The sequence below is a fragment of the Aquimarina litoralis genome, assembly GCF_019295435.1.
In the GTDB taxonomy this organism is placed as follows: domain Bacteria; phylum Bacteroidota; class Bacteroidia; order Flavobacteriales; family Flavobacteriaceae; genus Aquimarina; species Aquimarina litoralis_A.
In genome coordinates, this window is the sequence record NZ_WEKL01000037.1 from 1 (window position 1) to 49937 (window position 49937).

The 49937-nt window shown below is 33.8% G+C and carries 40 protein-coding genes, 1 tRNA gene and 1 pseudogene; 31 read left to right on the plus strand and 11 right to left on the minus strand.

From position 1 onward, the window contains the following. Positions 1 to 648: helix-turn-helix domain-containing protein (locus tag GBO31_RS17235; RefSeq protein WP_219009651.1), on the plus strand; the 648-nt coding region annotated here is incomplete at its 5' end. Between the two features lie 174 nt (positions 649 to 822). Further along, on the plus strand, positions 823 to 1008 hold the full coding sequence (locus GBO31_RS17240; RefSeq protein WP_219009652.1) for a hypothetical protein: 186 nt from the start codon (positions 823 to 825) through the stop codon (positions 1006 to 1008). Positions 1009 to 1117: 109 nt separating this feature from the next. Here the strand turns inward: GBO31_RS17240 and GBO31_RS17245 are convergent, their stop codons facing one another. Then, complete coding sequence (locus GBO31_RS17245; RefSeq protein ID WP_219009653.1) at positions 1118 to 2260, minus strand: acyl-CoA dehydrogenase; 1143 nt, start codon at positions 2258 to 2260, stop codon at positions 1118 to 1120. A 447-nt stretch (positions 2261 to 2707) separates the two neighbouring features. On the opposite strand from GBO31_RS17245, the gene GBO31_RS17250 reads away from it, so the two are divergent. From GBO31_RS17250 to GBO31_RS17290, 9 genes are all read left to right on the plus strand, one after another. After that, complete coding sequence (locus tag GBO31_RS17250; protein WP_219009654.1) at positions 2708 to 3934, plus strand: Glu/Leu/Phe/Val dehydrogenase dimerization domain-containing protein; 1227 nt, start codon at positions 2708 to 2710, stop codon at positions 3932 to 3934. Between the two features lie 28 nt (positions 3935 to 3962). Further along, positions 3963 to 5432, plus strand: a complete 1470-nt coding sequence (gene nhaB, locus GBO31_RS17255; protein ID WP_219009656.1) for a sodium/proton antiporter NhaB — start codon at positions 3963 to 3965, stop codon at positions 5430 to 5432. Positions 5433 to 5518: 86 nt separating this feature from the next. Then, a complete protein-coding gene (locus GBO31_RS17260; protein ID WP_219009706.1) occupies positions 5519 to 6205 on the plus strand; it encodes a MotA/TolQ/ExbB proton channel family protein in 687 nt (228 codons plus the stop codon). A 2-nt stretch (positions 6206 to 6207) separates the two neighbouring features. Then, entirely contained in the window at positions 6208 to 6600 is a 393-nt protein-coding gene (locus GBO31_RS17265; RefSeq protein WP_219009657.1) for an ExbD/TolR family protein, read from the plus strand. Between the two features lie 5 nt (positions 6601 to 6605). After that, positions 6606 to 7508, plus strand: coding sequence for an energy transducer TonB (locus GBO31_RS17270; protein ID WP_219009659.1), 903 nt, complete (start codon positions 6606 to 6608; stop codon positions 7506 to 7508). A 64-nt stretch (positions 7509 to 7572) separates the two neighbouring features. Then, complete coding sequence (locus tag GBO31_RS17275; RefSeq protein ID WP_219009707.1) at positions 7573 to 8790, plus strand: bifunctional folylpolyglutamate synthase/dihydrofolate synthase; 1218 nt, start codon at positions 7573 to 7575, stop codon at positions 8788 to 8790. A gap of 85 nt (positions 8791 to 8875) precedes the next feature. Continuing rightward, positions 8876 to 8950 (plus strand) — tRNA-Val (locus GBO31_RS17280). Positions 8951 to 9078: 128 nt separating this feature from the next. After that, positions 9079 to 9915: a mechanosensitive ion channel family protein gene (locus GBO31_RS17285; protein ID WP_219009661.1), complete on the plus strand. Its 837-nt coding sequence runs from the start codon at positions 9079 to 9081 to the stop codon at positions 9913 to 9915. Positions 9916 to 10027: 112 nt separating this feature from the next. Further along, on the plus strand, positions 10028 to 11128 hold the full coding sequence (locus tag GBO31_RS17290) for a DUF2652 domain-containing protein (RefSeq protein ID WP_219009662.1): 1101 nt from the start codon (positions 10028 to 10030) through the stop codon (positions 11126 to 11128). On the opposite strand, the gene GBO31_RS17295 is transcribed toward GBO31_RS17290, so the two are convergent. Both GBO31_RS17295 and gldJ read right to left on the minus strand, forming a co-directional pair. After that, positions 11118 to 12398 carry a UDP-N-acetylmuramoyl-tripeptide--D-alanyl-D-alanine ligase gene (locus tag GBO31_RS17295; protein ID WP_219009664.1) on the minus strand — a complete coding sequence of 427 codons (1281 nt, stop codon included), beginning with the start codon at positions 12396 to 12398 and terminating at the stop codon, positions 11118 to 11120. The genes GBO31_RS17290 and GBO31_RS17295 overlap by 11 nt on opposite strands. Before the next feature lie 75 nt (positions 12399 to 12473). Continuing rightward, positions 12474 to 14147 carry a gliding motility lipoprotein GldJ gene (gene gldJ, locus GBO31_RS17300; RefSeq protein WP_219009665.1) on the minus strand — a complete coding sequence of 558 codons (1674 nt, stop codon included), beginning with the start codon at positions 14145 to 14147 and terminating at the stop codon, positions 12474 to 12476. 213 nt (positions 14148 to 14360) lie between these two features. Between gldJ and porU the strand changes: the two genes are divergently transcribed. From porU to GBO31_RS17360, 12 genes are all read left to right on the plus strand, one after another. Then, positions 14361 to 18197 (plus strand): type IX secretion system sortase PorU, encoded by a 3837-nt coding sequence (gene porU / locus GBO31_RS17305; protein WP_343211320.1) that lies wholly within the window; start codon positions 14361 to 14363, stop codon positions 18195 to 18197. A gap of 39 nt (positions 18198 to 18236) precedes the next feature. Then, entirely contained in the window at positions 18237 to 19397 is a 1161-nt protein-coding gene (gene porV / locus GBO31_RS17310) for a type IX secretion system outer membrane channel protein PorV (RefSeq protein WP_219009666.1), read from the plus strand. Between the two features lie 102 nt (positions 19398 to 19499). After that, a complete protein-coding gene (locus GBO31_RS17315) occupies positions 19500 to 19982 on the plus strand; it encodes a cytidine deaminase (protein WP_219009667.1) in 483 nt (160 codons plus the stop codon). Between the two features lie 158 nt (positions 19983 to 20140). Next, complete coding sequence (gene pdhA / locus GBO31_RS17320; RefSeq protein ID WP_219009668.1) at positions 20141 to 21139, plus strand: pyruvate dehydrogenase (acetyl-transferring) E1 component subunit alpha; 999 nt, start codon at positions 20141 to 20143, stop codon at positions 21137 to 21139. A gap of 6 nt (positions 21140 to 21145) precedes the next feature. After that, complete coding sequence (locus GBO31_RS17325; RefSeq protein WP_219009669.1) at positions 21146 to 22750, plus strand: pyruvate dehydrogenase complex dihydrolipoamide acetyltransferase; 1605 nt, start codon at positions 21146 to 21148, stop codon at positions 22748 to 22750. 67 nt (positions 22751 to 22817) lie between these two features. Continuing rightward, positions 22818 to 23405 (plus strand): NUDIX domain-containing protein, encoded by a 588-nt coding sequence (locus GBO31_RS17330; RefSeq protein WP_219009670.1) that lies wholly within the window; start codon positions 22818 to 22820, stop codon positions 23403 to 23405. A 116-nt stretch (positions 23406 to 23521) separates the two neighbouring features. Then, positions 23522 to 24472 (plus strand): M28 family metallopeptidase, encoded by a 951-nt coding sequence (locus GBO31_RS17335; protein WP_219009671.1) that lies wholly within the window; start codon positions 23522 to 23524, stop codon positions 24470 to 24472. Between the two features lie 95 nt (positions 24473 to 24567). Then, the gene (locus GBO31_RS17340) at positions 24568 to 25248 is read left to right on the plus strand and encodes an SDR family NAD(P)-dependent oxidoreductase (protein ID WP_219009673.1); all 681 of its coding nucleotides are present in this window, start codon (positions 24568 to 24570) and stop codon (positions 25246 to 25248) included. A gap of 113 nt (positions 25249 to 25361) precedes the next feature. Further along, entirely contained in the window at positions 25362 to 27854 is a 2493-nt protein-coding gene (locus tag GBO31_RS17345; RefSeq protein ID WP_219009674.1) for a beta-mannosidase, read from the plus strand. Positions 27855 to 27857: 3 nt separating this feature from the next. After that, the gene (locus GBO31_RS17350) at positions 27858 to 30170 is read left to right on the plus strand and encodes a beta-N-acetylhexosaminidase (RefSeq protein WP_219009675.1); all 2313 of its coding nucleotides are present in this window, start codon (positions 27858 to 27860) and stop codon (positions 30168 to 30170) included. Positions 30171 to 30196: 26 nt separating this feature from the next. After that, positions 30197 to 30916: a copper homeostasis protein CutC gene (locus tag GBO31_RS17355; RefSeq protein WP_219009678.1), complete on the plus strand. Its 720-nt coding sequence runs from the start codon at positions 30197 to 30199 to the stop codon at positions 30914 to 30916. Between the two features lie 109 nt (positions 30917 to 31025). Next, the gene (locus GBO31_RS17360) at positions 31026 to 34013 is read left to right on the plus strand and encodes a GEVED domain-containing protein (RefSeq protein ID WP_219009679.1); all 2988 of its coding nucleotides are present in this window, start codon (positions 31026 to 31028) and stop codon (positions 34011 to 34013) included. Positions 34014 to 34105: 92 nt separating this feature from the next. On the opposite strand, the gene GBO31_RS17365 is transcribed toward GBO31_RS17360, so the two are convergent. From GBO31_RS17365 to GBO31_RS17390, 6 genes are all read right to left on the minus strand, one after another. Next, complete coding sequence (locus tag GBO31_RS17365) at positions 34106 to 35419, minus strand: sugar MFS transporter (protein WP_219009681.1); 1314 nt, start codon at positions 35417 to 35419, stop codon at positions 34106 to 34108. A gap of 11 nt (positions 35420 to 35430) precedes the next feature. Continuing rightward, positions 35431 to 36435: an isoaspartyl peptidase/L-asparaginase family protein gene (locus GBO31_RS17370; RefSeq protein WP_219009683.1), complete on the minus strand. Its 1005-nt coding sequence runs from the start codon at positions 36433 to 36435 to the stop codon at positions 35431 to 35433. Next, positions 36435 to 39356 (minus strand): GH92 family glycosyl hydrolase, encoded by a 2922-nt coding sequence (locus GBO31_RS17375; RefSeq protein ID WP_219009684.1) that lies wholly within the window; start codon positions 39354 to 39356, stop codon positions 36435 to 36437. Before GBO31_RS17375 ends, GBO31_RS17370 begins: the two co-directional genes overlap by 1 nt. Positions 39357 to 39462: 106 nt before the next feature. Further along, positions 39463 to 39861 carry a hypothetical protein gene (locus tag GBO31_RS17380; RefSeq protein WP_219009686.1) on the minus strand — a complete coding sequence of 133 codons (399 nt, stop codon included), beginning with the start codon at positions 39859 to 39861 and terminating at the stop codon, positions 39463 to 39465. A gap of 197 nt (positions 39862 to 40058) precedes the next feature. After that, positions 40059 to 40541 carry a hypothetical protein gene (locus GBO31_RS17385; protein ID WP_219009688.1) on the minus strand — a complete coding sequence of 161 codons (483 nt, stop codon included), beginning with the start codon at positions 40539 to 40541 and terminating at the stop codon, positions 40059 to 40061. After that, complete coding sequence (locus GBO31_RS17390) at positions 40538 to 41383, minus strand: hypothetical protein (protein ID WP_219009690.1); 846 nt, start codon at positions 41381 to 41383, stop codon at positions 40538 to 40540. Before GBO31_RS17390 ends, GBO31_RS17385 begins: the two co-directional genes overlap by 4 nt. 194 nt (positions 41384 to 41577) lie before the next feature. Here GBO31_RS17390 and GBO31_RS17395 point away from each other — a divergent pair, with 194 nt between their 5' ends. The 8 genes from GBO31_RS17395 (at position 41578) to GBO31_RS17430 (ending at position 49328) form a co-directional block, all read left to right on the plus strand. Then, positions 41578 to 43149, plus strand: a complete 1572-nt coding sequence (locus GBO31_RS17395) for a vWA domain-containing protein (protein ID WP_219009692.1) — start codon at positions 41578 to 41580, stop codon at positions 43147 to 43149. After that, on the plus strand, positions 43133 to 44014 hold the full coding sequence (locus GBO31_RS17400) for a DUF4349 domain-containing protein (protein ID WP_219009694.1): 882 nt from the start codon (positions 43133 to 43135) through the stop codon (positions 44012 to 44014). Before GBO31_RS17395 ends, GBO31_RS17400 begins: the two co-directional genes overlap by 17 nt. Before the next feature lie 50 nt (positions 44015 to 44064). After that, positions 44065 to 44658, plus strand: a complete 594-nt coding sequence (locus GBO31_RS17405) for a SprT-like domain-containing protein (protein ID WP_219009695.1) — start codon at positions 44065 to 44067, stop codon at positions 44656 to 44658. 8 nt (positions 44659 to 44666) lie between these two features. Continuing rightward, positions 44667 to 45743, plus strand: a complete 1077-nt coding sequence (locus GBO31_RS17410; RefSeq protein ID WP_219009697.1) for a mannose-1-phosphate guanylyltransferase — start codon at positions 44667 to 44669, stop codon at positions 45741 to 45743. 5 nt (positions 45744 to 45748) lie between these two features. Next, positions 45749 to 47197, plus strand: a complete 1449-nt coding sequence (locus GBO31_RS17415) for a DUF389 domain-containing protein (RefSeq protein ID WP_219009699.1) — start codon at positions 45749 to 45751, stop codon at positions 47195 to 47197. Positions 47198 to 47244: 47 nt separating this feature from the next. After that, positions 47245 to 47598: a DoxX family protein gene (locus GBO31_RS17420; RefSeq protein ID WP_219009700.1), complete on the plus strand. Its 354-nt coding sequence runs from the start codon at positions 47245 to 47247 to the stop codon at positions 47596 to 47598. 39 nt (positions 47599 to 47637) lie between these two features. Then, complete coding sequence (locus tag GBO31_RS17425; RefSeq protein ID WP_219009701.1) at positions 47638 to 48678, plus strand: helix-turn-helix domain-containing protein; 1041 nt, start codon at positions 47638 to 47640, stop codon at positions 48676 to 48678. 89 nt (positions 48679 to 48767) lie between these two features. Further along, on the plus strand, positions 48768 to 49328 hold the full coding sequence (locus GBO31_RS17430; RefSeq protein WP_219009702.1) for an NUDIX hydrolase: 561 nt from the start codon (positions 48768 to 48770) through the stop codon (positions 49326 to 49328). Positions 49329 to 49482: 154 nt separating this feature from the next. Here GBO31_RS17430 and GBO31_RS17435 read toward each other — a convergent pair whose 3' ends face one another. Together GBO31_RS17435 and GBO31_RS27055 are read right to left on the minus strand one after the other, a co-directional pair. Next, positions 49483 to 49659 carry a hypothetical protein gene (locus GBO31_RS17435; protein WP_219009704.1) on the minus strand — a complete coding sequence of 59 codons (177 nt, stop codon included), beginning with the start codon at positions 49657 to 49659 and terminating at the stop codon, positions 49483 to 49485. Positions 49660 to 49816: 157 nt separating this feature from the next. Beyond that, a pseudogene (locus tag GBO31_RS27055) lies at positions 49817 to 49937 on the minus strand (ABC transporter ATP-binding protein); the annotation flags it as partial.

Below are 49937 nucleotides of genomic sequence, written 5' to 3' on the forward strand. Positions count from 1 at the left end.
AACAAACTAAACCAGGAAATTTTTGGGAGATATGATCTTCCTGAATTAATTAAAGAAAAAGAAATTTTGCTTGGTCAAACTTTGGAGAAAAAGGAAATACTCCATTTTTGGACTATACTTTTTGGATGTTTAGTAATTTTTGTGATTAGCTTGTTATATATATATTCTTATAAAAAGAAGCAGAGAAAATTGAAAGCGATATTGAGTAGTCATAAAAACGAAATAAAAGTTCTTGAAGAAAATCAAATAGCGGAAAAGAACAAAGCAGTTTCAAGTCTCGAATTATCGCAAGAATTAAAAGAAGAAATTCTGGAAAAATTAAATGCGTTTGAAATTAACCTTGAATACCTAAAAAATAATTTGACATTGGTTAAGGTTTCTAAAAAGTTAAAAACAAACTCTACTTATTTGTCTAAGGTAATTAACTTAGAAAAACAGAAAAACTTTACTACCTATATTAATGATTTGAGGATTGATTATTGTATTGAGCAAATTAAAAGTGATAAAAAGTTTATACGATACTCTATTAAATCAATGGCGAGAGAAGTTGGTTTTAACAATATCCAATCGTTTGCGAAAGCATTTTCTAAAAAGACTGGCGTGAATCCTGCAGAATTTGTGAAGAAAATGCAAGAGTTTGATATTTAATGATATGTGTTAAAAATAAAAGGTACGTATTTATAAATTTATACCATTTGTAAGGAATTATTTCACGAATGGCCATATTCTTCATAGTATATTTGTTGCCATCAGGATGACAAGTTTTTAATTTAGTTACCCTGTCTTTTAGTCGAAATTAATTACTCGAAATTAAAAATTAAAATGAAAAAAATAGAACTTAAAAAGATCAAGATTGCAAAACTTACCAACTTTGAAAAGCGTCAACTTATTGGAGGTAATGAGATAGGAGGTAGTGATAATATATCTTATTTGCCTCCTTGTGAAGTAGATACAGATACTACTCAATTTACTGAGGTTACTTGTCAGGTTAGTGGGGTTAATTGCTAGTTGATTAATTATCTGGATTAAGATGCCGGCTGAAAAATGAAGTAAAAGTAATAAAAGCCCAAACTATTTAAAGTAGTTTGGGCTTTTTTAATAGAGAGTATTTAACTAATTAGTCTCTAAGAATAGCTCTTGAAATTACAATTTTCTGTATTTCACTAGTACCTTCATATATTTGAGTGATTTTAGCATCTCTCATTAATCGCTCTACGTGATATTCTTTTACAAAACCATTACCACCATGAATTTGAACAGCTTCAACGGTTACATCCATAGCAGCTTGCGAAGCAGCTAGTTTTGCCATTGCACCTGATAGATCATAGTTTTCATGATTGTCTTTGTCCATAGCAGCTTTATAAACCAGCATTCTTGCTGATTCTATCTGCACATGCATATCTGCTAATTTAAAAGCGATCGCTTGGTGATTCATAATTTCAGTACCAAAAGCTTTTCTCACTTTAGCATATTCTTTGGCTAATTCATATGCTCCTTGTGCGATTCCTAATGCTTGTGCCGCAATACCAATACGACCACCAGCTAGGGTTTTCATAGCAAATTTAAATCCAAAACCATCTTCACCAATTCGGTTTTCTTTAGGTACTTTTACATCATTGAAAATTAAAGAATGCGTATCGCTTCCTCTAATTCCTAGTTTATCTTCTTTAGGACCTATTTCAAAACCTTCCCATCCTTTTTCTACAATAAAAGCGTTGATGCCTCTATGTTTCTTTTCTTTATCTGTTTGAGCAATCACTAGATAATAATCCGAAGTACTTCCGTTAGTAATCCAGTTTTTAGTTCCATTTAGGATATAGTGATCTCCCATGTCAATTGCTGTGGTTCTCTGTGATGTAGCATCACTACCAGCTTCTGGTTCTGATAAACAAAAAGCACCGATTGATTCTCCAGTGGTTAATTTGTTTAAGTATTTTTCCTTTTGTTCTGGTGTTCCATAAGTATCAAGTCCCCAGCATACCAAAGAGTTATTAACAGATACAATTACAGAAGAGGAAGCATCTATTTTGGATAACTCTTCCATAACAAGAACATAAGATAAGGTGTCCATTCCACCGCCACCATATTCTGGAGAAGCCATCATTCCTAAAAAGCCAAGTTCTCCCATCTTTTTTACCTGTTCAGAAGGAAATTCTTGCTTATTATCTCTCTCGATTACTCCTGGTAATAATTCAGCTTTAGCAAAATCACGAGCAGCATCGCGTATCATTAATTGTTCTTCGGATAATTTAAAGTCCATATTTGATCCTTATTTACTGTGCGTGCATAACACGCAAATTCAACATTTCGATGAAAATAAATCGAGATAAACCCAATTTTTTTATTAATTCTACAAATATAAGCTATAATATGATAGTTTTGATGTTTTTTTAATTTTTTGATATTTTCTTTTAGAGGTTTCAATTTTGATAGGTTTTTTATTGAATTAATTATCATTTTGAGCAGAGATTGTCTATTTACCAATTGAAAATATTTTTAAGTTTTTATTTTTTTAAATTAAGGGTTGGACCTGTTTAGTTTTTTATATTTGTGAAGTCACTTCCAGGTGGTATAATATTCAATTTATTAAATGATTTTTTATGAGACAGCACTAACTCCGTTTAGGAGTGATTATAAATTATAGAAGTTAGGATAATAGTAGCAACTGTTTAATAAAAGTGCGTTTATATAAATTGAAATAAATAAAATGAAAGAATTATTAAGTACATACGAAAATAAAGCCCCAGAAATAGTTTTTAATTGGAAAGATTCGGAGACAGAAGCGGAAGGATGGACCGTCATTAATTCTCTTAGAGGTGGTGCCGCTGGAGGTGGAACTCGAATGAGATTAGGATTGGATATGAATGAAGTACTTTCATTAGCCAAAACGATGGAAGTTAAATTTACCGTGTCAGGACCTGAAATTGGTGGTGCGAAGTCTGGAATTAATTTTGATCCAAACGACCCAAGGAAAAAAGGAGTTTTGGAACGTTGGTATAAAGCGGTTTCACCTTTATTAAAAAGTTATTATGGAACTGGAGGAGATTTAAATGTAGATGAAATTCATGAAGTAATTCCAATTACTGAAAACTGTGGTGTTTGGCATCCACAAGAAGGTGTTTTTAATGGTCATTTTCAACCCACAGATGCAGATAAGATCAATAGAATAGGTCAGTTGCGTCAAGGTGTTATTAAAGTATTAGAAAATACGGTATTTTCTCCAGACGTATCCAGAAAATATACGGTTGCAGATATGATTACCGGTTATGGGGTTTCCGAAGCGGTAAGGCATTATTATAATATCTATGGTGGTTCGGTAGAAGGAAAGAGAGCAGTAGTGCAAGGTTTTGGTAATGTAGGATCTGCAGCGGCTTATTATCTTTCTGAGATGGGAGCTAAAGTGGTAGGTATTATTGATCATGCAGGTGGTTTGATCAATGAAGATGGATTTTCATTTGAAGAAATTAAAGAATTATATCTCAACAAAAAAGGAAACAAATTATATAGCGATACGTTGATTCCTTTTGAAGAGTTAAATAATAAAATCTGGTCATTGCAAACAGAGATTTTTGCACCTTGTGCGGCATCTAGATTAATTACAAAAGATCAAATAACGCAAATGATACATTCAGGTTTAGAAGTAATTTCTTGTGGAGCTAATGTTCCTTTTGCCGATAAAGAGATCTTTTTTGGGCCTATAATGGAGTATACTGATGAGCAGGTAAGTTTGATTCCAGATTTTATTTCTAACTGTGGTATGGCAAGAGTATTTGCCTATTTCATGGAAAGAAGGGTAGCAATGACGGATGAAGCGATTTTTAATGATACTTCAAAAACCATTGAGAATGCAATACAAAAGATTTTTGATAAGAATAGTTCTAAAACAAATATTAGTAGAACAGCGTTTGAAATAGCTTTCAAACAGTTAATATAATCGTCACACAAAATAATTAAAATATATCATGTTAAAATATTTCTTAGGTAATAGTCCAAAATGGTTCAAAATGGTAATGATTGGTTTTTTGCTAATCAATATTGTGGTCTATTTTGTTAATCCAACAGTTTGTGCTTGGTTGTTTATAGCAGAGTTTATTTTTACGCTTGCCATGGCATTAAAATGTTACCCTTTGCAATCAGGAGGACTTTTGGCTATTGAAATTTTAGCATTAAACCTAACTACGCCAAAAAATGCGTATCATGAAGTTGATCAAAATCTAGAAGTTGTATTGCTTTTGGTTTTTATGGTAGCAGGTATCTATTTTATGAAACCTTTACTAATGTATATTTTTAGTAAAGTTTTTACGAAGATTAAATCAAAAATGGTACTGTCTGTTTTATTTGTTTTTCTAGCGGCAGTACTTTCAGCATTTTTGGATGCATTAACAGTTACCGCAGTTTTAATTAGTGTTGCTGTAGGATTTTATGGGGTTTATCATAAAATTCATTCAATGCCGGAGTCTGATTTTGATAAAGATGGTTCGCTTGATAGAAAAGATCTTAGCGGAGAAACATTAGAGCAGTTTAGAAGTTTTCTAAGAAGTTTGGTGATGCATGGTGTTGTGGGTACAGCGCTTGGAGGTGTATGTACGTTAGTTGGAGAGCCTCAAAACTTGTTGATAGGAGAAAGAATGGGCTGGGATTTTATAGAATTCTTTTTACAAATGGCACCTATTTCTTTGCCAGTATTAGTAGCTGGAATTATAACTACAGTTGTACTTGAAACTACTGGATGGTTTGGTTTTGGAGCAAAATTACCAGAAGTAGCCAGAAGAATTATTGAGAATTATACCGATGAAGAAGATGCGAACAGATCTGATAAATCAAAATATGGTTTGATAGTACAAGGTGTTTCCGCAATACTTCTTATAATCGGTTTAGCATTGCATTTAGCGCCTGTTGGTTTTATTGGTTTAGCACTGATTATAGTGCAAACTGCTTTTATGGGAATAACAGAAGAACATCAACTTGGAAAGGCGTTTGAAGAGGCATTGCCCTTTACAGGTTTATTGGTGGTATTCTTTGTTATTGTAGCGATGATTCATGATCAACATCTTTTTTCTCCTATAATAGAATGGGCTTTATCGTTGGATCCGTCAAAACAACCATCTATGTTTTATGTGGCGAATGGTGTGTTGTCTATGATCAGTGATAATGTATTTGTAGCGACTGTATATATAGGAGAAGTAAAACAAGCCTTTGATAATGGAGCAATAACCAGAGAGCAGTTTGAAAAATTAGCAATTGCCATAAATACAGGAACAAATTTACCAAGTGTTGCAACACCTAATGGTCAAGCAGCGTTCTTATTTTTGTTAACTTCTTCTTTAGCACCTTTAATTGGTTTGTCGTATGGAAGAATGGTAAAAATGGCTTTGCCTTATACGATTATATTAGGTGGAGTAGGTTTGTTAGGAATAATTTATGTATTATAACAATTGTAAATAATATACTTAACCTGCATTATTAACGTTAGTATACTAACACTAAATAAACAAAACGACATATGACCTATTTATTGATGCTCGGTATGTTTGCCCAAAGTACCAAAGAAATTGATCCAGAGGCAGAAGAGAAAACATTATCGATTATAGATTTGTTGCTAAGCGGAGGAACAGGAGGGGTAGTTATCATTGCTATTCTTTTTGTATTGTTATTTGTAGCTGTATATATTTATTTTGAAAGGATATTTGCTATTAAGGCGGCTTCTAAGTATGACGAGAGTTTTATGCATCAAATAAGAGATAATGTGGCCAATGGAAAAATTGAAGCGGCAAAGATCTTATGTGCACAGACTARTAATCCTGTTTCAAGATTAACGGAAAAAGGAATTTCTAGAATTGGAAATCCACTTGAAGATATTAATAAAGCTATCGAAAATGCTGGGCGTTTAGAAGTATATAAATTAGAGAAAAATGTAAGTATCCTTGCTACTGTAGCAGGTGCTGCTCCAATGATAGGATTTTTAGGTACTGTAATTGGTATGATTTTGGCATTCCATAATTTGGCTTCTAGTTCTGGAAGTGCAGATATGGGATCATTAGCTGAAGGGATTTATACTGCGATGACAACCACAGTTGCAGGATTAGTAGTAGGAATTGTTGCCTATATCGGATATAATCACTTGGTAGTAAGAACAGATAAGGTGATTCATCAAATGGAAGCAACTACGGTAGATTTCTTAGATTTATTAAATGAACCTGCTTAAGTATGAATTTAAGAGGAAGAAATAAAGTAAGTCCAGAATTTAGTATGTCCTCAATGACAGATATAGTGTTTTTGTTGTTGGTATTCTTTTTACTAACATCACCAACAATTACTCCAGAAGCATTAGATCTTATATTGCCAAAAGCCAAAGGGAAAAGTTCTAATGTGCAAAATATATCGGTGAGTATAACAAATAAGTTACAATACTATGTAGATAATGAAAGAGTGAGTCAAACTAGATTAGAGTCTACGTTAAAGTCTAAATTATCTGGTCAAAATGAACCTACCATTATACTTAGAGCAGAAGAAGGAGTGCCTATCGAGAAAGCTGTGGGTGTTATGGATATTGCAAATAGAAATAAATTCAAAGTAATCTTAGCTGTAAAACCAGAGTAAGTTGAATGCTAAAGTTGGATACGAAACATAAAAAGAAGTCTTTTGTTATTACCACGATTTTACACGTGATAATTATACTGCTATTATTCTATTTAGGATTTAGTAATCTAGATCCCGAACCTGAAGGTGGTATAGCAGTTAACTTTGGTACAACGTTAACGGGATCTGGAAATATTCAGCCAACAGAGGCAATTCAATCTTCACCAAAACAGACTACTCCAGAACCTACGCCAGTAGAGGCTGCAGAACCTGAACCTGAAACACCTGAAATTACAGAAGAAGTAATTACTCAGGATTCTGAAGATGCTCCTGTTGTAGAAGAAAAACCAAAAAAAGAACCTAAAAAGAAGGTTGAAAAGCCTAAAGAGAAACCAAAGGATAAACCATCAGAAGAGAAGCCTGTTGAAAAGCCAGTAAAAAAACCGGTGGAGAAGGTAGAAGAGAAAAAGCCAGATCCCAAACCAGATAAATCTACATTAGATATTCTGGATAGTTTTGCTAACGGACCTAAAAGTGACGGAAAAGCAAAAGGAGGAGAAGGTAATGATGGAAAACCAGGAGATAAAGGGAATCCTAATGGAAACCCTTATGCAACTAGTTATTATGGACAACCAGGCCCTGGAGGAACGGGTGGTGTAGGATATGGTCTTAATGGACGTGGTCGTCCAACAAATTCTAAAGTAGTTCAAAAGTGTAATGAAGCTGGTCGTGTAGTGGTAAAAATTGTGGTGAATCGACAAGGAAAAGTGATTCAGGCGATTCCAGGTGTAAAAGGTACTACAAATAGTGCTCAATGTTTATTAGATCCTGCCAAGAAAACTGCGCTTACTTTTAAATGGAAGGCAGATCCCAAAGCTCCGGCTAAACAAATCGGTTTTGTGGAAGTAACTTTCGGTTTGGGAGAGTAGCTTGAGTTCTACAAAATATTCTTTTCTTAAAATATTATTATTTTAAAACTTAAATAGTAAAGTCATCAACTATAAAGAAACTACAGAATGGATGTTTGCACAGTTGCCTATGTACCAACGTCAAGGGGCAAGTGCGTATAAAATAGATCTTACAAATACTATTCAGTTAGCATCATATCTGGGGAGTCCTGAAACGAAATTTAAAAGCGTTCATGTAGCAGGTACTAACGGAAAGGGTTCTACTAGCCATATGTTGGCCTCTGTATTGCAAGAATCAGGTTATAAAGTAGGTTTGTATACTTCGCCCCATCTTAAAGATTTTAGAGAACGTATTCGTGTAAATGGTCTCGTAATTGATGAAAATTATGTGGTAGAGTTTATATCTAAACATCAACCTTATTTAGAAGAGAATCAATTGTCTTTTTTTGAAATGACAGTTGGTTTAGCTTTTCAATATTTTGCAGATACCGAAGTAGATATAGCAATAATAGAAGTAGGTTTGGGCGGACGCTTAGATTCTACCAATATTATATTGCCAGAGGTTTCAGTAATCACAAATATAGGATTGGATCATACGCAATTTTTAGGAAATACATTGTCTAAAATAGCTTTTGAAAAGGCTGGGATTATTAAAGAAAATACTCCAGTAGTGATTGGTAGGTTTACAAAAGAAACTAAAAAGGTGTTTTTGGAGAAAGCTTCTCAGCTAGATAGTACCGTTTTCTTTGCTTCTAATTATAAAGGAGTTGACTTTGAAACGGACTTAAAAGGTCATTATCAAAAAGAGAATGCAAAAACTACATTACAAACGATCTCTGTATTACAAGATAGAGGATGGGAGATTGGTAAAGAGAATATTGAACTTGGTTTATTAAATGTTGTAAAAAACACCGGTTTGTTAGGAAGATGGCAGCTGTTACAAAAAACACCTAAGGTAATTTGTGATACTGCACATAATGAAGATGGGTTAAACCGCGTTATGGAACAATTGTCTAATGAATCGTATGATTCTCTTAGAATTGTGTTAGGTGTTGTAAATGACAAAGATTTAGAAAATATTTTACCATTATTTCCTACTAATGCACAGTATTATTTTACCAGACCGCAAATAAAAAGAGGGTTGGATGAAAAAATATTGCAAAAAGAAGGAATAAAATTTAATTTAATAGGGAAAAGATATAGTTCTGTGAGATTAGCCTATGATGCTGCAATACAGGATGCTAAGAGTGAAGATTTGGTTTATATAGGAGGAAGTACATTTGTTGTAGCAGAAATAATTTAATTTTTCTTTTAAAATCTTTTGGTAGACTGTAAAACTGTCTTATATTTGCATCCGCAATCACGAATAAGGGTTGTGACAACAAAGAGGGCAATTAGCTCAGTTGGTTCAGAGCACCTCGTTTACACCGAGGGGGTCGGGGGTTCGAATCCCTCATTGCCCACAAGAAAATCCATTCATTTAGAATGGATTTTTTTATGCAATATAGTTTCTTAAGAAGAGTTTGTTGTATGCAGCAATTTGGAAGATGTGTTGAGTTGAAAGGAAATAATACAAAAGAGATAAAAGAAAATGGAAAGATTTGGACTTACTAAGGAAAACTGGGATCAATTTGTAGAATGGATTTGGAATTTTATCCCAGATTTGATCTCTGCGGTAATTATATTTTTTGTAGGTATATGGGTCATTAATGTTTTTAGCAAAGCATTGCGTAAATTCTTCCAACAAAAGGACTATGATGAGACTTTAGAGAGATTTTTGTATGATTTGATTAATATCGGTCTAAAGATTTTATTAATAGTATTAGTGGTAACACAATTAGGTGTACAGACTTCATCTCTCGTAGCAATTCTCGGAGCTGCTGGTTTGGCAATTGGACTTGCATTACAAGGTTCTCTTGCCAATTTTGCCGGAGGTGTTTTGATTTTGTTTTTTAAACCATTCAAAATAGGAGACTTTATTGAAGCACAAGGTATTTCGGGTACGGTAAAGGAAATTACCATATTTACTACTAAACTAAATACATTTGGAAACCAATTGGCGGTGATACCAAACGGTAAAATATCGAATGGAAATGTTATTAATTATTCTGCGGAAGAGAAAAGGAGAGGTAAGATAGATATTGGTATTTCATATGATAGTAATATAAAAGAAGCTAAAGAGACGATATTAGAAGTAATAAATGGTCATGATAAAGTTATCCAAGATCCTGCTCCTGAAATTTATGTGGCAGAGTTAGGGGATAGTGCGGTTACGTTATCACTAAGATTTTGGGCTCTTAATGATGACTTCTGGGGAGTTCACTTTTATACTTTAGAAGAATCTAAAAAACGTTTAGAGTCCAAAGGGATATCGATTCCATTTCCTCAAAGAGATGTTCATGTTTATACCAAAGAAGTAAATGGCTAAATAGAGGCATAACCTTTTTGCTCATTTTTATTTCCTAAATAATTTATAAAAATAGTTAGGCTTCATAAGAAATTGTTAGTTTTAAAACTAGCTTTCCAAAAAAACAAAACAAATGCCTAACTCCTTATTATTTATACCAGATATTTCTGGATATGCTCAATTTGTCCAGACTACAGAAGTAGAGCATAGTCAGCATGTGATTGCAGAATTACTGGAAGTGTTGATTAATGCCAATACCCAAAATTTAAGGCTAGCAGAAGTTGAAGGTGATGCGTTGTTTTTTTATAAAGAAGGAGAGGTGCCTTCTCAGGAAAAGTTATTAGCGCAAATTGAAACTATGTACACGGCTTTTTATAGCCATCTTAAGTTGTTAGAAAACAATAGAATTTGCCCTTGTAATGCATGCGCTACTGCACCGAATCTTCAATTAAAGATTATTGCTCATTCTGGAGATTTGCAATTTATTACAGTTCAGAATAAAAGAAAACCATTTGGCCAAGTTGTAATCGAAGCACATAGATTACTAAAGAATTCTATTCCAAGTGATAATTACGCGCTTATAAGTGAAGATTTGTCACAACATATTGGGATTTCGGAAGACTATAAAAGCCAATTATTTGATTTTTCAAAAAGTGAGAATGAGTATGATGGAAGAAATATTAAATATTTATATTCTGAGATAGATAAACAACAGTTGAAGCTTACTTCTTATGATACGCCTTATGAAGTTCAGTTTGATGTTCCGCCATTTCTTACTATTCAAAAAAAATATGAGGTTTCTGCAGAGACCCTTTTGGAGTATATAACGAATTATGGGTATCGTCATCACTGGGTTAAAGGAGTGGATGAGTTCGAATATAACCCAGATGAGGTTACTCGATTAGGAACTGAACACGTTTGTGTTATCGATGGAAAAAGATTAAATTTTATTACAGTAACAAAAGCTGTTGATTCTGGAAAACTTATATATGGCGAGTACACCAAAGATATACCGGTGATTGATTCTATGCATCAATTTTACGTTATCGACAAAGTATCTGAAGGTTCTTGTGAATTAATTATAGAATTGTATCCTGAAGCAAAATCAATTCTAAAAAAGATCATACTGCACTTAATGATGAAACGTAATTTTAGAAAATCTATAAAGGAGTCACTGGATAATCTTGAGAGTTATATCAATGATAGTCAAGAAAAGGAATTGATTAGTCAATAATATCCAAAACACGTTCTAATTTCATTCCTCGAGAACCTTTGATCAATATGGCACCTTTCAGTTGTTTAAATGCTTCGCTTTCTTTTAATTCCTTAAAAGATCTATATTTTTTAATTCTTGAATCTTCTGTAGCAACTTTATAGAAATTTTCACCAATAAGAAAAATAGGGTCAAAGGAGGTTTCTAAGGCTTTATCTGCTATTTTCTGATGTTCTTCTCCAGCAGTTTTTCCTAATTCGAACATGTCTCCTAAAAACACTAGTTTTGGTTGGTGATCGAGTTGGTTAAAATTGTCAATAGCTGCACTCATGCTCGATGGATTGGCATTGTAAGCATCAAGAATAATGGTAGTATTGTTTTTAGTGATAATTTGAGATCTATTATTGGAAGGGATATAAGATTCAATAGCGTCCTTCATCTGTATTGGGTCAACTTCAAAATAAGAACCAATGGCTATAGCTGATGCGATGTTGGTGAAATTATAAGAACCAATTAAATTGCTTTTGATTAACAGATCCTTATAATCTACACTTACCATAGGGTCTACAGCATGCAAGCTTATGGTAACATCACTTTCATTTGTTTGAGAAAAACTATAGGTGTTCATTCTCTGAGAAGCTTTGGAGAGCTTAGTATCTTCAGAGTTAAGAAACACAAGTTTTTTATTACGCTCTAAATGACGATAAAGTTCTGTTTTGCCTTTTAAAACCCCTTCAATTCCTCCAAACCCTTCGAGATGAGCCTTGCCAATGTTCGTTATGTATCCATAATCAGGCTTTGCTATTGAGCATAGAAAATCTATTTCATTAAGGTGGTTAGCTCCCATTTCTACAATTCCAACTTCGGTATCCTTGGTCATGGACAACAGTGTCAAAGGAACACCAATATGATTGTTCAAATTTCCAGATGTAGCTGTAGTTATAAACTTAGCAGAAAGAACGCAATTAATCAATTCTTTGGTAGTTGTTTTTCCATTACTTCCTGTTAACGCAATGATGGGGATATCTAAATATTCTCTATGGTATGTGGCAAGATCCTGTAATGTTTTAAGAGCGTCATCAACTAGTATTTGTTTATTAGAAAAGCGAAATTTTTCGTCATCAATAATCGAATATAACGCGCCTTGTTCAATTGCTTGTTTTGCATAAGTGTTTCCATCGAAATTAGCGCCTTTCAGGGCAACAAAAATAGTATCTTCTTCAATTTTTCTGGTATCGGTACAGATGCCTTTGCTTTTAAGAAATAGTTGATGTATGCTAGCGATATCCATATGTAATATACTTGTATTAAAAAGCCCTGTACATAATGTCAGGGCTTTATTTATAACGAACTATTATAGTTTGTACTATCTTGGTTTTCTGTGTTTAGGTGTTTTTTTGCTTTTAGCTTTTTCACCTACACGAGACATTGCATTTCTGAATCCAATGTAATCAGTTGCCATATCTTGTGGGAAGAATCTTCGTTGAGCTGGATCTAACCAATATGCTCTATCTTTCCAAGAGCCTCCCTTATAAACTCTTACTTCTTCACTTACGATTGTAGTTCTCTTACTAGATTCATCATATCTTCTGTCTAGTTTAGTGCTGTCTGCTGCACTTGGTTCTACACTATGGATAGGAGAGTTATACATTCTTCTGTTTGGAATGTTTTCATCTTGGAATCCTTCATAATATCTTGAAGAACTTTTGTCACCGTCTCTAAAGTTACGGTTATCACTTTGTGTGAAGTTTGTTCTTAAATATGTTTCATTTTCATCAACTGGAGTCTGTAAAATTCCTCCAGGCAATACTCTTGCTACGATTTTTCCATTACTTAACGTATCGTATATAATCGAATCCGTTGTAACAATTTTTACAGTTCCATCAGGGTTAATTGCGTTTTTCGTATATACATTACCTCTATAGTAGTTGAAATCATTATACTCATCATCAACAATCGGTCTGTATACATCGGCAACCCACTCTGCAACGTTACCAGCCATGTCATAAAGACCATAATCGTTAGGGTCATAAGATGCTACAGGAGCGGTAATATCTGCACCGTCATCACTCCATCCTGCAATACCACCATAATCACCATCACCTTGCTTAAAGTTAGCTAATTGGTCTCCACGAGTTCTTCTTTTTCCAGAACGAGTGTATTGACCATCCCATGGATATTTTTTTCTACCTCTGTAAATGTTATAACTTCTTAATTCTACAAGACCTAACGCAGCATATTCCCATTCTGCCTCCGTTGGAAGTCTGTACTTTGGCATCAGCAATCCATCCTTACGCTGAACATATAAATTTGTAGAATCATTTCTTTTTGACAGGCTTTCCGATCTTTTTCCTCCTCTGATTGCTTCATCGTTTCCTCCATATGTTTGTGAAGGAGCATTTAAATAGGTGTCTGTGTTGAAAGTACTTTCCGCAGAAACGTCCTCAAAAGGTGCGTTTTTCTTAATGAAATTTTCTTCCTCAAGAATTCTTTCGTTTACACGATCTGTTCTCCACTTACTGAACTCTACAGCTTGAATCCAATTTACACCTACTACTGGATAGTTAGCATATGCTGGATGACGAAGATAGTTGTTAGTCATCATTTCATTGAATCCTAAACGGTTTCTCCATACTAAAGTATCAGGCAGTGCTCCGTGATAAATGTTTTTATATTTTGGCTCAGTTGGAGGATATACACCTTTTAACCAATCTAAGTATTCTAAATACATAACATTGGTTACCTCTGTTTCATCCATATAAAAGGATTGTACGTGCTGTTGCGTAGGAGTGTTGTTCCAATCGTGCATTACATCATCCTGAACTCGTCCCATTGTGAAGGTACCACCTTCCACAAAAACTAATCCTGGTCCTGTTTCTTGCTCTTTGTAATTAGTGTTTACTTGGAATCCACCGTCTTTGGAATTGTATTTCCAGCCAGTGGCTCTAGAACTATTGCCGTAATCTGTTTTATTACAGCTCAATAGTAAGGTACTAATGGTTAGGGCCATCAGAGACTTAAAAACTAACGCGTTTTTCATAATCTTAAGTTCGTTAAAGTAGAAATTAGGGCTTGCAATATAATAATTAACGTTAAATTTACCCTAATATTTTTAAAATAATATCAAATCTTCGAAAATTTATGTTTTCACGATTGACTTTGGTTTAACGTAATATTTTTGTCTTTATTATTATTTTTGAAGAAAAACAATATTTTGCGGAACACTAAAACTGTGTTAAACCCGTTATACGCTATGATGAAGAAAATTACAATTTTATATGCGCTATTCTTTTCTACGCTTATTTCAGCTCAGAAAACAATACATGTAGACATAGACTGGAAGGATGTGGAAATAAATACTTCGACAGTTTCATTTTCAGTTCCTGGGTTTGATGAGAAGAATTTTGAATATCAGGACGAACTAGGAATACAATTTACAACTAAATGGGATGAATCTGGAGAGATCAATAATCGAACAGCAAGCCTTGAAAATGTTGTTTATAAAAATATCTCTAGAAGTGAACTGAAAGGACTAGATGTAAATCTAATTCCCAAAAAGTTGACATTTAATATACGTTCGATAAAGGCTAGAGATAAAAAAGCCGGTTTTATGAGCGTTCTTCCTATAATAAAAACTGGAAATAGTTTTAAGAAGATTGTCTCTTTTGATATTGTTTATCAATTGGGAAGAAGTAGTTTTACTAATAAAAGTATTCCTATAAGCAATTCAGTACTCGCTACAGGAGATTGGTTTAGGTTTTATGTAGATAAAACTGGTGTTTTCAGAATTACTCCAGAGTTTTTAGCTAGCTTAGGAATGGATGTGTCATCAGTTAATCCGAATACCATAAAGATATATGGTAATGGAGGTAGAATGTTACCACTATTAAATGAAGAAAATACAGAATTTGATCTTAGAGAGAATGCGATTCAAGTTGTAGGAGGAGAAGATGGAACATTTTCAGGGAGTGACTATATCTTATTTTATGGAGAAGGCACGGAAGGTTTTAGTGAAGAAAACCTGACTAACCTTAATTTGTATGCCGATAAGTCATATTATTATGTAACTGCTGGAGGAGCTAATGGTAGAAGAGTTGCCAATTACACAGAGCCAACAGGAACAGCAACTACTCAAATTAATTCCTTTACAGATTATCAGTTTTATGAAGTTGATGAGTATAATATTGTAAAAGTAGGAAGACGATGGTTTGGAGATCGTTTTGATATACAAAATAATAGAACTTATGATTTTGAATTCCCTAATTTAATTACATCTGAACCAATAGAACTAAATGTATATGCTGCTGCTGCCTCTACTTCTTCATCAAGTATGAGTATTGCTGTAAATGGTGGGCAAGTAGGTAATTTAAGTTTCTCTCAAATTAGTGGTAGTTTATTAGGTTCTCCAAGAAATTTAAGACAAGATATATCATCAAGCTCCGATAGAATTTCTGTAAGTTTAAATTATAGTAATAATGGTAACCCATCAGCAATAGGCTATCTTGACTTTATTAGTCTTGAAGCAAAAAGATCGTTAACAGGAACGAATGCTCAAATGCCATTTGTCTATGAAGAGGCTGCTGCATTAACTGGAATTGGACAATATAATATTGCTAACGCAGCATCGATATCTCAAGTTTGGGATGTTACGAATCCTGCAAGCATTAGTCGGGTTTCGAATGAGAATGGAGCTTCTGCATTAAGTTTTAAAGCTAATCTGGGAGAATCTAGACAGTATGTAGCAATAGTTCCTACTGATTATTTTAATCCTTTGTCCGATCAAACGGCAAGAGTGAATAACCAGGATATTAAAGGAACTATATTTCTAAATAATCAAGGACAATTTGAGGATATAGATTATTTGATTATAGTTAATAATAATTTATTGCAGTCTGCAAATAGATTAGCAGATCATCATCGAAGTCTAAATAATTATAATGTAAAAGTTGTAACCTTAGACCAGATTTATCATGAATTTGGAAGTGGTAAACAAGATATTTCGGCGATTAGAAATTTGGTAAAATATGTCTACGACAATGCATCAGATCCAAATGAACGGTTAAAGTATCTATGTCTTTTTGGAGATGCTTCTGTAGATTACAAAGGTTTGCTCGTTAGAGAGAACTGTCCAGATAGTAATATTGTCCCTACTTTTGAGAGTTTAAATAGCTTTTCTTTGGTAAGTTCTTTTGCTACGGATGATTTCTTTGGTTCTATGGATCCTGCTGAAGGAAGAATGATTGGTAGTGATCAATTAGATGTTGCTGTAGGAAGAATTTTGGCAGATACTCCTCAGTTGGCAGATGCTTTGGTTACTAAAATAATTAATTATAGCAGTGAGCAATCTTATGGAAGATGGCGTAATACGGTTTTACTAATCGCAGATGATGTTGACGAAGACTGGGAGGAAACTATCCAGAGAAACCTAGATGAACTAGGTGATGATTTAATACTTAGAAAGCCATTTTTTAATCTTAATAAAATATATGCAGATGCGTTTGAGCAAGAATCATCTGCATCAGGCAGTAGATATCCAAAAGTAAATGAGGCTATTTCTAGTGCTATCGAAACAGGAGCAATTGCAATAGATTATTTTGGGCATGGAGGTGAAGATGGACTAGCAAAAGAGTTTATATTTAATAAGTCCGATGCTATAGAATTAGCAAATACCAACCGCTTGCCAATTTTTATTACGGTTACCTGCGAATTTACAAAGTTTGATAATCCTTGTAGAGATTCCGCGGGAGAACTTACGTATTGGAATGCGCAAGGAGGAACCGTAGGCTTAATTAGTACCACTAGAGATGTTACTGTTACCTTCGGAATTTCTGTTAATGATCGTTTAGCTGAATTTTTGTTCACAGATGGATCAGATTATCTACCAATAGCTGAAGCCGTTCGACAATTAAAAAACACATACACTACTAATGATAGACGAGTTGTATTCTTTTTTGGAGACCCTGCAATGAAAATGGCTATTCCTAAGCCAAATGTTCGTCTTACAGCAATTAATGACGCTCCTATAACGGGAACAGTAGATACGTTTGAAGCATTAAGTAGAATGAAAGTTTCCGGAGAAGTAGTAAGTGAATCTGGTACGTTATTATCTGATTATAATGGTATTTTATTTACAACTATCTATGATAAAGATGTGGATAGAGAAACGCTTGCAAATGATAATACTTTAAATCCAGCTGGGGAAATCATAAAATTGAACTTCGAAACGCTAGGAGAAATTATATTTAGAGGAAAAGCTTCTATCACTAATGGATTATTTGATTTTGAATTTATTGTTCCCAGAGATATTGGTATTCCAGTGGATAACGGAAGAATAAGTTTTTATGCTTCAAGAAATGGAGTTTTGGAAGATCAAACAGGATCAGATGAGACCATATTAGTTGGGGGACTTAATGAAAATGCTCCTGAAGATAATGTGGGCCCGCAAATTCAGTTGTTTATGAATGATGAGAGTTTTATCTCTGGAGGTGTTACCAATGATTCACCAATCCTGATTGCCAAGTTAGAAGATGAAAATGGGATTAATACCGCTAGTGGGATTGGTCATGATATTTCTGCTATACTAGATGGGGATGATGCAAATCCTTTTATTTTAAATGATTTTTATGAAACCGAATTAGATGATTTTACAAGAGGTGTTGTGAATTTTAAATTTAGAGATCTGGAACCTGGTTTGCATACGCTTACGTTCAAAGGTTGGGATGTTTATAATAATTCAGCTACCCAGGAAATACAATTTGTAGTAGCAGATGCTTCAGGATTTACATTGAATAATGTACTGAATTATCCAAATCCATTTGTAAGTCATACAGAGTTTTGGTTCGAACATTCTAGCTCAATTAATGATGTTTTAGAGGTTCAGGTTCAGGTGTTTACTGTTTCAGGTAAAGTGGTCTGGACGAGTAATCAAACCTTGTCCGGAAAAACCAACTACAGAGAGGATATACAATGGAATGGAAGAGATGATTTTGGAGATAAATTAGGAAAAGGAGTATACGTATACAAGATATCTGTAAAATCGACGTTAACAAATCAGCGGGTTGAGAAATTTGAAAAACTCGTCATACTATAATAACTAAATAACTATATATTTGTCTAAATTAATTTTCACATGAGAAAAATCATAATCCTTGGCTTGGTGTTTTTTACACTATTAAATTATAAAGCCCAAGCGCAAGAACCGAACCGAGCAATTACAACCGCTACACCGTTTCTTTTGATTGCTGCAGATGCAAGAGCAGCAGGTTTAGCAGATCAAGGGGTTGCAACTTCAGCAGACGCATTTTCACAACAATGGAACCCTGCAAAATATGCTTTTATAGGAAAACAACAAGGGGTTGGTATTAATTACACACCTTACCTTAGTAACCTTGTTGATGATATATTTTTAGGAAGCGTAAATTATTATAATCGTTTTGGACAAAACGGTCAGAGTGCTGTAGCAGCAAGCTTTAGATATTTTAGTCTTGGAGATATTGAGTTTAGACAAGGGCCTAATGATTCTCCTAATGTTCAAAAACCAAATGAATTAACATTAGATGTTTCATATGCATTACAATTAAGTCCTACATTTTCCATGGCAGTAGCAGGTCGTTATTTACGATCAGATTTAAGATTGCAAGGTTTGGGAGCCGATGCAAGCGCTGCAGGAAGTTTTGGAGTTGATGTTGCTGCTTTTTATCGCAGTGAAGAAATTGCTTACAATTCTTTTAATGGTAGATGGAGAGCTGGATTAAATATATCTAATATTGGTCCTAAAATTAAATATGACGATGCTGGTCAGGAGAATTTTATTCCTACTACGTTTAGACTTGGTGCAGGATTCGATTTCCTTTTAGATGAATATAATAGAATTACGCCTTCTTTAGAATTTGCAAAGCTTTTAGTGCCAAGTCCACAAGATTTTGATGGTGATGGTGATATTGATGCAGAGGATAATGAAGAATATCAAAGTATAAGTTCTTTTGGAGCGATCTTTTCTTCTTGGGGAGATGCTGATGGTGGATTTAGTGAAGAATTAGAGGAATTTACTTGGTCTTTAGGTGCAGAGTATGTATACAAAGATGTATTCTCTTTTAGAGGAGGATATTTTAATGAAGCGGAGAACAAAGGAGCACGTAAGTTTGTGTCTCTAGGTCTTGGATTTAAATATACCATAGTAAATCTAGACGTATCATATTTATTTAACGCATCTTCCGTACAAAGTCCATTAGAAGGAACATTACGTTTTGGTCTTTCATTTAATTTTGGAGAAGATTTTTACGATAGATAGGATATCCTAACGTATATAAAGAAAAAGTATCAGATGTAAAGTTTGATACTTTTTTTTGTTTATAGTACATTGTACAAGTCTAAATGGATTAAATTTAAAAGTGTGAAAGAAATAGAAATCAAATCAACGCTACAAGTGTATGATTCTCTAGAGGAGTTACCAGAAGACGTTCAAGAATTAATGGAACAGTCTTTTAAAATCCGTGATCAGGCATATGCTCCATATTCCAAATTTTTAGTTGGTGCAGCGTTACTATTGGAAAATCAAGAAATTGTTTTAGGAAACAATCAAGAGAATGCTTGTTATCCTTCTGGTTTGTGTGCAGAAAGAGTAGCAATCTTTTCAGCAGGGGCAAACTTTCCAGGAATTCCTATCTTAAAAATGGCACTCTCTGCAAAATCGCTAAAATATAAATTAGATAAACCCACTCCACCTTGTGGAGCTTGTAGGCAAGCAATTGCTGAATATGAATTGAATCAAAAGAAGCCAATAGAGATTTATTTTATGGGAGAGACAGGAAAAGTAGTAAAATCTTACTCTTTAGCTAATTTATTGCCCCTTATTTTTGATAATTCATATTTATAACGTTTTCGTAGATTTTTATCCAAAAACTGCTTTCTCCTTAGTAATGAATATCTTATTTTTGTTTTTCGCTTAATTGAGAAATTAGCAGAAAAATTCTGTAATTGTTAGAGAGGTCAGCGGTTAAACTGACTTAAATTTGAAATATCATTACATTTTAGATGAAAAAAGTAACCAAAGAAGTTTACCTGAAGTGGTACGAGGATATGCTCTTCTGGAGAAAGTTTGAAGACAAATTAGCTCAAGTTTATATCCAACAAAAAGTAAGAGGGTTTTTACATTTATATAATGGTCAAGAAGCTATTTTAGCTGGAGCATTACATGCAATGGATCTTACGAAAGATAGAATGATTACTGCATATCGTAATCATGTTCAGCCAATAGGAATGGGTGTAGATCCAAAGCGCGTTATGGCAGAATTATATGGGAAGGGTACAGGAACATCTCAAGGAATGGGAGGTTCAATGCATATCTTTTCTAAAGAGCACAGATTTTATGGAGGTCACGGTATCGTAGGAGGACAAATACCTCTTGGAGCTGGATTAGCTTTCGCTGATAAGTACCATAAAAGAGATGCAGTTACTTTAACATTTATGGGAGATGGAGCTACCAGACAAGGATCGCTTCATGAATCTTTTAATTTAGCAATGTTATGGAATTTACCTGTAGTATTCTGTGTAGAAAATAATGGATATGCAATGGGAACTTCTGTAGAGCGAACAGCAAATCATACAGATATTTGGAAATTAGGACTTGGATATGAAATGCCATGTGGTCCAGTGGATGCTATGAATCCTGTAAAAGTTGCTGAAGCAATGGATGAAGCTATTACCAGAGCAAGAACAGGTGGAGGTCCAACTTTCTTAGAATTGAAAACATATAGATATAGAGGACATTCTATGAGTGATGCTCAGAAATATCGTACAAAAGAAGAAGTAGCAGAATATCAAAAAATAGATCCAATTACGCAAGTATTGGATATTATCAAAGATAAAGAATATGCTACAGATGATGAAATAGCTGCCATAGATAAGGCAGTTAAGGATAAGGTTGCAGAGTGCCAAAAGTTTGCTGAAGAGTCTGCGTTCCCTGAAAAAAATCTAATGTACGATGTTGTATATGAACAAGAGGATTATCCATTTTTAGCACACAAATTATAATAAGTTATGGCTACAGTAATTAATATGCCGCGATTGAGCGATACTATGGAAGAAGGAGTTGTCGCGAAGTGGCTTGTTAAAAAAGGAGATAAGATTAGCGAAGGAGATATTCTTGCTGAAATCGAAACTGATAAAGCAACAATGGAATTCGAATCTTTCTATGAAGGTATCTTACTGCATATAGGTATAGAGGAAGGAGAAACTGCTCCAGTTGATCAGTTGCTAGCGATTATAGGAGATGAAGGTGAAGATATTTCAGGTTTATTAAATGGTAGTGCATCTGCTGCTGAAGAACCAAAAGAAGAGAAAACTGAAGAAGTAGCTACTACAAATGTATCAGCGGAGATTCCGGAAGGAGTAGAAGTAATCACTATGCCTCGACTTAGTGATACTATGGAAGAAGGAACAGTTGCATCATGGCTTAAAAAGGTTGGTGATACTATTGAAGAAGGAGATATTTTAGCGGAGATCGAAACGGATAAAGCTACTATGGAATTTGAATCCTTCTATAATGGAACCTTATTACATATAGGTATCGAAGAAGGGCAAACAGCTCCAGTAGATGCATTGTTAGCAATTATTGGACCTGCAGGAACAGATGTTTCCGGAATTAAAGATGGAAATGTGGCACCAGCGACAACATCTTCAAAACCTGAAGAAACTTCTGCTCAAAAGAAAGAAGAAACAAAAACAACGACTACAATAGGTAGCGAGTCTTCGGGAGGAAGAATATTCGCTTCACCATTAGCGAAGAAAATTGCTGCAGATAAAGGAATTGATTTATCTCAAGTAAAGGGTTCAGGAGAGAACGGAAGAATTGTGAAAAAAGATGTAGAATCTTTTACACCAGCTGCCGCTGCACCAAGTTCAGATAGTACAAAAGAAGCTGCTTCAGCTCCTGCTGTACAACCTTACATACCAGCTGGTGAAGAAAGTTTCGAAGAAGTGAAAAATTCTCAAATGCGTAAAGCGATCGCACGAGGACTTTCTGCATCAAAATTCAATGCACCACATTACTATCTTACAATAGAGGTGGATATGGAGAATGCAATGGCTTCTAGAAAATATATCAATGGATTGCCTGATACCAAAGTATCTTTTAATGATATGGTTGTAAAAGCCTGTGCAATGGCATTGAGAAAACATCCACAAGTAAATACACAATGGTCTGACGATGTTACCAAATATGCAAAGCACATTAGTATCGGAGTAGCTGTTGCAGTGCCAGATGGATTAGTAGTACCAGTACTACCTTTTACAGATCAGATGTCTCTTACACAGATAGGTGCGAATGTAAAAGAATTAGCAGGTAAAGCACGTAACAAAAAGTTGACTCCACAAGAGATGAGTGGAAGTACATTTACAGTTTCTAATTTAGGAATGTTTGGTATTCAAGAATTTACTTCTATAATCAATCAGCCTAATTCTGCAATATTATCGGTTGGAACCATTGTAGAAAAACCAGTTGTAAAAGATGGTCAGATTGTAGTAGGTAATACGATGAAAGTTACATTGGCTTGTGATCACAGAACAGTAGATGGAGCAACAGGAGCTCAATTTTTACAGACCTTAAAACAATATCTGGAAAATCCAGTAACTATGTTAGCATAATCCATAAAATGGATACTTAATATACAAATCCTGCTTCGTGAGAAGTGGGATTTTTTATTCATTTATAATGACAACAAACATCCAAAATTTAAAGACAACAGTATTATCAGATAAAACCTTTTCTTTAAAGGAATATACTTTTGATTATCAGCATACAAAGGATGATGCTATAGAAGAACATCTTAGAGAAGTATATGACCATGGAGATGGAGCTTCTGTACTATTATATAATAGAGATAAAAAAACAGTAGTATTAACACAACAATTTAGATTACCTACATTCCTAAATGGAAGCTCTTCTGGCATGAGTATAGAAGTGTGTGCAGGCTCTTTAGATGGTGATACACCAGAAGAATGTGCCAAAAAAGAGGCAGAAGAAGAAACTGGTTTTATCATCGACAAACTCGAAAAGGCGTTTGAGGTGTATGCTTCTCCAGCTGTTATGACAGAAATTGCTCATCTTTTTATTGCTGAGTATAATGATGATCAAAAGGTAAATAATGGAGGAGGTCTGTCCGAAGAACAAGAATATATCGATGTTTTAGAAATTGAATTCGAAAAGGCGTTTAATATGATAGCTTTAGGGGAAATTAAGGATGCAAGAACTGTGATGCTCTTACAATACTTAAAAATAAAAGATATAATGAAAAGCTAATTCCAATTTAATAGGCATACTTTTTAAGTATATTTAGCAAAAAATATAATCTTTACACAAGTCCCTTCCTTAATTTGAGCAGAATTGTAGTAAAGAAATAAGTAAAAAAAAGTAAGATGAAACATATAACACTTGTATTAATAACCTTATTATTTATTAACTGTAAAGAGGTAACCAAAGCGCAATCTTCTGAATCCGCAGTTAAAGTGTCAGAAGTTGAGACGATAATGAATTTTTTGGCTAGTGATGAATTAGAAGGAAGAGATACGGGTTCTGAAGGATTGAAAAAAGCGGCAGAATATATTGAAAAAACATTTAAAGATGCAGGTGTCATGGTTAGTCCTTATTTCGATACATATTTACCTGCATTTGATGCAAAAGGAAAAGAAACCTATAATGTCGTTGGATATTTGAAAGGTACAGATCCTAATTTAGCTGATGAATTTGTAGTGATTGGCGCTCACTTTGATCATATTGGTAAAGGAAAAGAAGTAGATGGAGATACTATAGCAAATGGAGCTAATGACAATGCGGCTGGAAGCACAGCTGTAATTTCTTTGGCAAAACAATTTGCAAAAACTAAAAACAATAAGAGAAGTGTTCTTTTTGTGTTATTTGGAGCAGAAGAAATCGGTTTGTTAGGATCTAAGCATTTGGCAAAAGTGTTGAAGGAGAAAAACTTAAACCTTTACACAATGATTAATTTTGAAATGATTGGTGTTCCATTAGTTGATAAACCTTATAAGGCATATATCACAGGATATGAAATGTCTAATATGGCAGAAAAAATGAATGAATATGCAGGAAAGGAATTGATAGGTTTTTTGCCAAAAGCTAAAGAATTTCAATTATTTCGTAGAAGTGATAATTTCCCTTTTCATAAAGAATTTAATGTGCCTTGTCAAACAATATGTACATTTGATTTTAGTAATTACGATTACTACCATCATGTAGATGATGAGGTGGCTAATATCAATTTGGAATTTATGACAGAGCTGATTAATGATTGTGTGCCAGTGATAACTAAAATATTGAACACTAACACCAGAGAAATTAAACTAAACTAATATCGTGAAATAAACCATAACGATTAAGTTTATGTCTAACCAAAACGGTTCTATAGTGATTCCAACTGACCACTAAGAAACAATAAAACAACCAGATGAAGAACATAATAATTACTGGAGCCAGTAGAGGCATTGGGTTCGAAATGGCAAAATTGTTTGCCGATGAAGGACATCAAGTACTTGCTCTTTCCAGAAATGAAAAACCAATTCTTTCTTTAAACCATAAAAATATTCACACTTTTTCTTGTGATTTATGCAATCCAGATGATCTTTTGAAAATGTCCAATTTTATTGATAACAATTGGAGCAGTGTAGATATTTTGATCAATAATGCGGGCAAATTACTTAACAAACCTTTTGCAGAAATCACGTCAAAAGAATTTGAAGAAGTATACAAAGTGAACGTTTTTGGAGTTGCTGAAATTACTCGTTTGGTAATTCCTTTTATGAAAGAAGGAAGCCATGTGGTAACTGTAAGTAGTATGGGGGGAATTCAAGGGAGTATGAAATTTCCAGGATTAGCAGCATATAGTTCAAGTAAAGGAGCGGTTATTACCTTAAGCGAACTATTGGCAGAAGAGTATAAAGAAAGTGGGATAGCATTTAACGTGTTAGCATTAGGAGCTGTTCAAACAGAAATGTTAGAAGAAGCATTTCCAGGATATCAAGCACCTTTAACTGCTATAGAAATGGGAACTTATATTAAAGATTTTGCATTAACAGCAAATAAATTTTATAATGGTAAAGTGTTACAAGTATCCAGTTCTACTCCTTAGATTTTGATTTCTAAAATTTGAATTTTGAGTAACTAACTAGGGAATCGATTATTTTTCTATTTTAGAGAAGCCAATTTTTCGTAATTGTAGTTACACGCAAAATCATTTTAGTTATGTATAAAAAAATAGGATTGCTACTGCTTATAGTAATCTTCATTTCTTGTAATCAAGATAAACATCATCTTACCTCAGAAATTAATCAGGAATGGAAGTTCAAAAACACCAAAGATACACTCTGGATGGATGCCATTGTTCCAGGAACTGTTCATACGGATTTATTGAATAACCAAAAAATTGAAGAACCATTTATTGGTAATAATGAAGAAAAATTACAATGGATTTCTGATGAAGATTGGGAGTATACTACTACTTTTCTAGTTGACAAGGAACGGTTAAAAAGGAAAAATCATCAACTTGAATTCAAAGGTTTAGATACGTATGCTACGGTTTTCTTAAATGATAGCTTATTGATTAAAACTGATAATGCCTTTAGAACTTGGAATGTTGATGTTTCAAAAAGGATTCAGGAAAACAATACGCTCCGGATCATATTTAAACATCCTGATGCTGTAGAAAAACAAAAAGCAAACAAACTGACTTATGAACTTCCAGTTTCAGGAAGAGTATTTACCCGAAAACCACAGTTTCATTATGGATGGGATTGGGGTCCCACTTTTATTACTTCTGGAATTTGGAGACCTATCACTCTTGAATCTTGGGATGATGTATATCTTAATGATGTATATATAGATCAACGATCTCTTACTGATGAAAAAGCATCTTTACAAGCGAAATTAGATCTTAATATTACATCTGAAATAGAACTGACATTTCAGGTTTCTATAAATGATTCAATTGTTTTAAAGGAAGAAAAAGAGTTCTTGGCAGGAACTCACCTATTTAATTTGGATTTTGAAATTTTGAACCCCAAAAGATGGTGGACACATAATTTAGGAGATCCTTATCTGTATGATATCAAAATACAAGTTAATGAAAGAAATAAAGAGATCGTCTCTAAAAGTATCCAAAAAGGATTGCGTACAATAAAGCTAGTTCAGGATAAAGATAGTTTTGGAAGTACATTTTACTTTAAATTAAACGATGTTCCTGTGTTTATGAAGGGAGCTAATTATATTCCTCAACACATTTTTCAATCAGAAGTAAAAACTGAGGATTATCAACAAATCTTCAAAGATGCCATTGCTGCAAATATGAACATGCTGCGTGTTTGGGGAGGAGGAATTTATGAAGAAGATATATTCTATGATTTGGCAGATAAAAATGGAGTATTAATCTGGCAGGATTTTATGTTTGCTTGTGCTATGTATCCTGGGGACGAAGCTTTCTTTGAAAATGTAAAACAAGAAGCTACAGATAATATCAAAAGATTACGTAATCATTCAAGTATAGCTTTATGGTGTGGGAATAATGAAAATAACGAAGCATGGCATAATTGGGGTTGGCAAACTGATAGATCAGAAGAAGAAAAAGAGGAGATTTGGACAAATTATCAAAAACTCTTCAACGGAATCTTACCAGAAGCAGTGGCAAGTTTAACAGATAATTCTTATTGGGAAAGCTCTCCAAAGTATGGCCGTGCTGATCAAAGATTCAAGCTCGAAGGAAGCGCACATGATTGGGGAGTTTGGCATGATGCATTGCCTTTTGAACGATTTGAAGAAGAAGTGCCAAGATTTATGAGTGAATATGGTTTTCAATCCTTTCCGTCTTATGAAGCGATTAAATATTTTACTCAGTTGGATACTATAGATATTGATCACTCTAGTTTCAAAACGCATCAAAAACACAATAGAGGTTTTGCATTGATAAAAGAGTATATGCAAAGAGATTTTCCAGTTCCTACAGATCCAGAAGATTATGTGTATGTAAGTCAATTATTGCAAGCTTATGGTATTACTAAAGGTATCCACGCACATAGAAGAGCGATGCCATACAATATGGGTTCTTTATATTGGCAATTTAATGATTGCTGGCCTGTGGTTTCTTGGTCAGGTATTGATGGGTTAGGAAATTGGAAAGCTTTGCATTACAAAGCAAAAAGAAGTTTTGCAGATCTTATTATCTCTTCTAGAGTACATAAAGATTCTTTAGAATTATATGCTGTGAACGATAACCTTAAAGCCAAAGAAGGAGATTTGAAAGTTTCATTTATGGATTTTGAAGGGAATATATTATGGGATAAAAAGATAAAGATAAATGCAGAAGCGAATGCTTCAACTAAGGTATTTATGCAAAAAATACCAGATGAAATTATTGATTTTCGAAATGTGGTAGTAATAACCGAGTTTCAAGGAGAAAAAGCTAATTTTTATTTGGTAAAACCCAAGGATCTAAAATTATCAGAACATAATGTGCAATTGGATATAAGTAAAGTTTCAGATGGGTACGAAATAACAGTTTCATCTTCATCTTTACAAAAAGATGTATTTCTCTATACCGATAAGAAAGGACATTTTGAAGATAATTTCTTTGATCTTTTACCAGGTGAAACAAAGAAGGTTTTTTTTAAAACTTCAGAAGATGTTGACTTCGAGTCAATTAAAGTCAAGACTTTGAACAGCGTGATGAAAATGATATCTGTATAAGAAATGTGTAAAAACAAGCATCATATAAAAGTCTTAATACTAGTTTGCTTTATCATTATTAGCTGTGGTAAAGCTCAAGATCCAATAGAGTTTTATGGTATTATTCCTCAGCCCAAAGAACAAAAGTTAGGAAAGGGACATTTTCTGTTCTCTGGAAATACAGCTATAAAATACCATCCTGGCCTTGAGAAAACAGTAATGTATTTTAATAAACTTATAGAAAAAGGAACAGGAAAGTCGTTAGAAATAAATCCTAGTAAGGAGAAAGATTTTATTTCTTTTGAAATTGATACGACAATCTCAGATATTGAAGGATATCGGCTTACTGTTTCTGATCAAGAAATTTTGATTCGTTCCAAAGATTCAAAAGGTAGTTTCTATGCCGTTCAAACATTGCGGCAGTTATTTCCTCCTTGTTTTGAAAATAATAGTTGTGATACCACAATAAAGTTGCCAGTTATTTCAATTGTCGACGAACCTAGATTTTCATACCGTGGAATGCATTTGGATGTAGGGCGTCATCTTTTTTCGGTAGAAGAGATTAAACGGTATATAGAAATTCTGTCTATACTGAAATTCAACACTTTTCATTGGCATCTAACAGAAGATCAAGGCTGGAGAATTGAAATTAAAAAATACCCAAAACTCACTGAAATAGGAGCTTATAGAAAAGAGACTTTGGTAGGGCATTATAATGATCAACCACATCAGTTTGATGGGAAACGATATGGTGGATTCTATACCCAAGAGGAAATTAAAGAAGTAGTAACTTTTGCTCAGGAAAGAAATATTACCATAATTCCAGAAATTGAAATGCCAGGACATTCTAAAGCTGCCATTGCTGCATATCCAGAATTAGGTTGTGGCGGTAAATCTGCAGAAGTTGCTACAAAATGGGGTGTTTTTGAGGATGTCTATTGCCCAACAGAAAAGACATTTGCTTTTTTACAAGATGTATTGGATGAGGTGATGATGCTTTTCCCAAGTGAATATATTCATATCGGAGGAGACGAAACTCCAAAAGCGCAATGGAAAGCTAGTGAATATTGTCAACAACTGATTCAAAAAGAAGGACTAACCGATGAATTTGGTCTTCAGAGTTATTTTATCAAAAGAATTGAAAAATACTTAAATAGTAAAGGAAGAAAGATTATTGGTTGGGATGAAATTTTAGAAGGAGGTTTAGCTCCAAATGCTGTTGTAATGTCTTGGAGAGGTACAGAAGGAGCAGTAAGTGCTGTTAAAGAAAATCATAAGGCTATTTTGACTCCATCTTCCCATTGTTATTTTGATTATTATCAAAGCGATAAGGAAGATGAACCTTTAGCAATAGGAGGTTTTCTTCCACTAGAAAAAGTCTACGGGTTTGAACCAATTCCTGACGAATTATCACAGGAAGAAGCATCGTTGATTTTAGGGGCTCAAGGAAATGTCTGGACAGAGTATATGAAAACTTTTGATAAAGTAACGTATATGGCACTTCCGCGGGCAATTGCTTTAAGCGAAGTGGTTTGGAGTCCTTCAGAAGTAAAGGATTATAAAAGTTTTGTAAATCGATTAATACCATTTCAAAAACGGTTGGATGTTTTAGGAATTAACTACGCGAATCATTTGTACGAAATTGAAGGAGATTTGGAAATTGATGATCAACATATGAGGTATTCTCTAAAAACATTGCTGCAGGATACTACTATTAGATATACCTTAGATGGTAGCGAACCAATAAATACCTCTATGAAATATGATCAACCTATTTTCATAGATAAAAGCTGTACGATAAAAGCCCAAGTTTTTAAAGATGATAAACCATTGGGAACGGTATTTAAACAAGATTTATTGAAGCACAAAGCAGTAGGAGCTACAATTTCTATTGATAAAGATCCTCATCCTTCTTACGATGCTGGAGGTAAAAAAGCATTGATAAATTCAATAAAAGGAAGTAGTACTAGATATGGAGATAAAGAATGGTTAGGGTTTTGGGGAGAAGATCTGGAAGTGATATTAGACCTCAAACAAATATTGGAAATTAGTAAAATAGAGACTAGATTTTATAACGCAAATGGCCAATGGATTTATCTCCCTAAAAATGTTGAGGTTTCTCTCTCTAAGGATAATCTAACATACAGCGAGTTGATCTCTAAAGTTCCTCAAGATAATCTTTCTAATAAAAGTACAGTGCCAATTTCTATAAATTTAGATACTAGCGAATGTCGCTTTATAAAGATGGTAGTGAAAAATTATGAAGTCATTCCTGCAGGGTTACAAGGTGCTGGAAATAAAGCCTGGACGTTTATTGATGAAATTATAGTTGAGTAACAAATAATAGTATTCTTTTGGAAATTATGAAAATTGAAATCTGTGCCAATTCATTTGAATCCGCATTGAATGCAGAAAAAGGAGGAGCAAATCGCATTGAATTGTGTTCAGAATTGGCAGTAGGTGGAATTACTCCATCCTATGGTTTGATTCAAAAAACAATTACAGAAATTTCTATTCCCATACATGTATTGATTAGACCACGAAGTGGGAACTTTTCATACTCAGATACCGAATTTGATATTATGAAACAGAACAYTCTGTTTTGCAAGTCCGTCGGTTGTGCTGGAATTGTCTCCGGAATTTTGCATGAAAATTGTGCTTTGGATGTGGAAAGAACCAAAGAATTGATTCAGTTAAGTTCTCCACTATCGTTTACATTTCATCGAGCTTTTGATTGGTTACCTAATCCGGAAGAAACAATTCGAACTTTGGAGAGAATAGGGGTAGATCGTGTCTTAACATCAGGTCAGGAAATAAAAGCAGTTGATGGTCTGAATTTGCTAATAAAACTGAAGAATGAAGTTTCAAAATTAAAAATTTTACCAGGTGGTGGTATAAATGCTAAAAATGCTATAGTTTTTAAAGAAAATAAGTTCGAGGAAATACATTTGTCTGCTACCTCGATAACCACTTCAAAAAACATTCCTGAACTTAGTATGAATAGCTTTAAACTTTTTGACGATCAAGTAGTTGCGTTTTCTGATAGGGAAAAGATTGAACAGCTTATCAAAGCAATTCAGTGAAAAGATTAAGTATATGTTATAAAATATTAAAATTTTGAGTAGGGTTTACAATTATTTAACTGTTCTATTATATGTCACATAGTTTAATAATTACTCTTAACTCAAAAAAATGAAAAGAATTTTATTTAGTGTGTTATGTGTTCTCTGCATAACAAGTTTGTTTTCACAACAAGAGGTGGGTCCAAGTACCATTGCAAAAGGAATTTACAAAGGAAAGACCAAACCATTCAGAGATTACCCAACAACAAATCAGTCTAAAGCCGAAGAAAGCGTAAAAGAGCTTACTATTATTTTTAATAACCTTCGTGCTAATGAAAAAGTAAATCAAAGTGCCTTACCAATAGGTCCTGATCCAAAAAGACAGCAAAGTTTCGGAAAGACTTCCAACAGAAATTTAGGGGTTAATTTTGAAGGGATAGATCGTAATGAAGCTGGAGGCGCTTTACCTCCAGATCCTTCTGGAGCGGTTGGACCTAATCATTACGTTCACGGTGTAAACGTAGCAATTAAGATATTTGATAAAAGTGGTAATGTTTTAGCGGGACCTACTTCCTTATCAGATTTTTTAGGGTCTGGTAATAATGATGGAGATCCAATAATCATGTATGATCATCTGGCAGATCGCTTTTTTGTAAGTCAGTTTAGAGTTTCTGATAATGCATTAATAGTTGCTGTTTCTGAAACTCCAGACCCTACAGGAGCATACAATATGTATGAGTATCCATTAGATGCTTTCCCTGATTATCCTCATTATTCAATATGGCCTGATGGATATTATCTAACAGCAAATAAAGGAAGTGGTAATACTACTTATGTCTTAGAAAGAGAAGCAATGATTGCAGGAGATGCTGATGCTGCAATTATAGGATTTGATCTTCCTGGTATCCAAAGAAATCCAAATACTGTTTTTAGCCCAGAACCTGCAAACCTTGTGGGAGATGATTTTCCAGTAGATGTGCCAGGTTATATTGTATATTTTCAGGATGATGGATGGAGTAATGCAATTATTCAGGATGAGCTGAAGATATGGGAAATTGATATTGATTTTACTACTCCAGCAAATAGTACGATTTCACAGCCTTTAACTATTCCTGTAACTCCTTTCGATAGTGTTTTTGCTCCATTTGGAACAGGAGATGTCGAACAGCCTGGAACTTCTCAAAAGGTTGATATGATTGGTGGAGTTATATCTTATGCAGCAAATTATCGAACTTTTACAGATCATAATTCTTGGTTAATCACTTTTAATGTTGATGTAGATGGTAATGATACTGCTGGAGTTCGTTGGATAGAATTAAGAAATAGTGACACTGAAGGTTGGTCAATATTCCAAGAAGGAACTTATGCTCCTGATGATGGTCATAGTAGATTTATGGGTAGTGGATGTATTGATGCTTTAGGAAATATAGGATTGGCGTTTAATATTGCTAGTGCAACATTAGAACCTGGAATTAGATATACGGGAAGATATGTAAATGATCCTTTAGGAGAAATGACGCTAGCAGAAACAACAATTGTAGATGGAGCAGGAGTGCAAACGATATCTAATAGATTTGGAGATTATTCTCATCTAACAATGGATCCTGATCAATTTACATTTTGGCATACAGCAGAATATTTTAAGGATGATAATATATGGGCAACTAGAATTGCTTCATTTAGCCTAACATCTGGTTTGCCAACCGATGTGGGAGTAAGTTCAATTATTTCTCCAAACGATGGGTTACTTACGAATGCGGAAACAGTAGAAGTTAACATTAGAAACTTTGGTACAGATCCTCAACAAAATATTCCAGTAGAATTAAGAGTAGATGGTGCCTTGATCGCTACAGAAACTTTTACAGGAACTATTAATCCAAATGAAGCTGTGAATTTTACTTTTGCAGCTACTGTAGATCTTTCTAACGCAGGACAAACGTACACTATTGAAGCAAAAACTGTACTATCAGGTGACGGTTTAGCCCAAAATGATGATGCTTCTAAACAAGTTAAGAGTTTATTAACGAAAGATGTAGGTGTGGTTGCTATCACAGCTCCTTCTACAGGTTCTGGATTAGATTTGGAGGATGTTGTAGTAAGTATAACAAACTTTGGAGGAGAAGAAGCAAGTAATATTGAAGTACAATATACGGTAGATGGTGGTACGCCAGTTGTAGAAACGTTTGCAGGACCGATAGCACCACAAGAAACAGCTAGCTATACATTTACAGCTCAAGCTGATTTAAGTACTATCAATGTTACATATGCCATAGAAGCAAGAACAAACTTTGCCGGAGATTTATTAGCAAGTAACGATGCTTTTTCTAAAGATGTTACACATACCGTATGTACTCCTGAGGCAACTTCTGGGTGTAATTTAGATGGTATAAAGCAGTTTGTTTTAAATACTATCAATGTTGATGATGGAGCAAACGGTTGTAATACAGAAGGAGGTTTAGATGTAAACGGATATGCAGATCGTACCAATTTGTCTACGCTCTTGTCTAATACAGATGGAGATAATGAATATGTACTTCAGGCGCAACACAATTGGCAAAATGGGGCTGATGTAGAAGCACTTTCTGCATGGATTGATTTTAACGACAATTTTATATTTGAACCATCTGAACAATTGATCACAGGAGAATTTTTCCGTTCGTTTGGAGTATTGGAAGACTTTAATTTGGTGATTCCCGTTGGAGCAAATCCAGGACGTCATATTTTAAGAGTAAAAGCAATCGATACTTCTGGAAGCGGAGATGTTAATGATCCTTGTGGAGATTTTGCTTATGGAGAAGTTCATGACTACACTGTAGAAATAGATCAAACATTAAGTGTAACAGAAAGAGAATTTAACGATGCTCAATTAACCGTTTTAACGAAACCAGACAATAAATTTGAGATTAGTTTGGTTCCACAAAACACGCTTGATACTGAAATTTTTATAGGAGTATTTAATATGTTAGGACAACAATTAAAAACAGCTTCTCTTAGCCGAATAGGTAATGAGTACAAAATTAATGTAGATATGGCACAAGCAACAACAGGTCTATATTTCTTCAGAATAGGAGATGGTAGTAATAGATTTGTAAAAACTGTAAAGGTAGCAGTGCAATAAAACTTTTAGGTTTATTAGAATTTGTATGCGGTTGTAACTTGTTTAAAAAAGTTGCAACCGCTTCTTTTTTTAGGAATAACTATTATGATAAATTAAATCGTTTTTCTGCTTTTCATCCAGCCATAGTAGAGGATGTATCCATAGCAAAAAATCACTAAAATAAATGCAAGCTTAAACCCAATATGATCAGCTAATAAACCGAATATAGGAGGAATGATAGCACCACCCACAATGGCTGCACATAACAAACCGGAAGCTTTTGGTTTTAATTCTCCCAAACCATCAATTGCTAATGTAAATATGGTTGGAAACATTATAGAATTGAATAATCCAACTGCCAGAATACTCCACATAGCGATATAACCATTACTACCAATGGATATTAAGATCGATGTAATTGCTAGCGTGGCAAATAATGCTAAAACTTTTCCTGGTTTCATTATTTTGGTAAGATAAGATCCTACAAAACGTCCAATCATGGCTCCAGACCAATAAAAGATAACAAAAATTCCCAGTAAAGCTTTTGCATCTGCCCCTTCTAAACTTTTAAAGAAAATAGTAGCAACAAAATCAGCAATGCTCATCATAGAGCTGCTTTCTTGAATAAGTGGTACCATATTCATATCCAGAAAGTAGTTGACCAAATAACTTCCTATAGCTACTTCTGCACCTACATAAAAACCAATACCTAAAACTCCTAAAACTAGCCCTTTGTTTGCTAATGCTTGCGCATAAGTACCGGTAGATGATTCATTAATTAGTTTTGGTAGCTTCGCAAAGAAGAAAATACCACTAATAGTAATAATAAATATTGCTAAACCTAGAAAAGGATTTTGAACGGCAGCAGCTTCTGATGCTAGATACGTTTCTTTTGCACTTTCTGATAATTGTGCAATTTCCTCTTTACTTTTAATTGTATCACTTAAAATAAACAAAGCGCCTACTGCTGGAGCAATTGCAGTTCCAAGAGAATTAAACGCTTGTGAAAGATTCAATCTACTGGATGCCCCGTCTTCGCTGCCTAATACTGCTACAAATGGATTTGCCGCTACTTGTAAAATAGTCATTCCACCGGCGAGAATGAAATAAGCTAGCATAAAAATCCCGAAAACTCTGTAAGAAGCTGCAGGATAAAATAATAGACAGCCAGTAGCCATCGTTAATAAACCTAAGATAATCCCCTTTTTATATCCAATTTTTGAAAGTATATAACTAGCAGGAATGGATAGTAAAAAGTAAGCTCCAAAAAAAGCAAATTGTACCAGGCCAGCTTGAAAATAGGATAAGGTAAATAGTTCTCTTAGTCTTGGAATTAGAGAATCCACCAATACAGTTATGAAGCCCCAAAGAAAAAATAGAACAGTTAGTAGGATAAAAGAACTGCGATAAGATGTTTTGTTTGACATGCTTTTATTATTTAAGAAGTATGATAAAATTTGGTAAGTACATTCTCATTAACTCCATTATGATATTTCATAATAGAAAAACCTTCATGGATGCAGTAATGTCCTATTTCTCCAGCTTTGTTGATTGCCACATAAGCGACTTGAAAATCTTTGTATTTGTCATTTTTAGTTACAATACGTCGGATCGCTTCTTCACAAGCTTTCTGAGGACTCATTCCACCTCGCATTAATTCTACAATTAGAAAACTTCCAACCGTTTTCAACACTTCTTCGCCCATTCCTGTAGCAACTGCACCACCAACTTCATTGTCTATAAATAAACCAGAACCAATGATGGGAGAATCACCAACACGTCCTTTCATTTTATAGGATAAGCCTGATGTGGTACAAGCTCCTGCAATATCACCATTGTTATCAATCGCCAGCATACCTATGGTATCATGATTTTCGATATTAATGATAGGTTTATATTCCGAAGTTTTTTTCCATTCTTCCCATGCTTTTTTGGATTCTTCAGTTAATAAATTTTCTTGGATAAACCCTGATTGATATCCAAATTCTTTTGCTCCTTCTCCGGCAAGCATAACATGAGGAGTGTCTTCCATTACTTTTCTGGCTAAAGCAGCAACATTAGTAATATTCTCTACACACAAAACCGCACCATAATCTCCTTCAGGATTCATAACGCAAGCATCTAGTGTTACATTACCATCTCGATCAGGAGCACCTCCTTTTCCGACGGTCGTGTTTTTTAGATTTTCCTCTTCCACAGCAACACCTTCGATAACAGCATCTAAAGCAGGTTTTCCGGATGCTAATGCTTCTCCAGCTTTTGCGTTTGCTTTGGTAAAACGCCATGTGCATACTGCAATCGGCGTGGAGGTTGTATTCATCATAATTTCTTGTTCTTTTTGTGATTGTTCCTCAGATGATTCTTTGCAACCCATCAGTGTGGTTCCTAAAGTAATCCCAACACTTGTGAGTGAGGTATTTTGAATAAATTTTCGTCTTTTCATTATTGTATTGTGATTTCGTCCGCAAAAATCCAGGCTTTACCATCATAGTTGCTTCCGATATGCCACTCAGGAATAGTTCCAACTGTTTGCGCTTTGATTTTGATAAATCGAACCTTCTTATCAATAGAGGAAGCATCTACATGTTTTATAGATACTTCGGAAGAAGGTGTTGGTAATTTTATAAATGTGCTTTTATCTAATGGATTCCATTGTTCTCCATTTTCAGAAATCCAGAATTCTACTTTTTGTGGATAAAAAATCCAGCTTCTTTGATCTTCCAGAAAACCAATGGATATGGTGTTGATATTTTTCACAGATCCTAAATCTAATGTGGCGATGAGATCTCGATTATGAAACCCTTGCCACGAGCCAGAACGATAATCCATAGCTCCTTTGATACCGTTAATTAATGCATTCGGTCCACCGCCATTGTAGCGATTGGCATATTCATTATCTAGCGTTATTTTTAGATTAGGATCAATTTTGAAAAACTCCGTAGTAATAATGGCACTTTTAGTATCATTTTTTTTAGCATAGGTCTTTAAAATTGAAGGTTGAGTGATGCTTATTGGAGTTTCATATTTTTTGAATTCATCATTATCCAATGCAAAAAAGATATCTGCTTCTTGATTAATACTTTGTAAAGTAATTTGAGATTTCTCTTTAAAAGCAATGTTACCTTCGGCTATAAATGGAGGTGAGGTAATTAAATAATCTTCAATCTGTGTTTTTGGGATATTGGCATCATTGGTTCCCCAAGTTGAAGGTATATCTGTCATCTCAAACACCAACGAACCTCCATTCATAATATCTTGATGTTTGATATAGGTATATGGATACTCTTTTCCGTTTAAGGAAGCACTGGCTATATATTTATTAGTATCACTGATGTTATTAGCAACAATAGTAAATTGATTTCCGTTTTCTAATTGTATCGTTCCTTTTTCAAATAATGGATTACCAATCACATAATGATCACTACCAGGAGTAACCGGATAAAAACCTAAACTGCTTAATACATACCAGGCACTCATCTGACCACAATCCTCGTTACCAGAAATTCCATCAGAAGTATTGGTGTATAGTTTGGTTAGTATTTCATGTACTTTTTCTTGAGTTTTGTGTGGTTTGTTGATAAAGTTATAGAGGTAAGCAATATGATGACTAGGCTCATTACCATGAGCATATTGCCCAATCAATCCTGTAATATCAACTTGATGAGCTCCAGACGTCTGGTCTTTTGCAGTAAAAAGTGCATCCAATTGCTGTTCTAATTCCTTTTTACCGCCCATTAGTTTGATAAACCCAGAAATATCTTGAGGGACATAAAAACTATACTGCCATGAATTTGCTTCGGTGTAATTGAAGTTTACTTCATAAGGATCAAATGGTGTGAACCATGTATTTCTATAACGTCCTCTCATAAATTTGGTAGACGGATCAAAGACGTTTTTATAATATTGAGCACGTTGTGTATAAGTTTTTGCATCGTCAGATTTACCCATTGCTTGAGCCATTTGTGCAATCGTCCAATCATCATAAGCGTATTCTAAGGTTTTGGATACCGATTCTGCTTCTTCTTCTACAGGAATAAAACCTCCACTTTTATAGGATGCTAATCCTAATTTGTTTTGTGTAGCACTATGTTTCATCGCTTTCAATGCTTTTTCAGGATCATAATTCGAAATCCCTTTTAGGTAAGCATCAGCAATTACTGGTACAGCGTGATATCCAATCATACAATGTGTATAGTTACCAGCTAGATCCCAAATCGGCATAATACCACCTTCATCATATTTGGTTAAAAATGTATTGATATAATCATTGGTCCTTTTTTGATCAATGATCGTATACAGAGGATGCGTTGCACGATAGGTATCCCAAAGAGAAAATACAGAATAKTATTCAAAGTCTTCGGTGTTATGAATCTTGAGATCCATGCCACGATAACGTCCATCCACATCTTGATATAGATTAGGAGCGATCATCGTATGATATAAGGCTGTGTAAAAATTAGTTTTGTAATCTGTATTAGGACTTTCGATCACTATTTTTTGAAGCTCCTTTTCCCAACTGTCATTAGCTTCTTGTTTGATTTGATCAAAGGTTTTATTGCCAATTTCTGTGGTGAGGTTTTGTAAAGCACCCTCTTCATCAACTGCAGAGATTCCTATCCGAATATTTAATTCTTTAGAGGTTGTGGCATCAAACTCCAAAGCCACTTTGGTTTGATTTTCGTTAAGGGTTTTATGGATAATTGGTTTCGAAAACTGCATATGATAAAACAGCAACTGTTTTTCTGCCCAAGCTTTCGAATGGCGATAACCATTAATTTCTATATCAGAAATGATATTGATGTTGTGATCGAGCAGTGCATCTCTGTGTTCAAGATCCAAAATCACCACTTGTTTTTGACCTTTTGGAAATTTATATTGATGAATGCCGGCTCTTTTGGTTACTGTCAACCCAACATCAATATCGGTAGTATCTAAATGTACCTGATAAAATCCTGGAGCGGCTTTTTCATTAGCATGCGAAAAATGTGCTCGATATCCTTTTTGACCATCCGCTCCATTATTAAAAAGAATGGTATCAGTAGGCATTAATAAGATGTCTCCATAATCTGAAACTCCGGTACCGCTAAGATGTGTATGTGAAAACCCATAGATATAAGAATCTGTATAATGATATCCAGAACAACCATCCCAACCGTCTAGTCGGGTATCAGGACTTAATTGCATCATCCCGAAGGGCATTGTTGCACCTGGATAGGTATGTCCATGACCTCCAGTACCTATAAATGTATTAACATAACTCGTAAGTGGGGTATCAACGGTAGCTGGTTGAATGATAGGTTTTTGGGTGCAAGAAAAAAGAGAAGCTATGATCAGTATTGAGAATACCTTAAAAGAAGACGTCATAAGTTGTGTGAATCTTAACGTTAACGCTTCTAAGGTAGTAAAAAACTAATGATGTGACGTTACAAAGGAAACTTTAATCCCTTACGTTTAATTTCGATTATTAGTCTTAGATATCCGTAAGTTTTAAATACTTATAGAATTGATGTACAGTAAGTACTTTCTTAAATTCTTCGTTTTGGAAGTATACGATATTGTTTAGATCTTTGGATTTTTCACTAGCAGAAGCATTCGATTGAATCACCTTATTCGCCTGTTTAGAATATTTAATGATCATCTTTTTGATACGATCACTTGCATAATTGCTTAAATTCAATTCTTGTTGTAATAAAACTGCTCTTTTTTCCGCTAATTCTATAAATCTTTTTTCTTCAGCCTTTTTCTTTTTCTCTTCTTCTTTTTTCTGCTCTTTGGTTAATTCTACTGTTTCTGTTTGAACTTCCAACTGATCCTGAGCCATATTAGAGGAGCAGATCATAAGTACTACTAAAAATGTAAAAATTCTCATAACTTTTTCCTTTAAATTTTCCCTTCCAAATGTTAAATCTTGGGTTTCAAAAATATTAATAATTGATTAACAACAAGTTAAAAAGTTAAAATACTCGATAAATGTTAAATTTTTTTCGACAAACAACCTTATAAATAGGGGTTTTTTTAGCTTTGTAGGGAGGAAAAACCGTAGTTTTTGAATAGAAATGAGCCCTTTTATCTATTTTTGGAAGATGTTTTTAATCTATCGAAAGTAACTTTTGAGGTTCTAAATTGTACTCCATCAATGAGGGTAGAGGAAGTAGTTATGTAGGAAATAACTGTGTCAATTTCTGTATTGCCGAAATGCACCTCTGTAATCAATTTAGTAATAGTATCAGAAAGTTTTTCTGGACGATTAAGAAATTTAATTTGTTCGATCTGTTTTCGGTTATTAAGCGCAAATAGATGTATAGAATCAGTAACAGTTTTAAATTCCGGATGTTCCTGGATTAATAACTGTTTATCTAGATAATCCTGTAGTTTTTCGGAAACGAGTATCGTATATGAATCTTCAAGAGCAGCAAATGACATTTCTTCTTCATAAGAATCTATAACGATATCATCATTACTAACTTCAGTAGCTTCCATATTCTTATAAGAGTTGTTCGAACACCCAAGAAATACAAATAATATGACGGAATACATAAGCTGTCTCATGATTTAACTTTAAATTTTAATTTAACAACTTGTCCTTTGGATCTCTTAGATTCTATAATTTCAATATTTTGTAAGCTCTTTATAGGAGTGGTCAACTTATCAATGAATTCTATTTTAGAGTATACTTCTATTCCTAATCGAGAAGGTAGCACTTGAAATATTACAGCATCATCAGCTATCATTTTGGATAACTCTAGCTTTCGATTCTTCCAATCCTCTAGTTTCCCATTTGCATAATAATGAAGCATTAGCGCATAGTCATCTGTACTAACGCGAATGTTTTCATTCCGTGCAGTAGCTATACTTCTGTAAATAGTATCCGTTTTATGATACGGAGATTTAATTACAAAATGAATAAAATCATCTTTGGTTTGCCAAGTAAAACAACCTAAACTATCACTTTTAGTATAATAAGGTGATTGCTCATTATTAAGTACAATAATTTCAATAGGTGTTTTGGTAATCGGTTCATTCCTGTCCCTATCAATAAAACAAAAATTAAAGGTATTTGATTTTGGAATCAAAAAATACGCTGAGGTAATAAATAGGATTCCAATAAGCAAAAATACAATCCATTTCCGTTTTGTTGTTTTTTTGTTGGTAGTTGTTACCTGAGAATACTGAATCTTAAATTCACTCCAATTGGCATATCCACAATAGTTGGATAACATATTTAAAATATCAACCCTAGGTACTTTTTCAGAAGAATTTTTAAAATAACTATAGAATGATTTTTCACTAATACTTCCCTTCACTTGATTTCTTAGGTCTTCTTGGAATAAAATAATGTCTTGACCTTTCCACTCGGAAATATCCTTGCTAGAGGCCGAATTATTCTTCAAAAACTGTGCTGCTACCTTTTTTTTGAGAAGAGAAAAAACGATATGTTCTTTTAGTTGTTCGATTGCAATCTGCTGTTATACAGTTTTTTGTGTTTTGTAAAATAGTTTACAAAGGTTTTACAATGGTTCTACAAGTTTCTATACTATGATGATACTAGGTTTGTTTTCAGTTTAACAATGTAAAAACAATAATTATGAAAACAAAGACTATCAAAATAATTGGATGTATAATTTTTAGTTTGTCCATGTTGATTATAACATCCTGTACAAAATATGCTAAGCGCAGTTATCATATTCATGAGAATATTGTGCTCGATACTACAGAACCTTCTCAAGAATTTGAAATTTCTTCAGAAATGGAAAATTATAAAGAAATCGTAGAAAATGATTTTAAAAGAGTAGCGTTTTTTCCATTATCTACGTTCTCTATAGATGTAGACAAAGCCTCTTATAGCAATATCCGTAGAATGATCAACAGTGGTTTGGAAATTCCTGCAGATGCTGTAAAGATAGAAGAAATGATTAACTATTTTAATTATGCTTATGAACAACCAAAAGATGAACATCCTTTTGCAATTCATACAGAATCTTCTGAAACTCCTTGGAATAAAGGAACAAGATTAGTAAAAATTGGTTTAAAAGGGAAAGAAATACCAACTGATGATTTTCCGGCATCTAATCTGGTGTTTTTAATAGATGTTTCTGGATCTATGGGGACGCCGAATAAACTTCCGTTACTAAAGAAAGCTTTTAAATTACTTGTAGGACAGCTGAGACCAAAAGATAAGGTGTCGATCGTGGTATATGCAGGAGCTGCTGGCGTAGTTCTAAAACCAACTTCTGGGAAAAACAAGGAAAAAATATTAGAAGCACTAGAGAATTTAGAAGCAGGAGGCTCTACCGCAGGTGGAGAAGGGATACAACTAGCTTACAAAATCGCACAAGAACATTTTATAAAAAAAGGAAATAACAGAGTGATTCTAGCTACTGATGGTGATTTTAATGTTGGCGAAAGTAGTGACGTAGCCATGAAAGAATTAATTGAAGAAAAGAGAGCATCAGGAGTATTTCTTACTTGTCTTGGTTTTGGAATGGGAAATTATAAAGATAGTAAGCTAGAAGTGCTAGCTGATACAGGAAATGGGAATCATGCCTACATAGACTCGATGCAAGAAGCGCAAAGAGTGCTAGGAACAGAATTTGGAGGAACGCTGTATACCATTGCGAAAGATGTGAAAATTCAAGTTGAATTCAATCCTAATAAAGTACAGGCATATCGATTAATAGGTTATGAAAATCGTTTGTTAAATAATGAAGACTTTATCGATGATACTAAAGATGCTGGAGAGTTAGGTAGTGGACATACGGTTACCGCTTTATATGAAGTAATTCCAGTTGGGGTTACAAGTAAATATATGAAGGAAGTTTCCGATTTAAAATATACAAAAAAAGAGATTCTTGATTCGCATCAGGATGAACTATTTACGGTAAAGTTTAGATATAAAAAGCCAAAAGAAGATCAAAGTATTGAGATGATCCATATTCATAAATCGGATACAGAAAAACTAATGTCTAGTGATTTTGGGTTTGCAGCTTCAGTAGCTTGGTACGGAATGAAATTAAGAAACTCAAAGTATATAGAAAATAAGAATGTAGCAGATATCATCGCACTTGCGCAGCAGCATAGAGGGAATGATGAATTAGGTTATAGAGCAGAATTTGTAAGATTGATAAATAGTTATGAGAACTATGAAGAAGCAAAATAAGAAACAACATATGTGTTCTACAACAAGTAAGAGTTTTGTACTGATCTATCTTATACTATTCTTAGTCTCTTGTTCTCAAAATGAAGGCTATAGTAAGTACTTATCCGAGGATATTTCGAATCAAGAAAGCGTAGATCCACTTATAGCTGCATCCGAGAATAATCAAAATGAAGATGGAAGTGGAAAAGTAAAAGATGTGATCAAGGATCATAAAATTATAAAGAATGCAGATTGTCGTATAAAGGTAGATAATGTAGAAAAGACCACTGCTTTGATGAAAAAAGTGATTACTGGTTTTGATGCATATGTAGCTAAAGAAAGCTTTACAAATACAAACTATAACAAGGAAAATCAGGTGATGATTAAAGTTCCAAAAGAACACTTTAATAGCTTGTTAGATAGTTTATGTTCTTTAGGGAGTTATTTGGATTATAAAAATATATCAACAGTAGATGTTACTGAAGAGTACGTGGATCTTACTGCCAGATTAAAAACAAAATTGGATGTCAAAGAGCGTTATGAAATTATGCTAAGTACTAAGGCAAAATTGGTTGAGGATATTCTACTAATTGAAGATAACTTAAGAGTAATTCAAGAAGAAATTGAAGTGGTTCAAGGACGTTTGAAGTTTTTAAAAAACAAGGTGACTTATAGCACTATTACTATCAATCTTTACGAAATTGTAATTCCTCAAAAAGAATCTGATATTTACGAACCTCGATTTGTGGAAAAGGTAGGAAATGCTTTGGTCTATGGCTGGGATTTATTAAAAGATCTAATTTTAATGTTCTTTTATATCTGGCCAGTATTACTAATTGGTGTTTTGATTTTTATATATCTAAAATTTAGAAAAAAGAAGTCATAATTTAAGACAAGCGCATCGAGCAGATGCGCTTATTTTTGTATTTTGCGAATATGAAGGAAATCTTGGCAAGATACATTCCGGAAAGAGCGTTAGACCCTGCATTTGATCTTATAGTAAAATGCAATGTGCATCTTAAAATTGTCAATGAACGTGTAACGCGTCATGGAGATTATAGAAAGACTCCAGATGGCAGGCATCAGATTACTGTCAATGCATCCCTTAATTCCTATCGTTTTTTAATAACTTTAATTCATGAGATTGCTCATTTAGTAGCGTTTGAAAAATATGGAAGATATATCAAACCTCATGGAATAGAGTGGAAACGTACTTTTCAACAATTAATGTTACCATACATAAATCCTGATATTTTTCCTGCGAAATTATTGCCAGTTATAGCTAATCATTTTAAAAATCCTAGAGCAAGTAGTGATACGGATACAAAATTATCATTAGCATTAAAACAATATGACCCAGAGAATGATAAAAATTATATCTTTGAAATACCGTTGGGAGGAAAGTTTAGATTGTATAATGGAAAAATATTTCAAAGAGGAAACAAACGCATAAAGCGTTACGAATGTATTGAAATCAGCACAGGTAGGACGTACCTATTTAACCCCAATGCTGAAGTTGAACTTTTATAAATTAACTTATGAACAAAAACTATTATGCCATTCTAATGGCCGGCGGCGTGGGGTCTCGATTTTGGCCGGTAAGTACAACAGAGTTTCCAAAACAGTTCCATGATATGTTAGGAACTGGAGAAACATTGATCCAAAGAACCTTTCAGCGTTTAGAGAAAATTATTCCAACAGAAAACATCTTTATTTTAACCAATGAACGCTATAATGATCTAGTCTTAGAGCAACTGCCCAAGGCTACACAAAGACAAGTAGTCACAGAACCAGCTATGCGAAACACAGCTCCTTGTATTTTGTATGCAGCTTTAAAAATTCAGAAAGAAAACTCTGATGCGGTTATGGTGGTGGCACCTAGTGATCATTGGATTGAGGATGAAACAGCATTTACAAATAACTTACAACAATGTTTTGAAGCTTGCTCCCAGCAAGATATTTTAATGACCTTAGGGATTCAGCCTACTTTTCCAAATACTGGATATGGATATATACAATATAATGAGGAGGCAAATGCTATTAAAAAAGTAGCTCAATTTACAGAAAAGCCGAATTATGAGACTGCGAAACAGTTTTTGAGTCAGGGAAATTATCTTTGGAATGCAGGAATCTTTATTTGGAGTGCTAACAGTATTCTAAAAGCCTTCCAGGAATTTCAAAAAGAAATGACAACATTATTCGAAAAAGGAATAGATGTTTTTAATACGGATCAAGAAAGTGAATTTATTGCTAATAATTATCCGCTAGCAGAGAATATTTCTATAGATTATGCTATTTTAGAAAATGCCGAGAACGTATACGTTCTTCCTGCTACTTTTGATTGGAACGATCTGGGAACTTGGGGATCTCTTTATGATAAATTAGAGAAAACAAATGATAACAATGCAATTGTAAACGCCAATGTACTTTCAGAAGATGCATCAGGTAATATGATTAGAACTTCTGGTAGTAAAATTGTAGTTATAGATGGACTTAAGGATTATATCATTGTAGATAAGGAAGAGGTATTATTGGTATACCCTAAAGAGAAAGAACAAGATATAAAACAAGTACTCAAAAAAGTAAAAGATACCTACGGAGAAAAATACGCATAAAACGAATGGAAGAGAATACAAATCAGCCTGCTAGTGCAGATCATGAAGAACATAAGGAATCTGTAAAAAGAGATGCTAAAGGACTTTTTGAAAGTGTCAAGCGATTTCTTTCAGGCTTATTGGATATACGGTCTGATACAGATCGTGTTCAAACTATTGAGGATGTAAAAAAAGATATTCCTTTTAAAGGACATACGGCTTGGATTCTCATATTTTCTGTATTCGTTGCTTCCATCGGGTTAAATGTGAGTTCTACAGCAGTAGTAATCGGAGCGATGTTAATTTCTCCATTAATGGGACCAATTGTTGGTGTCGGTTTGTCGATTGCAATAAACGATATCGATACGCTGAAACGTTCATTTGTGAATTTAGGAGTAATGGTAGGACTGAGTGTGTTAACCGCCACCTTATATTTCGCTTTATCTCCTTTGACCGAGTTAACACCCGAATTAGAATCCCGAACTGCTCCTACTATTTTAGATGTTTTTGTGGCTATTTCAGGAGGTTTGGCATTAATTGTAGCCAAATCTAAAAAAGGAACAATGCCCAATGCCATCGCTGGAGTAGCAATTGCGACAGCCTTAATGCCTCCGCTATGTACGGTAGGTTATGGTATTGCAGAGCTAAATGGAGGATATGCATTAGGTGCGTTATATTTATTTAGTATAAACGCGATTTTTATCGCTTTGTCTACTTTCATTGTTGCAAAATTATTACGTTTTCCGATGTTGCGCTATGCCAATGCGGCTAAACGAAAACTGACAGCAAGAATTGCTTCTGCAGTTGCTATTGTAATGGTGATACCAGCAATTTGGACATTTTATAATATTCTGAATGAAACAAATGCGGACCGAGACTATAAGGGTTTTTTGGCTAATGAAATTGAAGCAAATGAAAGTCTGTATTTGCGTAAGGAGTTTTACGATTATGATAATAAATCCATAAAATTATATTTTGATGGAGAGATTGCTGATGCTACTGTGAGTGATTTGCAAAATGAACTCGAAAAGTATGAGCATATTAACGACTTTACACTAAAAATAAGTGGTAATAAGGCAAGGGGGATTGAGCAAATTTCCAAAGCTAACGATCGATATATTGTGGAGTTAAATCGATTAGAAACGGAGAACGAAGCTTTGTTGGATAAGGTAGAAGATTTAAAAATTCGTTTGGCATTGTTGGAAACACAACTAACCGAAGCCCAAAAAGTAGTTCCTGTAGATGTATTACCATATAATAATATTGCAAAAGACGCTAAAATTAGATTTCCAGATCTTTCAGAGTTAGGGTATGGTGAGGTATTGCAATCTAATTTCTTAAAAGTAGATACGATAAAAGTTATTTTTCCGCAATGGAAATTTCAGGTTTCTGATAGCTTAAATGAGGTTAGAAACAAAGATTTACGTGAGTGGATCACAACAGAATTAAAAGCGGATACTTTATTGGTGAAGTAACTTTTTGCTGTATTGTTTTGAAAGGATATTGAATATTTGATTCTAATATGAAATTACTATACTGGATCTCAACTACGTTAATTGCTTTATTCTTGCTTTGGAGTTCGTATAGCTATCTGTTCAGTAAAGCTACGATAGATGGAGTAAGAGATTTAGGTTTTCCAGATTTTTTTAGAGTACAATTGGCAGTACTTAAGATGTTGGCAATATTTATAATATTAATTCCTCAAATTCCTGTTCAAATAAAAGAATGGGGATATGCAGGTATTGGATTGTTTTTTGTAACAGCAATAGTAGCGCATATCGCACATAAAGATTCAATTTTTATTTCATTGATCAATGTGTTTTTTATTGGTTTACTTGTGCTTTCTTACATAAGTTTACACCAAATTAAGAACTAGTAAATTATTTTTATCCATAAAAATTCTTGATTTGATAATATGAGAGCAGAAGTGCTACAACATATCGAACTATTAATTGGGAGTATTGGAGTTATTTTAGGGTTTTTTTTTGCAGTTTTCCTTATCATAAATCGCAAGGTATTGCCTTTGGCTAAAATGTTTTTAGCGATTTATCTTTTTGCATTTAGTCTTCGAATTGGCAAATCACTTTTTCATAATTATTTTGAACTTGATCCAACATTACGAACGGCATTTTTAACTGTTTTACTTTGTATTGGACCATCTATATGGTTATATGTAATGTATTTTATGAGACCATTTTCTAGATTACTAAGTTCTCACCTTTTTCACTACTTTCCTTTTGTTATTTTTCTTAGCATTTGTTGGTTAATTCCAAATAATGGATCATGGATATTTGGAGTATTTTATGATTTTTTAATAGTTCACATGAGTAGCTATATTGTATTTTCTATGTGGTGGATTAGAAAATATAAGCGAACAGTTGAGATGAATAGAAAAACCGAGAAAGTAAGTTGGTTATATTATTTCCTATATGTGAACCTAGTATTTATTATACTATATTTTTTGATTTCAGAATCGATAATCCCATTTTATTTAGGTATCTCATTTTTGTTTTCTGGAGTTGTCATTTTCTTGTCCTTTTGGGCGTTGAAAAAACCATTTCTATTCAAGAATTCAACAGAAAAATATAAACAATCTTCATTTAGTATTGATGATACAAACCTGTTAATGCAAAAGCTCAAAATATTTATGGATAGTGAAAAACCATTTTTAGACCCAGAAATTACACTACCTAAATTAAGTAAACAATTCAATGTGTCAACGAATGAGCTATCTCAGATTATCAATCAAGTAGAGTCTCTTAATTATTCACAATTTATATCAAAATACAGAGTAAAAGAAGCACAACGATTAATGACTTTATCTCAATATGATAATATGACTATTGCTGCAATAGCCTATGATAGTGGTTTTAGTAGCATTTCCTCTTTTAATAGCTCTTTTAAAAAACATACCAATATGACTCCTATAGCATATAGACAATCTTTAAAGAAATAATTTTTAAAAAGTATTGCCAAGATTATAATGTAGGTAGGTTTTTTAGACTTTAGATCGCAGTTTTACAGCATCATTAAAACTATTTTAATATGAAAATAATTGTAAAACTTTGCTTAATAACTATTTGTTTTTGGTCCTGTACTACTACCAATGAACACCAAAGTCCAACCCATAATTTTGTGGTGAATAGGATTATTATTCTAAACGAACAGAATGAGGTTCTGATGAGTAGAGAAGAAAATGTATGGGCAACACCTTCATTTGTTTATGATAAACGTCAATACGTAAAAGAAGCATTAGATAGTTTATCAACGGCTTATGGAATTAAAATTAAGGATGTAGAACTACGAGGATTATTTAGTTATAAGTATGATTACCATCCTTATTCAACTTTAAGGAATTATTTTGTTGCTAAGTTAGATGGAGGTAAACTAATTACTCCAGATGGGTTAGCTGAAACTAAATGGATACCTATAGATCAGGCAATTGAAAAGAATACTGTAACGTCAATTAAACAGATTACCAAACAAATTTTAAAATATCCGCGTGTCGTATGGGGAGGCTCTTTTATGGTGAGCCATGTAGGAGATGAACATCCTACAGTTATAAAGGAGAATTTCTATCCTTTGTTTTCTATAGATCCAAACTAATCTGATCGTCATGAAAATAACTGAGTAAAAAGCTCTATTGTACTCAATTACTATTGTAAGAGAAATGATGTTATAACTTTATAATCTCTGCATATAAAAATTGCCAATACTTCAATTGAAATATTGGCAGTTTTATATTAAGAATTTCTAGGCTTTAAGCACATGCTCCTCCAGGAACAAACATACAGTTAGAACCATTGAAATTTCTATTAGGAGAACAACATGTAAGTAAAGGGTTGCAGCATAATTCTGGAATTCGTCCGCTTCCTTTTATTTCTTTTTGTTGGTCTTTTGTTAATTCAATTCCTAAAGTTGAAATGTTGTTTAGCATAATTAAAAGTTTTAAGATTTTTATATCTGGGAAGATATAAAAAAGAAGCCTTAACGGGTTACGGCAATACCATAGTTATTGTTAAAGTTTGAGTATCGAACTTATCTTTTGTTCAGTAAGATTTAGAAAGTCGGAATGTTATGAAATAAAAAAAAGTTTACAATCCCTTTAATTGAGCATCTCTAACTTTTTTAAATAAATTAGAAGAATATACAAAGTCAGTGACAGCTTCATTATCGGTTCTGAAGATTTGACTTTTATCACCTTCCCATTCTAAG

Coding starts and splice junctions, on each gene's coding strand:
- GBO31_RS17240 (WP_219009652.1), top strand. CDS start 823: ATGAAAAAAATAGAACTTAAAAAGATCAAGATTGCAAAACTTACCAAC.
- GBO31_RS17245 (WP_219009653.1), bottom strand. CDS start 2,260: ATGGACTTTAAATTATCCGAAGAACAATTAATGATACGCGATGCTGCT.
- GBO31_RS17250 (WP_219009654.1), top strand. CDS start 2,708: ATGAAAGAATTATTAAGTACATACGAAAATAAAGCCCCAGAAATAGTT.
- nhaB (WP_219009656.1), top strand. CDS start 3,963: ATGTTAAAATATTTCTTAGGTAATAGTCCAAAATGGTTCAAAATGGTA.
- GBO31_RS17265 (WP_219009657.1), top strand. CDS start 6,208: ATGAATTTAAGAGGAAGAAATAAAGTAAGTCCAGAATTTAGTATGTCC.
- GBO31_RS17270 (WP_219009659.1), top strand. CDS start 6,606: ATGCTAAAGTTGGATACGAAACATAAAAAGAAGTCTTTTGTTATTACC.
- GBO31_RS17285 (WP_219009661.1), top strand. CDS start 9,079: ATGGAAAGATTTGGACTTACTAAGGAAAACTGGGATCAATTTGTAGAA.
- GBO31_RS17290 (WP_219009662.1), top strand. CDS start 10,028: ATGCCTAACTCCTTATTATTTATACCAGATATTTCTGGATATGCTCAA.
- GBO31_RS17295 (WP_219009664.1), bottom strand. CDS start 12,398: ATGGATATCGCTAGCATACATCAACTATTTCTTAAAAGCAAAGGCATC.
- gldJ (WP_219009665.1), bottom strand. CDS start 14,147: ATGAAAAACGCGTTAGTTTTTAAGTCTCTGATGGCCCTAACCATTAGT.
- porU (WP_343211320.1), top strand. CDS start 14,361: ATGATGAAGAAAATTACAATTTTATATGCGCTATTCTTTTCTACGCTT.
- porV (WP_219009666.1), top strand. CDS start 18,237: ATGAGAAAAATCATAATCCTTGGCTTGGTGTTTTTTACACTATTAAAT.
- pdhA (WP_219009668.1), top strand. CDS start 20,141: ATGAAAAAAGTAACCAAAGAAGTTTACCTGAAGTGGTACGAGGATATG.
- GBO31_RS17325 (WP_219009669.1), top strand. CDS start 21,146: ATGGCTACAGTAATTAATATGCCGCGATTGAGCGATACTATGGAAGAA.
- GBO31_RS17330 (WP_219009670.1), top strand. CDS start 22,818: ATGACAACAAACATCCAAAATTTAAAGACAACAGTATTATCAGATAAA.
- GBO31_RS17335 (WP_219009671.1), top strand. CDS start 23,522: ATGAAACATATAACACTTGTATTAATAACCTTATTATTTATTAACTGT.
- GBO31_RS17340 (WP_219009673.1), top strand. CDS start 24,568: ATGAAGAACATAATAATTACTGGAGCCAGTAGAGGCATTGGGTTCGAA.
- GBO31_RS17345 (WP_219009674.1), top strand. CDS start 25,362: ATGTATAAAAAAATAGGATTGCTACTGCTTATAGTAATCTTCATTTCT.
- GBO31_RS17350 (WP_219009675.1), top strand. CDS start 27,858: ATGTGTAAAAACAAGCATCATATAAAAGTCTTAATACTAGTTTGCTTT.
- GBO31_RS17360 (WP_219009679.1), top strand. CDS start 31,026: ATGAAAAGAATTTTATTTAGTGTGTTATGTGTTCTCTGCATAACAAGT.
- GBO31_RS17365 (WP_219009681.1), bottom strand. CDS start 35,419: ATGTCAAACAAAACATCTTATCGCAGTTCTTTTATCCTACTAACTGTT.
- GBO31_RS17370 (WP_219009683.1), bottom strand. CDS start 36,435: ATGAAAAGACGAAAATTTATTCAAAATACCTCACTCACAAGTGTTGGG.
- GBO31_RS17380 (WP_219009686.1), bottom strand. CDS start 39,861: ATGAGAATTTTTACATTTTTAGTAGTACTTATGATCTGCTCCTCTAAT.
- GBO31_RS17385 (WP_219009688.1), bottom strand. CDS start 40,541: ATGAGACAGCTTATGTATTCCGTCATATTATTTGTATTTCTTGGGTGT.
- GBO31_RS17395 (WP_219009692.1), top strand. CDS start 41,578: ATGAAAACAAAGACTATCAAAATAATTGGATGTATAATTTTTAGTTTG.
- GBO31_RS17400 (WP_219009694.1), top strand. CDS start 43,133: ATGAAGAAGCAAAATAAGAAACAACATATGTGTTCTACAACAAGTAAG.
- GBO31_RS17405 (WP_219009695.1), top strand. CDS start 44,065: ATGAAGGAAATCTTGGCAAGATACATTCCGGAAAGAGCGTTAGACCCT.
- GBO31_RS17410 (WP_219009697.1), top strand. CDS start 44,667: ATGAACAAAAACTATTATGCCATTCTAATGGCCGGCGGCGTGGGGTCT.
- GBO31_RS17415 (WP_219009699.1), top strand. CDS start 45,749: ATGGAAGAGAATACAAATCAGCCTGCTAGTGCAGATCATGAAGAACAT.
- GBO31_RS17420 (WP_219009700.1), top strand. CDS start 47,245: ATGAAATTACTATACTGGATCTCAACTACGTTAATTGCTTTATTCTTG.
- GBO31_RS17425 (WP_219009701.1), top strand. CDS start 47,638: ATGAGAGCAGAAGTGCTACAACATATCGAACTATTAATTGGGAGTATT.
- GBO31_RS17430 (WP_219009702.1), top strand. CDS start 48,768: ATGAAAATAATTGTAAAACTTTGCTTAATAACTATTTGTTTTTGGTCC.
- GBO31_RS17435 (WP_219009704.1), bottom strand. CDS start 49,659: ATGCTAAACAACATTTCAACTTTAGGAATTGAATTAACAAAAGACCAA.